Source organism: Sphingomonas sp. IC081 (assembly GCF_006874585.1).
Taxonomy (GTDB): Bacteria; Pseudomonadota; Alphaproteobacteria; order Sphingomonadales; family Sphingomonadaceae; genus Novosphingobium.
In genome coordinates this window covers 1-57,302 of record NZ_CP029763.1, presented here as the reverse complement: position 1 = coordinate 57,302, position 57,302 = coordinate 1, and the positions used below count along the sequence as shown (strand labels likewise).

Annotated in this window: 53 protein-coding genes and 5 pseudogenes; 31 read left to right on the top strand and 27 right to left on the bottom strand. The window is 61.2% G+C overall.

Annotation, left to right across the window (positions count from 1 at the left end; all coding sequences use genetic code 11):
* Window positions 1-161: 161 nt before the first annotated feature.
* From DM450_RS22910 to DM450_RS22850, 13 genes are all read left to right on the top strand, one after another.
* Window positions 162-1,013 carry an alpha/beta fold hydrolase gene (locus tag DM450_RS22910; protein WP_142639584.1) on the top strand — a complete coding sequence of 284 codons (852 nt, stop codon included), beginning with the start codon at window positions 162-164 and terminating at the stop codon, window positions 1,011-1,013.
* A 19-nt stretch (window positions 1,014-1,032) separates the two neighbouring features.
* Complete coding sequence (locus DM450_RS22905) at window positions 1,033-1,956, top strand: catechol 2,3-dioxygenase (RefSeq protein ID WP_142639582.1); 924 nt, start codon at window positions 1,033-1,035, stop codon at window positions 1,954-1,956.
* Window positions 1,957-1,958: 2 nt separating this feature from the next.
* Window positions 1,959-2,390, top strand: coding sequence for a GlcG/HbpS family heme-binding protein (locus DM450_RS22900; protein ID WP_142639580.1), 432 nt, complete (start codon window positions 1,959-1,961; stop codon window positions 2,388-2,390).
* 39 nt (window positions 2,391-2,429) lie between these two features.
* The gene (locus DM450_RS22895) at window positions 2,430-3,914 is read left to right on the top strand and encodes a 2-hydroxymuconic semialdehyde dehydrogenase (RefSeq protein ID WP_142639578.1); all 1,485 of its coding nucleotides are present in this window, start codon (window positions 2,430-2,432) and stop codon (window positions 3,912-3,914) included.
* A 4-nt stretch (window positions 3,915-3,918) separates the two neighbouring features.
* The gene (locus DM450_RS22890; protein WP_142639575.1) at window positions 3,919-4,731 is read left to right on the top strand and encodes a fumarylacetoacetate hydrolase family protein; all 813 of its coding nucleotides are present in this window, start codon (window positions 3,919-3,921) and stop codon (window positions 4,729-4,731) included.
* Between the two features lie 24 nt (window positions 4,732-4,755).
* A complete protein-coding gene (locus DM450_RS22885) occupies window positions 4,756-5,694 on the top strand; it encodes an acetaldehyde dehydrogenase (acetylating) (RefSeq protein ID WP_142639573.1) in 939 nt (312 codons plus the stop codon).
* A complete protein-coding gene (gene dmpG, locus DM450_RS22880) occupies window positions 5,691-6,722 on the top strand; it encodes a 4-hydroxy-2-oxovalerate aldolase (protein ID WP_142639571.1) in 1,032 nt (343 codons plus the stop codon). Before DM450_RS22885 ends, dmpG begins: the two co-directional genes overlap by 4 nt.
* A 10-nt stretch (window positions 6,723-6,732) precedes the next feature.
* A complete protein-coding gene (locus DM450_RS22875; protein WP_142639569.1) occupies window positions 6,733-7,503 on the top strand; it encodes a 2-keto-4-pentenoate hydratase in 771 nt (256 codons plus the stop codon).
* A 1-nt stretch (window position 7,504) separates the two neighbouring features.
* Window positions 7,505-7,717, top strand: a complete 213-nt coding sequence (locus tag DM450_RS22870) for a 2-hydroxymuconate tautomerase (RefSeq protein WP_142639567.1) — start codon at window positions 7,505-7,507, stop codon at window positions 7,715-7,717.
* Between the two features lie 4 nt (window positions 7,718-7,721).
* A complete protein-coding gene (locus DM450_RS22865) occupies window positions 7,722-8,000 on the top strand; it encodes a 2Fe-2S iron-sulfur cluster-binding protein (RefSeq protein WP_142639565.1) in 279 nt (92 codons plus the stop codon).
* Between the two features lie 168 nt (window positions 8,001-8,168).
* The gene (locus DM450_RS22860) at window positions 8,169-9,404 is read left to right on the top strand and encodes an NAD(P)/FAD-dependent oxidoreductase (protein ID WP_260610688.1); all 1,236 of its coding nucleotides are present in this window, start codon (window positions 8,169-8,171) and stop codon (window positions 9,402-9,404) included.
* Between the two features lie 177 nt (window positions 9,405-9,581).
* Complete coding sequence (locus tag DM450_RS22855; protein ID WP_142639811.1) at window positions 9,582-13,019, top strand: pyruvate carboxylase; 3,438 nt, start codon at window positions 9,582-9,584, stop codon at window positions 13,017-13,019.
* A 248-nt stretch (window positions 13,020-13,267) separates the two neighbouring features.
* Window positions 13,268-13,423, top strand: coding sequence for a hypothetical protein (locus DM450_RS22850; RefSeq protein ID WP_185928865.1), 156 nt, complete (start codon window positions 13,268-13,270; stop codon window positions 13,421-13,423).
* Window positions 13,424-13,472: 49 nt separating this feature from the next.
* Here DM450_RS22850 and DM450_RS22845 read toward each other — a convergent pair whose 3' ends face one another.
* Together DM450_RS22845 and DM450_RS22840 are read right to left on the bottom strand one after the other, a co-directional pair.
* Complete coding sequence (locus DM450_RS22845; RefSeq protein ID WP_142639563.1) at window positions 13,473-14,507, bottom strand: IS481 family transposase; 1,035 nt, start codon at window positions 14,505-14,507, stop codon at window positions 13,473-13,475.
* A gap of 174 nt (window positions 14,508-14,681) precedes the next feature.
* Window positions 14,682-14,900, bottom strand: a complete 219-nt coding sequence (locus tag DM450_RS22840; RefSeq protein WP_409529378.1) for a hypothetical protein — start codon at window positions 14,898-14,900, stop codon at window positions 14,682-14,684.
* Window positions 14,901-15,067: 167 nt separating this feature from the next.
* Between DM450_RS22840 and istA the strand changes: the two genes are divergently transcribed.
* Window positions 15,068-16,324, top strand: coding sequence for an IS21 family transposase (gene istA / locus DM450_RS22835; RefSeq protein ID WP_142639561.1), 1,257 nt, complete (start codon window positions 15,068-15,070; stop codon window positions 16,322-16,324).
* Window positions 16,321-17,178, top strand: coding sequence for an IS21-like element helper ATPase IstB (gene istB, locus DM450_RS22830; protein WP_142639559.1), 858 nt, complete (start codon window positions 16,321-16,323; stop codon window positions 17,176-17,178). Before istA ends, istB begins: the two co-directional genes overlap by 4 nt.
* A 172-nt stretch (window positions 17,179-17,350) precedes the next feature.
* Here istB and DM450_RS22825 read toward each other — a convergent pair.
* Together DM450_RS22825 and DM450_RS22815 are read right to left on the bottom strand one after the other, a co-directional pair.
* Window positions 17,351-18,515 (bottom strand): annotated as a pseudogene (locus DM450_RS22825) (IS3 family transposase).
* 225 nt (window positions 18,516-18,740) lie between these two features.
* The gene (locus DM450_RS22815) at window positions 18,741-19,778 is read right to left on the bottom strand and encodes an AraC family transcriptional regulator (RefSeq protein ID WP_142639557.1); all 1,038 of its coding nucleotides are present in this window, start codon (window positions 19,776-19,778) and stop codon (window positions 18,741-18,743) included.
* A 448-nt stretch (window positions 19,779-20,226) separates the two neighbouring features.
* Between DM450_RS22815 and DM450_RS22810 the strand changes: the two are divergent.
* The 6 genes and pseudogenes from DM450_RS22810 to DM450_RS22785 form a co-directional block, all read left to right on the top strand.
* Window positions 20,227-20,472 (top strand): annotated as a pseudogene (locus DM450_RS22810) (transposase); the annotation flags it as partial.
* A gap of 219 nt (window positions 20,473-20,691) precedes the next feature.
* Window positions 20,692-22,050, top strand: a complete 1,359-nt coding sequence (locus tag DM450_RS22805) for an IS110 family transposase (protein ID WP_142639555.1) — start codon at window positions 20,692-20,694, stop codon at window positions 22,048-22,050.
* A gap of 229 nt (window positions 22,051-22,279) precedes the next feature.
* Complete coding sequence (locus DM450_RS22800) at window positions 22,280-23,638, top strand: IS110 family transposase (RefSeq protein ID WP_142639555.1); 1,359 nt, start codon at window positions 22,280-22,282, stop codon at window positions 23,636-23,638.
* A pseudogene (locus DM450_RS22795) lies at window positions 23,639-24,529 on the top strand (IS3 family transposase); the annotation flags it as partial.
* Window positions 24,530-24,679: 150 nt separating this feature from the next.
* A pseudogene (locus tag DM450_RS22790) lies at window positions 24,680-25,064 on the top strand (integrase core domain-containing protein); the annotation flags it as partial.
* 139 nt (window positions 25,065-25,203) lie between these two features.
* Entirely contained in the window at window positions 25,204-26,148 is a 945-nt protein-coding gene (locus DM450_RS22785; protein WP_260610687.1) for a lytic transglycosylase domain-containing protein, read from the top strand.
* Here the strand turns inward: DM450_RS22785 and DM450_RS22780 are convergent.
* From DM450_RS22780 to DM450_RS22770, 3 genes are all read right to left on the bottom strand, one after another.
* On the bottom strand, window positions 26,115-26,390 hold the full coding sequence (locus tag DM450_RS22780) for a hypothetical protein (protein WP_142639553.1): 276 nt from the start codon (window positions 26,388-26,390) through the stop codon (window positions 26,115-26,117). The two genes, DM450_RS22785 and DM450_RS22780, sit on opposite strands and share 34 nt — an antisense overlap.
* A 29-nt stretch (window positions 26,391-26,419) precedes the next feature.
* Window positions 26,420-26,773: a hypothetical protein gene (locus DM450_RS22775; RefSeq protein ID WP_142639551.1), complete on the bottom strand. Its 354-nt coding sequence runs from the start codon at window positions 26,771-26,773 to the stop codon at window positions 26,420-26,422.
* A gap of 82 nt (window positions 26,774-26,855) precedes the next feature.
* A complete protein-coding gene (locus DM450_RS22770) occupies window positions 26,856-29,825 on the bottom strand; it encodes a Tn3 family transposase (protein ID WP_015449292.1) in 2,970 nt (989 codons plus the stop codon).
* 140 nt (window positions 29,826-29,965) lie between these two features.
* Between DM450_RS22770 and DM450_RS22765 the strand changes: the two genes are divergently transcribed.
* On the top strand, window positions 29,966-30,535 hold the full coding sequence (locus DM450_RS22765) for a recombinase family protein (protein WP_011607925.1): 570 nt from the start codon (window positions 29,966-29,968) through the stop codon (window positions 30,533-30,535).
* A gap of 180 nt (window positions 30,536-30,715) precedes the next feature.
* Here DM450_RS22765 and DM450_RS22760 read toward each other — a convergent pair whose 3' ends face one another.
* Window positions 30,716-31,675: an MBL fold metallo-hydrolase gene (locus DM450_RS22760; RefSeq protein ID WP_142639549.1), complete on the bottom strand. Its 960-nt coding sequence runs from the start codon at window positions 31,673-31,675 to the stop codon at window positions 30,716-30,718.
* Between the two features lie 135 nt (window positions 31,676-31,810).
* Here DM450_RS22760 and DM450_RS22755 point away from each other — a divergent pair, with 135 nt between their 5' ends.
* A complete protein-coding gene (locus DM450_RS22755) occupies window positions 31,811-32,572 on the top strand; it encodes a LuxR C-terminal-related transcriptional regulator (RefSeq protein WP_142639547.1) in 762 nt (253 codons plus the stop codon).
* A gap of 43 nt (window positions 32,573-32,615) precedes the next feature.
* Here DM450_RS22755 and DM450_RS22750 read toward each other — a convergent pair whose 3' ends face one another.
* The 9 genes from DM450_RS22750 to DM450_RS22710 all read right to left on the bottom strand — a co-directional run bounded on the left by DM450_RS22750 (window position 32,616) and on the right by DM450_RS22710 (window position 40,555).
* Window positions 32,616-32,990, bottom strand: coding sequence for an EthD family reductase (locus DM450_RS22750; RefSeq protein WP_185928863.1), 375 nt, complete (start codon window positions 32,988-32,990; stop codon window positions 32,616-32,618).
* A 289-nt stretch (window positions 32,991-33,279) separates the two neighbouring features.
* The gene (locus tag DM450_RS22745; RefSeq protein WP_010335335.1) at window positions 33,280-34,521 is read right to left on the bottom strand and encodes an NAD(P)/FAD-dependent oxidoreductase; all 1,242 of its coding nucleotides are present in this window, start codon (window positions 34,519-34,521) and stop codon (window positions 33,280-33,282) included.
* 120 nt (window positions 34,522-34,641) lie between these two features.
* Window positions 34,642-34,950, bottom strand: a complete 309-nt coding sequence (andAb, locus tag DM450_RS22740) for an anthranilate 1,2-dioxygenase ferredoxin subunit AndAb (protein ID WP_010335334.1) — start codon at window positions 34,948-34,950, stop codon at window positions 34,642-34,644.
* A 13-nt stretch (window positions 34,951-34,963) separates the two neighbouring features.
* On the bottom strand, window positions 34,964-35,434 hold the full coding sequence (andAd, locus tag DM450_RS22735; protein WP_011607936.1) for an anthranilate 1,2-dioxygenase small subunit AndAd: 471 nt from the start codon (window positions 35,432-35,434) through the stop codon (window positions 34,964-34,966).
* 4 nt (window positions 35,435-35,438) lie between these two features.
* On the bottom strand, window positions 35,439-36,722 hold the full coding sequence (andAc, locus tag DM450_RS22730; RefSeq protein WP_010335332.1) for an anthranilate 1,2-dioxygenase large subunit AndAc: 1,284 nt from the start codon (window positions 36,720-36,722) through the stop codon (window positions 35,439-35,441).
* 197 nt (window positions 36,723-36,919) lie between these two features.
* Window positions 36,920-37,876 (bottom strand): helix-turn-helix domain-containing protein, encoded by a 957-nt coding sequence (locus DM450_RS22725; RefSeq protein WP_010335331.1) that lies wholly within the window; start codon window positions 37,874-37,876, stop codon window positions 36,920-36,922.
* 113 nt (window positions 37,877-37,989) lie between these two features.
* Window positions 37,990-39,198 (bottom strand): 3-oxoadipyl-CoA thiolase, encoded by a 1,209-nt coding sequence (gene pcaF, locus DM450_RS22720; protein WP_011607937.1) that lies wholly within the window; start codon window positions 39,196-39,198, stop codon window positions 37,990-37,992.
* Complete coding sequence (locus DM450_RS22715) at window positions 39,198-39,851, bottom strand: 3-oxoacid CoA-transferase subunit B (protein WP_011607938.1); 654 nt, start codon at window positions 39,849-39,851, stop codon at window positions 39,198-39,200. The genes pcaF and DM450_RS22715 overlap by 1 nt, the downstream gene beginning before the upstream one ends.
* A 17-nt stretch (window positions 39,852-39,868) precedes the next feature.
* Window positions 39,869-40,555 carry a 3-oxoacid CoA-transferase subunit A gene (locus DM450_RS22710; RefSeq protein ID WP_011607939.1) on the bottom strand — a complete coding sequence of 229 codons (687 nt, stop codon included), beginning with the start codon at window positions 40,553-40,555 and terminating at the stop codon, window positions 39,869-39,871.
* Between the two features lie 107 nt (window positions 40,556-40,662).
* Between DM450_RS22710 and DM450_RS22705 the strand changes: the two genes are divergently transcribed.
* Entirely contained in the window at window positions 40,663-41,436 is a 774-nt protein-coding gene (locus tag DM450_RS22705) for an IclR family transcriptional regulator C-terminal domain-containing protein (protein WP_011607940.1), read from the top strand.
* 3 nt (window positions 41,437-41,439) lie between these two features.
* Here the strand turns inward: DM450_RS22705 and DM450_RS22700 are convergent, their stop codons facing one another.
* The gene (locus DM450_RS22700) at window positions 41,440-42,348 is read right to left on the bottom strand and encodes a LysR family transcriptional regulator (protein WP_011607941.1); all 909 of its coding nucleotides are present in this window, start codon (window positions 42,346-42,348) and stop codon (window positions 41,440-41,442) included.
* Between the two features lie 90 nt (window positions 42,349-42,438).
* On the opposite strand from DM450_RS22700, the gene DM450_RS22695 reads away from it, so the two are divergent.
* The 4 genes from DM450_RS22695 (at window position 42,439) to pcaD (ending at window position 45,702) form a co-directional block, all read left to right on the top strand.
* Window positions 42,439-43,596 (top strand): muconate cycloisomerase family protein, encoded by a 1,158-nt coding sequence (locus DM450_RS22695; protein ID WP_032073060.1) that lies wholly within the window; start codon window positions 42,439-42,441, stop codon window positions 43,594-43,596.
* 1 nt (window position 43,597) lies between these two features.
* Entirely contained in the window at window positions 43,598-43,888 is a 291-nt protein-coding gene (catC, locus tag DM450_RS22690) for a muconolactone Delta-isomerase (RefSeq protein ID WP_032073059.1), read from the top strand.
* Between the two features lie 25 nt (window positions 43,889-43,913).
* Window positions 43,914-44,804, top strand: coding sequence for a dioxygenase (locus tag DM450_RS22685; protein WP_011607944.1), 891 nt, complete (start codon window positions 43,914-43,916; stop codon window positions 44,802-44,804).
* Between the two features lie 82 nt (window positions 44,805-44,886).
* Window positions 44,887-45,702, top strand: coding sequence for a 3-oxoadipate enol-lactonase (pcaD, locus tag DM450_RS22680; RefSeq protein ID WP_011607945.1), 816 nt, complete (start codon window positions 44,887-44,889; stop codon window positions 45,700-45,702).
* 430 nt (window positions 45,703-46,132) lie between these two features.
* Here pcaD and DM450_RS22675 read toward each other — a convergent pair whose 3' ends face one another.
* The 3 genes from DM450_RS22675 to DM450_RS22660 all read right to left on the bottom strand — a co-directional run bounded on the left by DM450_RS22675 (window position 46,133) and on the right by DM450_RS22660 (window position 48,118).
* A complete protein-coding gene (locus tag DM450_RS22675; RefSeq protein WP_084691069.1) occupies window positions 46,133-46,456 on the bottom strand; it encodes a LysR substrate-binding domain-containing protein in 324 nt (107 codons plus the stop codon).
* Window positions 46,457-46,536: 80 nt separating this feature from the next.
* A protein-coding gene (locus DM450_RS22670; RefSeq protein WP_076611857.1) for an IS3-like element ISSsp2 family transposase occupies window positions 46,537-47,888 on the bottom strand; the annotation gives its coding sequence in 2 pieces (ribosomal slippage) (window positions 46,537-47,552 and window positions 47,552-47,888; 1,353 coding nt in all).
* Window positions 47,889-47,932: 44 nt separating this feature from the next.
* On the bottom strand, window positions 47,933-48,118 hold the full coding sequence (locus tag DM450_RS22660; protein WP_142639542.1) for a toll/interleukin-1 receptor domain-containing protein: 186 nt from the start codon (window positions 48,116-48,118) through the stop codon (window positions 47,933-47,935).
* Between the two features lie 212 nt (window positions 48,119-48,330).
* Here DM450_RS22660 and DM450_RS22655 point away from each other — a divergent pair, with 212 nt between their 5' ends.
* Complete coding sequence (locus DM450_RS22655) at window positions 48,331-49,704, top strand: IS1182-like element ISShsp2 family transposase (RefSeq protein ID WP_011607949.1); 1,374 nt, start codon at window positions 48,331-48,333, stop codon at window positions 49,702-49,704.
* 435 nt (window positions 49,705-50,139) lie between these two features.
* Here the strand turns inward: DM450_RS22655 and DM450_RS22650 are convergent, their stop codons facing one another.
* The 6 genes from DM450_RS22650 to DM450_RS22625 are packed head-to-tail and all read right to left on the bottom strand — an operon-like array spanning window position 50,140 to window position 55,947.
* Window positions 50,140-52,500 carry a TonB-dependent receptor gene (locus tag DM450_RS22650; RefSeq protein WP_142639540.1) on the bottom strand — a complete coding sequence of 787 codons (2,361 nt, stop codon included), beginning with the start codon at window positions 52,498-52,500 and terminating at the stop codon, window positions 50,140-50,142.
* On the bottom strand, window positions 52,497-52,826 hold the full coding sequence (locus tag DM450_RS22645) for a 2Fe-2S iron-sulfur cluster-binding protein (protein WP_010335600.1): 330 nt from the start codon (window positions 52,824-52,826) through the stop codon (window positions 52,497-52,499). The genes DM450_RS22650 and DM450_RS22645 overlap by 4 nt, the downstream gene beginning before the upstream one ends.
* A 40-nt stretch (window positions 52,827-52,866) precedes the next feature.
* A complete protein-coding gene (locus tag DM450_RS22640; protein WP_010335601.1) occupies window positions 52,867-53,691 on the bottom strand; it encodes an alpha/beta fold hydrolase in 825 nt (274 codons plus the stop codon).
* A gap of 42 nt (window positions 53,692-53,733) precedes the next feature.
* Complete coding sequence (locus DM450_RS22635) at window positions 53,734-54,537, bottom strand: subunit of meta cleavage enzyme (RefSeq protein WP_011607951.1); 804 nt, start codon at window positions 54,535-54,537, stop codon at window positions 53,734-53,736.
* A complete protein-coding gene (locus DM450_RS22630) occupies window positions 54,530-54,811 on the bottom strand; it encodes a subunit of meta cleavage enzyme (RefSeq protein WP_010335604.1) in 282 nt (93 codons plus the stop codon). Before DM450_RS22630 ends, DM450_RS22635 begins: the two co-directional genes overlap by 8 nt.
* Window positions 54,811-55,947: a Rieske 2Fe-2S domain-containing protein gene (locus tag DM450_RS22625; RefSeq protein WP_011607952.1), complete on the bottom strand. Its 1,137-nt coding sequence runs from the start codon at window positions 55,945-55,947 to the stop codon at window positions 54,811-54,813. The genes DM450_RS22630 and DM450_RS22625 overlap by 1 nt, the downstream gene beginning before the upstream one ends.
* Window positions 55,948-56,049: 102 nt before the next feature.
* Here DM450_RS22625 and DM450_RS22620 point away from each other — a divergent pair, with 102 nt between their 5' ends.
* Window positions 56,050-56,730, top strand: a complete 681-nt coding sequence (locus DM450_RS22620) for a GntR family transcriptional regulator (protein WP_011607953.1) — start codon at window positions 56,050-56,052, stop codon at window positions 56,728-56,730.
* Window positions 56,731-56,818: 88 nt separating this feature from the next.
* Window positions 56,819-57,148: pseudogene (locus tag DM450_RS22615) on the top strand (tyrosine-type recombinase/integrase); the annotation flags it as partial.
* Window positions 57,149-57,302: the final 154 nt, after the last annotated feature.

Genomic DNA, 57,302 nt, shown 5'->3' with positions numbered 1-57,302 from the left:
TGCGGGCGCGTCGCGCGCAGATCGCTGAAGCGGCTTCGTCGGACAGTCGGCAGACGGGGCGGTTGTCAAGACCCGGTGTCTCGAGCATTTGGACGAGAACACATGTTCTTTCGAGGCTGCCGCCTCGAAAGAACAGCGAGTAAACAGGAGGAGGCCGGTATATGAGTGTTGGCTTAACCGCCACCGATTGCCCGGAAATTGGCAAGTCCCTGACTGTCGATGGTAGTACGACCAATTATCACGACGTAGGCGCAGGCGCACCGGTTCTGCTCATCCACGGATCGGGACCGGGCGTAACCGCCTGGGCCAACTGGCGTCTCAACATGCCCGAGCTCGCCAAGCGCTTTCGCGTTATCGCTCCCGACATGTTCGGGTTCGGCTATTCGGATTCGAAGGGGCGGATCGAAAACAAGCAGATCTGGGTGGATCAGATCGTATCCCTGCTTGACTCACTGGAAATCGACAAGGTTTCGATGGTGGGCAATTCGTTCGGCGGGGGCATCACCCTGGCCTTCATGATCGCGCATCCCGATCGGGTTGATCGGGCGGTGCTGATGGGGCCGGCCGGACTGGATTTTCCGATTACCCCGGCGCTCGATCAGGTCTGGGGCTACCAGCCTTCGCTCGAGGAAATGCGCGCCTCGCTCAAGTTTCTCGCCTGGGATCATAGCCGCCTGACCGAGGATCTGATCCAGTCGCGCTACGAGGCCAGCATGCGGCCCGGTGCGCATGAGCCCTATCACGCCACCTTTGGCGGGGCCGACCGCCAGGCAAATATCGCCATGCTGGCGAGCCGAGAAGAAGACGTTGCGACGCTGCGGCATGAAACGCTGATCCTGCACGGCCTGTTCGACCAGGTCATACCGCTGGATTTCACCGTCCGCCTCGCCAGCCTGCTGCCGCGCGCCGACCTGCACGTCTTCGCCGAATGCGGCCATTGGGTGCAGATCGAACGGATGGCCAGTTTCAACCGCATGGTCGCCGAATTTTTCGAGAACGGCCTCAAGGCCTGATGGGACAAGGAGAACTGAAATGGCAGTGACCGGAGTACTTCGCCCTGGCTATGTCCAGCTGCGTGTCCTCGATCTGGATGAAGCGATTCAGCATTATCGGGATCGGATCGGGCTCAACCTGGTCAGCGTGGAGGGCGGCAAGGCCTATTTGCAGGCGTTTGACGAGTTCGATCGCCACAGCATCATCCTGCGCGAGGCGGATTCGGCCGGACTGGACCGGATGGCGTTCAAGGTCGCCAGGGACGCCGATCTCGACCACTTTGCCGAACGGCTGCTCGACATGGGTGTCCATGTCGATGTCATTGCGGCCGGGGAGGATCCCGGGGTCGGTCGTAAGATCCGGTTCAACACCCCCACGGCGCACGTCTTCGATCTTTATGCCGAGATGGAGCTGTCCGAAACCGCGCCGGCTGTCCGCAATCCCGATGTCTGGGTAGCCGAGCCGCGCGGTATGCGCGCCACCCGCTTCGATCACTGTGCGCTGAACGGCGTTGATATCTCGGCGAGCGCGAAGATCTTTGTCGAGGCGCTGGATTTCTCTGTGACCGAGGAGCTTCTGGATGAAGCAACGGGCGCGCGCATGGGGATTTTCCTCTCGTGCAGCAATAAGGCACATGACGTGGCGTTCCTGGGATACCCCGAGGATGGCCGAATTCATCACGTCTCATTCAATCTCGAATCCTGGCACGATGTCGGCCACGCGGCAGATATTATCAGCCGTTATGATATCGCGCTGGACATCGGCCCGACGCGCCACGGGATTACCCGCGGGCAGACGGTCTATTTCTTCGATCCTTCGGGCAACCGCAACGAGACCTTCAGCGGCGGCTACTTCTATTATCCCGACAACCCGCGCCGGATGTGGCAGGCCGAAAACGCCGGCAAGGCGATCTTCTATTACGAAAAGGCGCTCAACGACCGCTTCATGACGGTGAACACCTGATCATGGACGGAGTGGCGACAATCAGGACGATCGGGCACGATCTTGCGGTGAAAGCGGTCTCGGCTGCGGTCGCTGCTGGCATCGAGTGCGGTTGTCCGGTCGTCGCCGCAATCATCGGAGCAGGTGGCGAGCTGGTCGCGCTGTTGCGCGCCAGCGGCGCGCCGTTTCCCTCGACCCAGTTCGCGCAAGACAAAGCCTATACCGCCGCCAGCTTCCGGGTGCCGACGCCAGATCTGTACGAGATGATTTCCGGCAATCCGGCGCTGCGCGACGGCATCGCGGCCAAGCCAGGCATCGCAATGTTCGGCGGGGGGCTGCCGATCGACATCGGCGGCGAATGCGTCGGCGCGATCGGAGTTTCCGGTGCGAGCGAGGAGATCGACACCATCTGCGCCAACGCCGGTCTCGCCGCAATCGGCGCGACGCAGCACTGATCGCCCATCATTGAGGCAATGTGAAGAGAGAACAAGCCCATGACACCCGGAAGTACCCCTGCAGTTACCGACACGATCCTGAACTTCATCGGCGGTGCCTACCGCCGCGGGAGCACCGGCAAGACATTCGACAATTTCGCTCCGGCGACCGGACTTCGGATCGGCACTGTCCACGAAGCGAGCGAGGCCGATGTGGCTGACGCGGTGGCAGCGGCCAAGGCGGCTCTGAACGGGCCCTGGGGCAAGATGACCACGGCCGAACGGGTCAAGCTGATCACGGCCGTCGCTGCCGAAATCGAACGCCGCGCGGACGATTTCCTCGCGGCGGAAGTGGCGGATACCGGCAAGCCCCGCCATGTCGCTTCGCATATCGACATCCCGCGGGGGGCCGCGAATTTCCGGATGTTCGCCGATGTCATTTCCACCACCCCCACCGAATCGTTCGCCACGGCAACGCCCGATGGCGGGCAGGCGCTCAACTATGTGGTGCGCAAGCCCAAGGGCGTCATCGCGGTAATCTGCCCGTGGAACTTCCCCTTGCTGCTGATGACCTGGAAGGTCGGCCCGGCGCTGGCCTGCGGCAACACAGTGGTGGTCAAGCCATCGGAGGAAACCCCCCGTACTGCGGCGTTGTTGGGCGAGGTCATGAACGCGGTGGGGATGCCCGAAGGCGTCTATAACGTGGTACACGGGTTCGGGTCAGGTTCGGCCGGCGAATTCCTTACCTCCAACAAGGACGTCGATGCGATCACCTTTACCGGCGAGACCGGCACTGGTCAGGCGATCATGCAAAAGGCCGCCGTCGGGGTGCGCGACATTTCGTTCGAACTGGGTGGCAAGAATCCCGCGGTTGTCTTCGCCGATGCCAATCTCGACAAGGCGATCGAAGTGCTGTCGCGTTCGGTCTTTCTCAACACCGGGCAAGTCTGCCTCGGAACCGAGCGGGTCTATGTCGAGCGGCCGATTTTTGAGGAATTCGTCAAGCGGATGACAGCTGCGGCCAAGGGGTTCAAGCCGGGGGCGACCGGCGATCCGGCCTATCTCGGTCCGCTGATCAGCGCCGAACACCAGGAAAAGGTGCTTGGTTACTATGCGCGAGCCGTGGCCGAAGGCGCCACTGTCGTCACAGGCGGCGGAGTTCCCGCGCTTTCGGGTGACGAAGCGGGCGGTTTCTATGTCGAGCCGACCCTGTGGACGGGGCTGGCGCACGACAGTTCGGTCATGCGCGAAGAGATCTTCGGCCCGTGTTGCGGGGTGATCCCGTTCGACAGCGAAGACGAGGTGATCAGGCTGGCCAATGACACCGATTACGGTCTTTGCGCGACCATCTGGACTGAAAACCTGTCGCGCGCGCACCGGGTAGCGGCGGCGATGCAGGTTGGCGTCTGCTGGGTCAACTGCTGGTTCCTGCGCGATCTGCGCACAGCATTCGGCGGGTCCGGACATTCCGGGATCGGCCGGGAAGGCGGCGTGCACAGTCTTGAATTCTATACCGAAACCGAAAACATCTGCGTGAAGCTCTGAAACCATGACAAGCGAAACCAACATCGATCCCAAGGTCATCCAGCAGGCTGCCGAGCAGCTGCGTGGCGCAGCCGCGAGCGGCAAGCCGGTGGCGCCGATTCGCGATCTGATTTCAGCTGGTGGGGTGGATGCCGCCTATGCCGTGCAGGAGATCAATACGAGGCATTATCTCGACAGCGGCCGTCGGCTGGTGGGCCGCAAGATCGGTTTGACCTCGCTGGCGGTGCAGCGCCAGCTTGGGGTCGATCAGCCCGACTACGGAATGCTGTTTTCCGACATGGACGTGCCCGAGGGAATTCCGATCTCGCTCGATCAGGTCATCCAGCCCAAGGTCGAAGCGGAAATCGCGATCGTGATCGGCCGCGACCTGCCCTATCCCGATCTGACCACGGCCGAGATGATCCGCGCGGTCGAATATGTCGTGCCCGCGATCGAGGTGGTCGATAGCCGCGTGGCCAACTGGGACATCCGCATCTGGGATACCGTTGCCGACAACGCCTCAAGCGGGCTGTTCGTGCTGGGCGCGGTGCCGCGCAAGCTCGAAGCGCTCGATCTGCGCCAATGCGGCATGGTGATGGAAGTGAAGGGCGAACCGATCTCGGTCGGGGCGGGGATTGCCTGCCTGGGCAGCCCGATCACCGCCTCTTTGTGGCTGGCGCGGGTGATGGCGCGGGTCGGGCGTCCGCTGCTCGAAGGCGACGTGATCCTGTCGGGCGCGCTCGGGCCAATGGCCGGGGTTGCGCGCGGCGATGTCGTGGAAGCGAGAATCAACGGTGTCGGAACGGTCAGGGCAGCTTTCGCTGCCGAGGGCGACTGACGCAACCGAACGGAAAGATTGAAAATGGCCAAGATGAAATGTGCGATCATCGGCTCCGGCAACATTGGAACCGATTTGATGATCAAGCTGCTGAAGGGGTCCGACGTCCTTGAACTGGCGGCGGTGGTCGGCATCGACCCGGCCTCGGAAGGCCTTGCCATGGCGCGCGAACGCGGCGTGGCGACGACCCATGAGGGCATCGAGGGACTGCGCAACCTGCCGGTCTATCCTGAAATCGGCATCGCATTCGACGCGACTTCCGCCTACGCGCACAAGGAGCACGACGCGGCCTTGCAGCAGGACGGCAAGCTGGTCGTCGATCTGACTCCTGCGGCGATCGGGCCGTTCTTTGTCCCGCCGGTCGGCGGGGTGATCGGCAGCGAAATTCGCAACGTCAACATGGTCACCTGCGGCGGCCAGGCGACCATTCCTATCGTCGCCGCGGTATCGCGGGTGACCCCGGTCCACTACGCCGAGATCGTGGCGTCGGTGTCTTCGCGTTCGGCCGGTCCGGGAACTCGGGCCAACATCGACGAATTCACCAGGACCACGGCCAAGGCGATCGAGATGGTTGGCGGAGCAGGCCGCGGCCGGGCAATTATTATCCTCAATCCGGCTGAACCGCCGATGATCATGCGCGACACGATCTTCACCCTCACAGATCAGGTCGATGAGGAGGCAATCCGCGCCTCCGTGCAGCAAATGGTGGAAACCGTGCAATCCTATGTGCCCGGTTATCGCCTGAAGCAGGAAGTGCAGTTCGAGCGGTTCGGCTCGAACCGGCCGCTCAAGATCCCTGGCTACGGGGAATTCGCCGGACTCAAGACCAGCGTGTTCCTCGAAGTCGAGGGCGCGGGCGATTATCTGCCCAAGTATTCCGGCAACCTCGACATCATGACCGCCGCTGCCAAGGCAGCCGGCGAACGTCTCGCCCAACAGCATCTCGAGAAAGCGGCAGCATGACTTTCAATCCCGAAAACGGCAAACTCTACATCCAGGACGTTACCCTGCGTGACGGCATGCATGCCATTCTTCATATGTATGGTACCGAAAGCGTCCGCACCATCGCCAAGGCATTGGACGATGCTGGCGTCGATGCGATCGAAGTCTCGCATGGCGATGGCCTCAATGGCACCTCGTTCAATTACGGGTTCGGTGCGCACACTGACTGGGAGTGGATCGAGGCAGCCGCCGACGTGATCGAGAAGGCTGTGCTGACCACGCTGCTGGTGCCGGGGATCGGCACCGTAGAGGAACTCCGCCGCGCCTATGCGCTTGGGGTGCGCTCAGTGCGGGTGGCGACTCATTGTACCGAAGCAGACGTCGCCAAGCAACACATCGGCATCGCTCGCGACCTGGGCATGGATGTCTCTGGCTTCCTGATGATGAGCCACATGATCGATGCCGAAGCGCTGGCGCAGCAGGCCCTGCTGATGGAAGGCTATGGTGCGCATTGCGTCTATGTCACAGACAGCGGCGGGGCCTTGGACATGGACGGCGTGCGCGATCGCTTGCGGGCCTATGACCGTGTGCTCAAGCCGGAAACCCAGCGCGGCATCCACGCCCATCACAACCTAAGCCTCGGCGTCGCCAATTCGATCGTCGCGGCGCAGGAAGGGGCGGTGCGGATCGATGCCAGCCTCGCGGGCATGGGGGCAGGGGCCGGCAATGCGCCTCTCGAGGTGTTCATCGCCGCCGCTGATCGCAAGGGTTGGAACCATGGCTGCGATGTCATGGCGCTGATGGACGCGGCGGAGGACATAATCCGTCCGTTGCAGGATCGCCCGGTGCGTGTCGATCGCGAGACGCTGAGCCTCGGGTACGCTGGGGTCTATTCGAGCTTCCTGCGGCACGCTGAAAAGGCAGCCGAACAGTATGGGCTGGATACACGGGAAATCCTGATCGAACTGGGCAAGCGCCGCATGGTCGGGGGGCAGGAAGACATGATCGTCGATGTCGCGCTCGATCTCGTTTCTGCCCGCGCAGCATAGGAACATGGCAATGGACAAACTTGAGCGATACGCCGAAATCCTGGACAGCGCGGCGCTGCACGCGCGCGCGACCCCGCAGCTCACCCACAGCGATCCCAATCTGAGCGTGGTGGATGCCTACAGGGTCCAGAAGCTGTCGGTCGATCGCCGACTGGGTCGTGGCGAGCGCCGGATCGGGGTCAAGATGGGTCTGACGAGCCGCGCCAAGATGCAGCAGGTCGGGGTCGATGAGGTCGCCTGGGGGCGGTTGACCGACGCCATGCTTCTTGAGGAAGGCACGGCCTTGTCACGCGCGCGATTTGTTCACCCGCGGGTAGAGCCTGAGGTCGCGTTTCTGATGAAGTCACCGCTTTCCGGAAGGGTCACCGCTGCCCAAGCGCTGGCGGCAGTGGAAGCGATTGCTCCGGCAATGGAGATTATCGACAGCAGGTACGAGAACTTCAAGTTTGCGCTGTCAGACGTGATCGCCGACAATACCTCATCGTCTGGTCTTGTCATAGGACCGTGGAACGATCCGGCCAAGGATTTTTCCAACCTTGGGGTGATCCTCGAAATCAACGGTCAGGTGATTGAGGTCGGTTCGACTGCGGCTATTCTCGGCCATCCGTTGCGCTCGCTGGTGGCGGCCGCCCGGCTTGTCGCCGAGGCAGGCGAAGAGATTGCGGCAGGAGACATCGTCATGGCCGGCGGGATCACCGCCGCGCCCAATCTGGTGCCCGGGCAGACTGTTCGCACCACCATCCAGGGGCTGGGCGCGGTCATGTTCCAGGTAGAGGCCTAAGATGCCGATCATCGAAGTTAATATGCTCGAGGGGAGATCCCCGGACGACAAGGAGCGGCTAATTCAGGCGCTGACCGATGCCGCGATCACATCGATCGGCGCGCCGCGCGAATCCGTTCGCATCATCTTGCGTGAGATGCCGGTCGGGCATTTTGCGGTAGGCGGGCAATCCTTTGCGGCGAAGGCGGCTGCGAAGGCCGCCGGGCAAGACTAGTACCATGAACGGGCCGCATCGGATCCGGATCTTCGGCGGCGGAGAGTTCACCTGCGGAGAGGACGAGCCGGTGCTCCTCGCCATGGAACGCTGCGGTGCGGGCGATATCGGGGTTGGTTGCCGGGGCGGTGGCTGCGGGATCTGCCGGGTCAGGGTGCTCGAAGGGAATTATACAACCGGCAAGATGAGCACAGCGAAGGTGTCGGAAAGTGACCGTGAGGCGGGTTTTGCATTGGCTTGCCGACTGTTCCCGACCGGAGACTTGGTAATCGCAGTAGAATAGAATTTACAAGGGGTGGCCGTGCGCTTGGCTTGGACAGTTTGGCGCTAGCTTGCGTCGACCGTGCCGCTAGATCGGCGTTCCCCGTATGTGCTTCGATTATGCTAAACAATCCTTTTCGAGTTTGCGTTCGGAAGGCAGCTGAGAACATACCGGAACTTTAATTGGGGAGTGAGCAAGGTGCGCTCGATTGCGATAGTTGGTGCCAATCTAGCCGGTGGGCGTGCCGTCGAGGCTTTGCGGCAGGCAGGTTTTGATGGGCGGATCACTTTGATCGGCGAAGAACCGTGGCGTCCTTACGAGCGGCCGCCGCTGTCGAAGGAAGTACTGTGGGATCCGGCCAACGTTCCGGACAATTTCTTTCTGCATGACGAATCTTGGTATGAAGATAACCGCATTGATATGCGACTGGGTGTTCGCGCCGAGGCGGTAGACCTTGCGGGTGGCGGTGTCCGTCTGGCTGGCGGCGAACTGGTGTCGGCGGATCGGATACTGCTCGCCACGGGCGGCCACGCCCGAAAGCTGAACCTTGCAGGCGCCGATTGCGCGAACGTGCATTATCTGCGCACACGCGACGATGCGACACGCATGGCGCAGGACCTGCGCGCGGGGGCGAGCATAGTGATTGTCGGAATGGGTGTTATCGGCGCCGAGGTTGCCGCCAGTGCGGTCAAACTTGGCTGTAAGGTCACTGTCGTCGAGCCTATGCCGGTGCCGATGGAACGTGCGCTCGGCCGCCGTTTTGGGCAATGGCTAGGCGAGGAACACCGCAAACGGGGAGTAGTGACCCATTTCAACTGCGGAGTGACCGGCCTCAGGTTTGCTGACAACCGTGTCAACGCGGTCGAGGCGGACGATGGCACCTTGATCCCCTGTGATGCAGTAGTTGTTGGCATCGGTATAGTTCCGGCCATTTCGCTGGCCCGCGATGCGGGGATCGTGGTCAACAACGGGATCATCGTGGACCGGCGCTGCCAGACTAGTAACCCGGTGGTTTTCGCGGCGGGCGACGTCGCAGAGCAGGACGGGTTCTTCGGCGGGCGCTTCCGCCAGGAGACCTACCAGAACGCTGCCGACCAGGCGCAGGCGGGCGCCCTGGCGATGCTGGGGCATGAAGTCTCCTACTGCAAGCCGATGTGGTACTGGAGCGATCAGTTCGATCTCAACATCCAGTTCTGCGGGCAAATTCCCGTAGAAGCCGATATCGCAATTCGCGGCGAGATGGACAGCAACGCATTTGTGGCCTTCTTCCTGGCCGGTGAAACGATCGAAGGCGTACTGACGGTCAACCGCGCCCCCGACATGGGGGTGGGCAAGCGGCTCGTCGAACGGCGAGCCCGCGCCAGCGCCGCAAGCCTGGCAGACGCCAATGTTTCCTTGCGGGACTTGCTCAAGCAGGCGGGCTGACCGGCAGTTCCCTTCGTTCAGCCGATTCCTCCGCCGGAGGCGAACAGCGTCTGGCGATCGTTGCGATTCTGAGCTTTGCTTCGCTCTCGTTTATTGCGTCGGGGTCGAAGTCCTTGCTGAGCGAAGCCACAAAACAGTCTTTTCAAGCGATAGAGATGGTGTCCTCAATTGTCTAAAATCCAGATCAGGCGGATTCTTGTCGCCAACAGAAGTGAAATTGCCATCCGCATATTCAGGGCCGCCGCCGAACTCGGCATCCAGACGGTCGCGATCTATGCCGAGGAAGACAAGCTCTCACTTCATCGGTTCAAGGCTGATGAAGCCTATCATCTCGGCGACAGTATTGGTCCGATCGCGGCATATCTCGACGTGGCGAGGATCATCGAGGTCGCCAAGCAGGCGAATGTCGATGCAATCCACCCAGGTTACGGCTTCCTATCCGAAAACCCGGATTTCGCCGAAGCATGTGCCGCAGCCGGACTGACATTCATCGGCCCGGCCCCGCAGACCATGCGACAGCTTGGTGACAAGGTTTGCGCGCGCCGGATTGCCATCGAGGCAGGCGTTCCGGTCGTCCCCGCGTCCGATCCGCTGCCCGACGACGAAGTTGAAATCAGGCAGATCGCCGCAAGCATCGGCTATCCTCTCATGCTCAAGGCGAGCTGGGGCGGTGGCGGACGGGGGATGCGTCCTATCGAGGACGAAGCGGGTCTCATCGAAGCCGTGCGTTCAGGCAAGCGGGAGGCCAAGGCCGCCTTTGGTCGCGACGAGGTCTATCTTGAAAAGCTCATTCGCCACGCGCGGCACGTTGAAGTGCAGCTGCTGGGCGACAGCCGAGGCAACTTGTTCCATCTGTACGAGCGGGATTGCTCGATCCAGCGTCGCAATCAGAAGGTCATCGAACGGGCACCGGCTCCGTACCTGGACGCTGAAGCTCGGCAGGCCTTCTGCGCAGCAGCGCTCAAGATCGGCGCTGCAACTGGCTACGTGGGGGCCGGCACCGTTGAATTCCTGATGGATGAGAGCGATGGGGCTTTCTACTTCATCGAGGTTAATCCTCGTATCCAGGTCGAGCACACCGTCACCGAAATGGTGACCGGCATCGACATCGTGAAAGCGCAGATCAGGATCGCTGAGGGTGGGCGGCTTGGCGAAGCTGACGAAACCGGCGTGCCGCCGCAAGGCGAAATCAGTCTGTCCGGTCATGCCCTGCAGTGCCGCATCACCACCGAAGATCCGGCTAACAACTTCGTTCCGGACTACGGCCGGATCACCACCTACCGCGGGGCGTTTGGCTATGGTGTGCGCGTAGACGGTGGCACCGCCTATTCGGGCGCGGTGGTCACGCGCCACTACGATCCGTTGCTTGAGAAGGTCACAGTTTGGGCACCGACGCCGGGCGAAGTCGTTGCCCGGATGACACGGGCGCTACGTGAGTACCGCATTCGCGGCGTAGCGACGAATTTGGCGTTCCTCGAGAATGTGCTGACGCACCCCGACTTCGTCGCCAACCGCTACACGACAAAGTTCATCGACGACACGCCCCGACTTCTTTCGCCTGGCAAGCGGCGCGACCGTGCAACCAAGCTGCTGACCTACATCGCGGACGTGACAGTCAACGGGCACCCGGATATGAAAGACCTGCCTCGTCCGCCAGTGCACGCCCGCCCCGCCAAGGCGCCGCCAGTTTCGGGGATACCACCGGAAGGAACTAGGCAAATCCTGGAACAGCGAGGGGCAGATGGACTGGCAAAATGGATTAGGGAGCAGCCTCAGGCGCTGCTGACTGACACAACGATGCGTGATGCCCATCAGTCGTTGCTGGCCACCCGGATGCGCGGAATCGACATGGTGCAGGTGGCGGCAAGCTACGCGCAGCTGACACCACAACTACTCAGTCTTGAATGTTGGGGCGGGGCGACCTTCGACGTTGCCATGCGCTTCCTCTGGGAGGATCCTTGGGAACGCCTTGAACGTATACGGGAACGCGCGCCCAACCTGTGTACGCAAATGCTGCTGCGGGGCGCCAACGGCGTCGGCTATACGAATTATCCAGACAACGTGGTGCGCTTGTTCATCAAGGAAGCTGCACGGGGCATCGATATCTTCCGCGTGTTCGACTGCCTGAACTGGGTCGAGAACATGCGGGTCGCGATCGACGCCGTCATTGAGAGCGGCAAGGTCGCTCAAGGCGCGCTCTGCTATACTGGCGACATTCTTGACCCTGATCGCGCCAAATACGACCTCGCCTATTATGTCGACCTAGCGAAGCAACTCGAACGTTCCGGCTGCCAGATGCTCGCTGTAAAGGACATGGCCGGATTGCTCAAGCCTGCCGCCGCTTCGGCGCTGTTCAAGGTCCTCCGAGACGTCACCGACCTGCCGATCGCCCTCCATACGCACGACACGTCCGGAGCAGCTGCCGCAACGATCCTGGCGGCGATCGATGCTGGTGCCGATAGCGTGGATGCCGCCATGGACGCCATGTCCGGCAGTACGTCACAACCCTGTCTCGGCGCCATCGTCGAAGCGCTGCGTCATTCGAGCCGCGATACCGGCATCGATCCGGCGGCGATCCGTTCGCTGAGCTTGTATTGGGAAGCGGTCCGCACCCAATATGCAGCCTTCGAAAGCGATTTGACGAGCGGTGCGTCGGAAGTCTATCTGCACGAAATGCCTGGAGGCCAGTTCACCAATCTCAAGGAACAGGCGCGCAGCCTTGGCCTCGATACCCGCTGGCACGAAGTGGCCCGCGCTTACCACGATGCCAACAAGCTATTCGGGGATATCGTCAAGGTCACGCCGTCATCAAAGGTTGTGGGCGACATGGCCCTGATGATGGTCGCGCAGGATCTCACTCCGGGGGACGTGCTGGATGCGAGCCGCAAAATAGCTTTCCCGGCTTCCGTGGTGGAGATGCTTCGCGGTGACTTGGGACAGCCGCCAGGAGGTTGGCCGAAAGACATACAGGCACGCGTGCTGGGCACCGAGCAGGCAAGCACAGCGCGCCCGGGAAGTTTGCTTGGCGAACTCGACCTAGATGTAACGCGTGATCGTGCGGCGGCTGAATGTCGTAAGACTCTGAGCGACCAGGAATTCGCAAGCTATCTGATGTACCCGAAAGTCTTCGCGTCGTTCTGCGATACGACGCGACAGTTCGGCCCGATTTCCGCGCTTCCAACGCCCGTATACTTCTACGGCATGCGGCCGGGTGATGAGGTCAATGTCACCATCGAGGCCGGCAAGACACTCATCATTCGTCTGACCGCCATCGGCGAGGTCGAGGAGGATGGCACCGTTCGGGTCTTCTTCGAACTGAACGGCCAGCCCCGCATTATCACCATGGACGATCGTCGGCATGGGCAGACTCAAACCCGTCGGCGAATTGCCAATCCTGCCGACGAGAACCAGATCGCTGCGCCCATGCCGGGCCTAGTCAGTGCTCTGGTTGTCCGTCAGGGGCAAGAGGTAATGGCCGGCGAACTGATGATGACACTAGAAGCCATGAAAATGGAAACCGCCATTCTCGCACCACGCGATTGCGTGATCGGTGAATTACTGGTCCGCGCGGGCCAAGCGATCGACGCAAAGGACCTATTAATCGTGCTCGAATGACATCGCAAACGGGACTTTGAAGTGATGGGGTGGATGCCCCCGGTTTTGCAAGGGGGTTTTCTGACTTTCCTGGGCTTGGCGCTTCTATCGGTCGTGTGTCAGGCCTCTCATGGCGGCCTAATGGTGCCACGGGCCGGTATGCAGTTCGAAGGACGAAGGCCACATCGGTTCAGCGAGGTGGGCGCATCCAAAAGCCCCCTCGCCAAAGCGGCATCAGCGTGATTCATTGCGCCTGACAGGAGGCGAGGATGCGTCAGGCGGGATTGTTTGGCTTATCGGATCATTTGAAGCAGCTGTCGGCCTATGGGGATCCGCTAGAAGAGCTTGGTCGGATTGTTGACTTCGAGGTATTCCGCCCAGCGCTGGCTGCGGCGCTGGCTTATGGTGTAGAAGCTGACACTTGATCGGACAGTAGGTGTCTTCGAGTGGTCGGCGTCGACCTCTCCGGTGGGATCAGGCCGCGATCATCTTTTCCTTCGCCAGCAGCGTTGCGTCAACAAAGGTCTGCATGGGGGTTTTTCCGAAGCACCATCGGCCCTGATGCGGCCTCTGCTCGTTGTAGCTCGTAACCCATTCGTCCAGATTGGCCTGCAGCTCGGCGATGGATCGGTAGATCTTCTTGCGGAAGGCGATCCGGTAGAACTCGTTCAGCATGGTCTTGTGAAGCCGCTCGACGATGCCATTGGTCTGCGGGCTCTTGGTCTTGGTGCGGGAATGATCCACGTCCTCGACGGCCAGGTAGAGCTCGTATTCGTGATGCTCGGGGTTGCCGCAATATTCGGTGCCCCTGTCGGTCAGCACCCGCAGGAGCTTCACGTCTCGCTCGTCGAAGAAGGGGATCACGCGGTCGTTGAGCAGATCGGCGGCGGTGATCGGCGTCTTGCGGTCATAGAGCTTGGCGAAGGCCACCTTCGAGTAGGTATCGACGAAGGTCTGCTGGTAGATCCGCCCCACGCCCTTCATGTTGCCGACGTAGAAGGTGTCCTGCGCCCCGCAGTAGCCGGGACATTCGCTCTCGAACTCGCCATGGGCTTCCTTTTCGCTCTTGGCCTTTTCCAGCGCGACGAGCTGGCTTTCGGTGAGGATGATGCCCTCCTGGGCGACCTTGGCTTCCAGCGCCTTGAGGCGCTTCTTCATCGTTTCCAGATCGTGGCGCTGCCACACGCCGCGCACGCCGGCCGGCGAGATCGAATGGCCCAGCTTGCGCACCTCGTTGGCGATCCGCACCTGGCCAAAGGCCGGTTGCTCCATGGTCAACTCGAGGATGACGGCCTCGATCTGGGGCGGGGTCCGGTTGGCCAGCAGCGGTTTCCTGCGCGTCAGTTCCTGCAGCGCCATCTCGCCGCCGGTGTCGTACAACTCCTTGAAGCGGTAGAAGCTGTCGCGTGAGTAGCCCATCATCTTGCAGGCCTGGCTGACATTGCCCAACTGCTTGGCGAGCTCCAGCAGCCCGACCTTGCCGCGAATGACTTTCTGATCCTTGGTCATGGTGGTGTCCTTTGAAAAGCCGGGGCCGGGCGCTGCGTAACCCCGACCACTCCGCGCCCGGCCCCGGCAAAGCCTTGAGCCTTATGACACCGTCTGTCAGATTAAGTCAAAACTTCTACACTTATGGCGACGGTGCCAAGGGTGGCCGACCGCCCTACGATTCGGTGGGATCAATCAGACTTCGTGCCCAAAGCTTTGCGCGAACCTGTCCCAAAAGTGGCTGGTGGCACAGGCCTCCATCGCCACGATGCCGGGTACCTGCGCTTCTAGCAGCTGCTCCAGCTTCGTCCGGGTCATCACGCGGTTGTATCGAACCACCCCATCCCGATCCGCCGCGCAGACCTGGAAGCTCCGCTTCGCCAAGTCGATCGCCAGAATGTATGCGTCTGCCATCTGAACCTCCTTCGCTGGCTGTCAGTGGGCGTGTAATTCTCCGCAAAAGTGGGCTTTGAAAATTCCCTGATTGTTGGACCTGGTTGCCCAATGTGCCGGGGTTAACCCCGGCACATTGGGCAATGCCAAAATCGGCGCGATGAACCTCCTTGTGGGAGGCAGCGCCGATGATCCGACTTGGAGAAGCCATGATGATACTGGAGTTGCACCGGCAGGGACTGTCGGTGACCGCGATCGCGCGCCGAACGGGGCGCGATCCCAAGACCGTGCGCAAATACATCGAGCGGGGCGTCGAGGTTCCGGTCTACGGTCCGCGCACGACAGGCCGGCCGAGCAAGATCGCCCCCTACATGGAGTTCCTGCGCGACCGGGTGACGGCATTCCCCGACCTGACGGCCTCACGGCTGACCCGCGAGATCAGGGAGATGGGCTACATGGGCGCCTATACGGCGGTGAAGCGCTATCTGGCGGCGATCCGGCCTGAGCATGATCCCAAGCCCTACGAGGTCCGCTTCGAGACCAAGGCCGGCGTGCAAGGTCAGGTCGACTTCGCCCGTTTCGTCGTGGAATTTACCGACGAGCCCGGTGTGGCGCGTATCGTCTGGCTGTTCAGCATGGTGCTGGGCTACTCGCGTTTTATCTTCGCCCGCTATGTGCTGCATCAGGATCTGCAGACGCTGCTGCGCTGCCATATGCAAGCCTTCGAGGCGCTGGATGGTGTACCGATCGAGATTCTCTACGATCGGATGAAGACTGCGGTGACCGGCGAAGACGATCAGGGTCACATCGTCTACAACGCTTCGTTGCTGGCGCTGGCGAAGCATTACCGCTTCCAGCCCAGGGCGTGCCGACCTTACCGTGCGAAGACGAAGGGTAAGGTCGAGCGGCCGTTCCGCTACATCCGCGAGGACTTCTTCCTGGGGCGATCCTTCCGCAATATGGAGGATCTCAACGCCCAGCTCATCGACTGGCTCGACACGGTTGCCAATGTACGGGTGCATGGCACGACCCAGCGCGTGGTGGCCGAGGCCTTTGCCGCGGAGCAGGAGGAACTGCAACGCCTGCCGGACCACCGCTTCAATGCCGTGCTGAAGCTCGAACGGCGGGTCAGCCACGACGGGCTCGTAGCAGTCGGCGGCAACTATTACAGCGTGCCCGACAGAACGCGGCGGATCGTCGAGGTCGAGCAACTGCCGGACCTGATCCGCGTGATCGACCGCGGCATCGTCGTTGCCGAACACCCCGTGCTCGAAGGGCGCCGGCAATATCGTATCGACCAGCGCCATCGCACCGGGCGGCCGCAGCCGCGAACGCCGGATCGCCCCATGACGATGATCGGCCGGATCGGCGATCATGTACCGTTGCGCTCGCTGGCCATCTACGAGGCGATCGGAGCCAGCCTTGCCATGGAGGGGCGGCCATGAACGGTATTGCGCCATCCACGCGCGTTGACTCCATCCGCCGGAGCCTGGTCAGTCTCAAGATGCCCCGCGCGCTCGAGATCCTGGATGCAACCCTGCGCCGCATCGAGCAGGGCCAGATCGACGGCATTGAAGCGCTTGATGAACTGCTGGGCGAAGAACTGTCGCTACGCGAGAACCGGCGGATCAAGGCGGCCCTGCGCATGGCCCGGCTGCCTGTCGTGAAGACGCTCGCCGGCTATGACTTCTCGTTCCAGCCCTCGCTCGACAAGAACCGCATCCTGGCACTCGCCGGTCTCGACTTCATAGAACGGGCCGAGGTCGTCCATCTGCTGGGGCCGCCCGGCACCGGCAAAAGCCACATTGCTACCGCGCTCGCGGTCGAGGCAGTCCGCGCCGGCAAGGCGGTCTACTTCATCCCGCTGGCCGATCTCATCGCCCAACTTGCCAAAGCCGAGCGCGAAGGCACGCTAAGGGAGAAGATCCGGTTCCTCGCCCGCGCATCGCTGCTGGTCGTCGACGAGATCGGGTACCTGCCTGTCACACCGGGCGGCGCCAACCTGTTCTTCCAGTTGGTCAACGCCCGCTACGAAAAGGGCGCCATGATCCTCACCTCCAATCGCGGCTTCGCGGAATGGGGTGAAGTCTTCGGAGATGCCGTAGTCGCCACTGCGCTACTCGACAGGCTGCTCCACCATGCCGTCGTCATCCAGATTGAAGGCTCCAGCTACCGTATGCGTGAGCACGCTGCGCTTGTGCCCGAAAATGTGCGCAACGGCTCCACCTTCAATCCGCCACCGCCAAAACGCCGCGGCCGACCACCGACGAAGGGGAAATCCGATCCCGAATACGGCTGATCACCGACCGTCCCTAACCGCCAGCATAGGGAATTTTGGGCGCCCACATCTGCGGAAACTTCGGTGCCCATTGACAGCTGGCATCACCATGGTGCAGGTCAGGCATCATACGATGCCGGTCGAAGGGGGCATCCACCCCATCACTTTGGTCTGAGCCCCGAAGCTCCTCCATCTACGAGTAGAGCCTGGGGCCCAGTTGATGCCCATGCATGGGCGTGATGACAACCGGGATGGGGGTTAACCCCCATCCCGGTTTGCCGATTGATCTGGCCGCCATCTCGGCCGGGGTGAGATTGCCCAGGCTCGAGTGCGGTCGGTAATGATTGTAGTCGTGCCGCCAGGCGGCGAGCACCGACCGGGCCTGCGCCAGGCTGGTGAAGATCGTCTCGTTCAAGCACTCGTCCCTGAGCCGCGCGTTGAAGCTCTCGATGAACCCGTTCTGCTGCGGCTTGCCCGGCGCGATGTAGTGCCACTCGACCTCGCGCTCCTTCGACCAGCGCAAGATCGCTTGCTGGTCAGCTCGGTGCCGTTGTCGCTGACCACCATTGCCGGCCGCGCGCGCTCGGCGATCGCCCAGTCGAGCTCGCGTGCAACTCGTAGCCCCGAGATCGAGGTGTCGGCGATCAGCCGCACACACTCGCGGGTGAAGTCGTCGACCACCGCGAAGATCCGGAACCGGCGGCCGCAAGCGAAAGCGTCGGAGACGAAGTCGAGCGACCAGCGCTGGTTGCGCCCCTGCGGGATCGCCATCGGTGCCCGCGTGCCCAGCGCCCGCTTGCGGCCGCCGCGGCGGCGAACCTGGAGCCGCTCCTCGCGATACAGACGCCGGAACTTCTTGTGGTTGATCGCTACTCCCTCTCGCCCCAGCAGCCAGTGCAGCCGGCGATAGCCAAACCGGCGACGTTCGGCCGCCAGACCCCTCATCCGCTCGCGGATGGGAGCATCATCGCCACGCTGGCTGCGATACCGCACCATCGTCCGGTCCACCCCCAGCACCGTGCACGCCCGCCGCTGGCTCACCTCGAACAGACCTTCGAGGTGAGCTACCGCTTCCCGCCTGGCGGCGGGCGTCACCATTTTTTTACGGCGATCTCCTTGAGCATCGCGTTGTCGAGCATCGCCTCGGCCAGCAGGCGCTTGAGCTTTGCGTTCTCGTCCTCGAGCTGGCGCAGCCGCTTCGCGTCCGAGACCTCCAGACCGCCAAACTTGGCCTTCCACTTGTAGAAGGTCGCACTGCTCACCCCGTGGCGCCGACACACCTCGGCCGTCGCCACACCCGCCTCATGCTCCTTCAAAATCGCAATGATCTGCTCTTCGCTGAACCTGCTTCGCTTCATCCGTCCGACTCCCTTGGTGGGCCGGACTCTACTCAAATCTGGAGGAAACTACGGGGCTCAGACCAACTTCAAACTCTGTCACGCGCAGGCTTATGGCATTCAAGGCAGAATGCAGGCTACTTTGTCGGTTCTCAAAGGGCGTGGCGCAAAAGCAGGCGCGACCGCTCAGGTTTCGCGGGCCGGTTAAGGATCCGCTCCGGAATCTGCAACGAGGGCCCAATGTGCCTAGCGCGAGCGTCGCAGCGTCACCGATGGTGGTTCACCATATCGCGCGAAATAATCCGCAGCGAACCGCCCCATATGTGTGAAACCGGAGTCCAGCGCCACCGCTGTTACGGACGTTGAACCATCCAGGCCCTTACTGAGTGCGGCCCGGGCACGCTCAAGCCGGTGGGCCTTTAGGTAATTCATGGGCGTCGTATCGCGGAAGCGCCGGAACGCGCTATGGAGTGTGCGACCGCATACCCCCGAGACTGCGATGAGGTCACTGAGGCTAATCGGCTGATCCGCGCGAGCGTGTATGTAGTCCTCCACCCGGCGAACATGGAATGGCGCCGGGGGCCGAGCAGCGACGTCATAGAGCTTGGAATGGTTGTGTGGCACGCTGGCAAGGAGAAGCCGCTGGAGCATATCTTCGGCCGTACCGATAGTGCGCGGATGGCAGAAACCGCGATAGTTCTGGTCGATATCGTTACAGATCGCAAGACTCATCTGGGCAAACGAATTTGCTCCCCCATCAAGAGACATTGGACGATGGGAGAACCGCAGATCGCCCGGCGCAAGACCGAGTTCCTCGATCAGAAGCTCATCCAGTTTCGCCCGAGGAACCTTCATCGAAAAATTTCGGAAGCCACTCTCAAACACTTGGATGAATGGCTTTTCGCTGCCTATCACATTCAGTTCGCCAGCACGGACAACGTAACTATCCTCGCCCTGGCTTATCCGCGCTTCGCCGGCCAAGACAATTTGCACGACAAAAAAATCCAGCAATGGTGGTATTGCTATCGTGACCTTACCGTAGGGATTGCCGTAATCTGTTGCACTAAACGACAGCGATCGCAGCTTTGCGTAATTGTGGCAAAAGGCGATCGGCGGCTTGTCCCCGTCAATATCCAGTTTGTGCGGGCAAACCATACTGCTCATGTGTGTTCGCACAACATCAATGTCGTCACTGCGTAGCTTGGAGCAGTTGGCCAGCGGCAGACTATGGCCGCTCCAGAGCTTGCCTGCCCCCCCTAATCGAGTTGATTGATTACCATTCATCACCACCTACCCAAGGCAACTGTGACCCATTGTGTCTTTAGTCAATGAATCCTGCGAATCCAACCACGACGGCAAAGAGTCGAATGCCAATTCGATCTTGTTCAAGACTGCGAAGCTTGGCGCCACCATTGACTTTGGCATGGCGGAAGCATCGGCTCGGAAGGCATGAACATTGGTCGGACCAGAATCTAACCGCGCTGTATAATCGCTCCCTACTGGGGCGGCAAGGCCCGAGAAGGCGATAAATGAGGTCCCGCCTTCTTGGACAGTTTGGCGGCTGAGTTAAGCTAATCCCGGTTGTCGTTCACGCCCCCCATGATCTGATGGCCCGATCCGCCGATAGGCCTCGATAGGGGTTCTCCCGGACAGGCCCGAGTGCGGACTGGACTTGTAACGGTTTTGCGCCGGTCACCTGAGCGATTAGAGCTCGCAACAGGAGACCGACGAGATGATCAAGCATACAGAAGAGTTCAAGCAAGAGGCGGTACGGATCGCGCTGACCAGCGGGTTGCCGCGCGATCGGGTTGCATCGGATTTGGGGATAGGGAAGTCGACGCTGGGCAAGTGGGTATCGCAGTATCGGCCCAGTGATCTGGTTTCAGCGCCGCAGGCAGATCTGGCGCGTGAGAATGAACGCCTTCGCCTTGAGAACCGTGTGCTGCGGGAGGAGAGGGAAGTGCTAAAAAAACCGTCGCCGGCTGAGCCCGCCTGTGCGCGGTAGAAACGGGTCGTGCTATGGTGCGTTCGGGAGGGTCGCGGCCGATGGCTTATTGGAGGTATGATACCCCGTTAAAAAACGTGGCCCGTGGGTGTTTGCGTACTTGAGAGTGGTGACGCCGTTTTGCGGCGATCCCGGTTAGGAAGATGACGTTTAGCATCGCCCATACCCTCCTGTTTTGAAGGAGGACTTGGAATGGAACGTTCAAAATCTGGCGCGCTGTCTATGGTCAATCCACGCGCCGCTGCCATCGACATCGGGTCGACCATGCATATGGCGGCCATCAATCCGAACGCCGATGATAATCCGGTACGAGCGTTTGGTACATTCACCGGCGATCTCCATGATATGGCCCGCTGGTTCAAGGCATATGGCGTCACGACTGTCGCGATGGAATCGACCGGTGTTTACTGGATTCCAGCCTATGAAGTGCTTGAAGGACACGGCTTTGAGGTGATCCTGGTCAATGCGCGATATGCCAAGAATGTACCGGGTCGCAAGACCGACGTCAGCGACGCTGCATGGTTGCAACGCCTGCACAGCTACGGGCTGCTGCGGGGGAGTTTCCGCCCGGAGGCGGGCGTGGCGACCATGCGTGCCTATCTGCGGCAACGCGAGCGGCTGATCGAATACGCCGCCTCGCATATTCAGCATATGCAGAAGGCGCTGATGGAAATGAATGTGCAACTCCATCACGTCGTCTCCGACATCACCGGCGTGACCGGCATGCGGATCATCAGGGCCATTGTGAGCGGGGAGCGTTCGCCCAACACGCTGGCGCAAATGCGCGACGTCCGCTGTCATGCGACTATTGAGACCATCTCTGCGGCATTGTCGGGGAACTGGCGGGACGAGCATATCTTCGCGCTTGGCCAGTCCCTGGCTCTGTTCGACTTCTACCAAACCAAAGTTCTCGAATGTGATCGAAAGCTTGAGGTTGCACTCAAGGCGCTCGAAATCGACGAGGGATATGATGTTCGCCACCTGCCAAAAGTCCGGACCAAAAGGCGACAGGTGAACACGCCTGACTTCGAGGTCCGGTCCGCGCTCTATCGCGTGCTGGGCGTGGACCTGACGCAGATCCACGGAATCGGCCCGTCGCTCGCGCTCAAGCTGGTTGGCGAGTGCGGGACCGATCTTGCCGCATGGCCCAGTTCAAAGCATTTTACGTCCTGGTTGTGCCTGGCACCGGGCAACAAGATATCGGGCGGTAAGTTGCTGTCGTCGAAAACCCGACGCTCCTCAAGTCGTGCTGCAGCACTCCTGCGCCTGGCCGCAACCACCATCGGTCGAAGTGACACCGCACTGGGCGCTTTCTACCGAAGGCTGTCGGCGCGCGCCGGAAAAGCAAAGGCAGTGACCGCAACCGCACGCAAAATCGCGGTGCTGTTCTATAACAGTCTGCGCCACGGCATGACGTATCATGATCCCGGTGCCTCACAATATGAGGAACGCTACCGCAGCCGGGTGATCGGAAATCTGCAGCGACGTGCCAAGGCCTTCGGCTTCATCCTGCACGAAATGCCTGCGGAGCCTAATATGGCTGTTTCTTAGGAAACCGTCGCCGGCTGAGCCCGCCTGTGCGCGGTAGAAACGGGTCGTGCTATGGTGCGTTCGGGAGGGTCGCGGCCGATGGCTTATTGGAGGTATGATACCCCGTTAAAAAACGTGGCCCGTGGGTGTTTGCGTACTTGAGAGTGGTGACGCCGTTTTGCGGCGATCCCGGTTAGGAAGATGACGTTTAGCATCGCCCATACCCTCCTGTTTTGAAGGAGGACTTGGAATGGAACGTTCAAAATCTGGCGCGCTGTCTATGGTCAATCCACGCGCCGCTGCCATCGACATCGGGTCGACCATGCATATGGCGGCCATCAATCCGAACGCCGATGATAATCCGGTACGAGCGTTTGGTACATTCACCGGCGATCTCCATGATATGGCCCGCTGGTTCAAGGCATATGGCGTCACGACTGTCGCGATGGAATCGACCGGTGTTTACTGGATTCCAGCCTATGAAGTGCTTGAAGGACACGGCTTTGAGGTGATCCTGGTCAATGCGCGATATGCCAAGAATGTACCGGGTCGCAAGACCGACGTCAGCGACGCTGCATGGTTGCAACGCCTGCACAGCTACGGGCTGCTGCGGGGGAGTTTCCGCCCGGAGGCGGGCGTGGCGACCATGCGTGCCTATCTGCGGCAACGCGAGCGGCTGATCGAATACGCCGCCTCGCATATTCAGCATATGCAGAAGGCGCTGATGGAAATGAATGTGCAACTCCATCACGTCGTCTCCGACATCACCGGCGTGACCGGCATGCGGATCATCAGGGCCATTGTGAGCGGGGAGCGTTCGCCCAACACGCTGGCGCAAATGCGCGACGTCCGCTGTCATGCGACTATTGAGACCATCTCTGCGGCATTGTCGGGGAACTGGCGGGACGAGCATATCTTCGCGCTTGGCCAGTCCCTGGCTCTGTTCGACTTCTACCAAACCAAAGTTCTCGAATGTGATCGAAAGCTTGAGGTTGCACTCAAGGCGCTCGAAATCGACGAGGGATATGATGTTCGCCACCTGCCAAAAGTCCGGACCAAAAGGCGACAGGTGAACACGCCTGACTTCGAGGTCCGGTCCGCGCTCTATCGCGTGCTGGGCGTGGACCTGACGCAGATCCACGGAATCGGCCCGTCGCTCGCGCTCAAGCTGGTTGGCGAGTGCGGGACCGATCTTGCCGCATGGCCCAGTTCAAAGCATTTTACGTCCTGGTTGTGCCTGGCACCGGGCAACAAGATATCGGGCGGTAAGTTGCTGTCGTCGAAAACCCGACGCTCCTCAAGTCGTGCTGCAGCACTCCTGCGCCTGGCCGCAACCACCATCGGTCGAAGTGACACCGCACTGGGCGCTTTCTACCGAAGGCTGTCGGCGCGCGCCGGAAAAGCAAAGGCAGTGACCGCAACCGCACGCAAAATCGCGGTGCTGTTCTATAACAGTCTGCGCCACGGCATGACGTATCATGATCCCGGTGCCTCACAATATGAGGAACGCTACCGCAGCCGGGTGATCGGAAATCTGCAGCGACGTGCCAAGGCCTTCGGCTTCATCCTGCACGAAATGCCTGCGGAGCCTAATATGGCTGTTTCTTAGGAAGGCCACGCAGTTCTTCGCGAGCCAAAGGCCGTGAAGTTCGCATTTGTGCATAGCTGGCGGCACCGGTGGCCCGTTGAACTGCTCTGCCGTGTCATGGATGTCAGTGAACGCGGCTATCGTTCCTGGCGCTCGCGCCCGATCAGCAGGCGGGAGCGGACAGATATGAAAGTGCTGGCCCATATCCGGGAACAGTACAGGCTGAGCCTTGGCAGCTACGGCCGTCCTCGCATGACGATGGAGTTGAAGGAGGTAGGGCTCGATGTTGGCGAGCGCCGGGTCGGGCGGCTGATGAAGATCAACGGGATCAAGCCAGTCCGCACGCGCAAGCACAAGGTTACGACTGACAGCCACCATCGCCTGGGTGTCGCAGCGAACTGGCTGGACGGCGATTTTGCCGCAGATGCGCCCAACCGTAAATGGGCCGGCGACATCACCTATATCTGGACGTCCGAAGGCTGGCTCTACCTTGCCGTCATTCTCGATCTGCATAGCCGTCGCGTCGTAGGCTGGGCAGTCAGCGACAGGATGAAGAAAGACCTGGCGATCAGGGCGCTGGATATGGCGGTGCGCCTGCGCCAGCCTCCCGAGGGCTGCCTTTTCCATTCGGATCGCGGTAGCCAATATTGCTCCTACGACTATCAGAAAAAGCTGCAGGCCTATGGCCTGCGTCCATCAATGAGCGGCAAGGGAAATTGCTACGACAATGCGTCCGTCGAGACCTTCTTCAAATCCCTGAAGGCGGAACTCATCTGGCGGCAGAGCTGGCCGACGCGGCGTCAGGCAGAAGCCGCCATCTTTCAGTACATCAATGGCTTCTACAACACCCGTCGCCGCCATTCATATCTAGGCGGCATCAGCCCGCTCGCGTTCGAAGCCAAGGTGGCATAATGAGATAGGTGACCGGCACAAAACCGTTACAAGTCCAGACGCTGGGTGTTGTAATAGGTGATCCACCGACCAAGGCCAGTTCATTCCCGTACCATTCCCTCAGGTCGGGAGTAGCTTAACACCCTGTCCAGAAAACCGGCACCACCTCGCTTCGTGCTGGATGCCCTGGAGCAGGCGATCCATGCCCGCAGGCCAAGTCCAGATGATGGCCTGATCCACCATAGCGACAGGGGCCCAATACCTGGCCATGAACTACACCCAGCGCCTGGCAGAGGCCAATCTGGTGTCCTCGGTCGGCAGTGTCGGCGACAGTTATGACAACGCTTTGGCCGAGACCATCAACGGCCTGTACAAGGCTGAGGTCATCTGGCGGCAGCGCTCATGGCCGGGCGTATCGGCCGTGGAAATGGCAATGCTGCGCTGGGTCGACTGGTTCAACAATCACCGCCTGTTCGGCCCCATCGGGCACATCCCACCCGCCGAAGCCGAAGCCAACTACTATGCAGCCGTTGAAACCCTCGATATGGTCGCATGACTCAAATGAAAATGCCTCCGGAAAAGCCGGGGCGGTTCACCCGTTATCATCAATGACACAGTGTTGACTCCAAAGGTAAGATCTGTTTTCGGAATCTAGCGCAGTCCAACCAAGGCAGCACGTCGTATGGAGGCGTGCTATGCGATATTATAAAAGTTTGTTTTTGGCGCCGTTGGCGGTTGCTTGGGCATCAAGTGTCTATGCCCGCGAGCCGGATGTGCTCGATTTCAAGAGCAGGCTCCCAAATGCCTACCCAGGAGGCACGGTAGTAACCGATCAGTTCGGAACTGACGGAGCGAGCGAAGCCGTCGCCCGATCCATGCGTTCGCATCTCGCCCAGAACAGCGTCGGCGGAAATCCCCTGGCTTCCGCAGTGGCCAGCATGAACTTAGACAACCTGCCGACAAGCAACCTCGTCATTCCTCGCTGGATGCAGGGTCGCCGCGTCTCCTTGCAAGCTATGCCGGGTATTCCGCTTGGATTCGAGAGCGGCTTCATGCTCGGGGCATTCGAGCACTGCGGCGGTGCCCGCTACCTCCCAACCTGGTGGCTTTCGCGCGAAGTTGAAGGCCGTAGGGTCCTCCATTTTGACACGGTCGCCGCCATCGCCTGCGAGTTCGGCCTCCCGACCAACCTGCTCGACGCAGTTATCACCCAGGAGTCCGGCTATAAATCCTGGGTAATCAGCAGTGCCGGTGCCATGGGTATCATGCAGATCATGCCGGGCACGGCCCGTCAACTGGATCTTGCCAACCCGTTTAATCCGATGGCGAACATGAGGGCAGGAGCACGTTACCTACGGCAACAACTCGATCGTTTCGGACGAGTGGACCTTGCACTTGCCGCTTACAATGCAGGTCCGGAACGGCGGGCTCTGAAACGAGGTTACGTGCCAGCTATCCCGGAAACCCGGAACTATGTGCGCGCGATCACCACCAATTGGGCGCGACTTACACGATTGGGCGTCGAAACCACCGATGCCGAAATTCGGGGCAATGTGGCCATGACGGCCGTGCTCGCGTCAGGTTACCGTAGCGTCGAACTGTTACGCTACGATGGATTGAACGTTTCGAACCCGATGTAGTGCGCATAGAGCAAGGCAATGCCCATGATGCACGGAAACCCGCTCAAGTAGCTTAGCTGGAACCGTAACCAGAGACGCGGAACCCAGAGAAACTTCTGCTTCCACGTTGTATGTGGGACGACGACGGTGCCGCCTCGGAGCTCAAGGATCATTTTCAATGCCGCACAGCTTGCGCAGATGACGGCAAGCAGGCCGACGGCTGCGTAAAGCTGGGTCCAGGCTTCGATCGCTTCAGCACGCATGGCAGGTTGATCTTCGCACCGTCGCCATATCAGGCCTGAAGGGTCCGGTCGTTCTCCATGACCCGCTCCTGGTGAGATAGCAGCAGTTCATAGGCGCGGCCCAGGGCTTCGTGGATAATGGGCGGGCGCAGGGCCACCTGGATTTCGCCGCGGCGGCGTGAAATGATCTCACAGTAGAAGCCTTTCAGGCCCTCACAAACCAGAAATACGTCAGGATCATCGTAGACCGTGTGATCGTGCAGGAAAGCAACACAGAACTTGGCGCGCACGCAATCAATTCCGAGTGCCTCGAACAGGCGGTCCCGGAGTTCATCTCTAAGCGTCAGGTTCTTCCGGATGACCTTGTGCAGTCGCGGTCGCCCTATCACGAGGCGGTCGGCCAAATGCGCTAGCGGCACGCTCTGCTTGAGGGCATAGCGTGGATGGTACGCTAAACAACGCTAAGGGCGAACAATCAGCGAACGCTTAGGCGGCGCGGCTATCCGGCGGCAGATTGAGGGCCTTGCGGCCAGCGGAAGCGGCTGCTCGATCCCAGAGGAAATCGCCCGAGAAAGCAATATGCTCCCAACCTACTGGGGACGTATGGGCGAGTAGATCATCAGGCACCGCGACCGATGTTGATCGTAGATGCTGGGCGGCGGCATCCATGTAGATCGTGTTCCAATAGACGATCGCGGCGACGAGCAGATTGAGGCCGGACGCCCGATATTGCTGCGCCTCGTGGCTGCGGTCGATGATGCGGCCCTGGCGGAATGTGTAGATCGCCTGCGTCAGGGCATGGCGCTGCTCGCTGTTGTTGAGACCGGCATGGCATCGCCGGCGCAGATCGGGATTTTCTAGCCAGTCCAGCATGAACAGCGTCCGCTCGATCTTGCCGATTTCCTGTAGCGCGACATCGAGCTGGTTCTGCCGTTCGTAGGCAGCGAGCTTTCGCAGCATGACCGATGGCGCGACATGGCCGGCCTTGATCGACCCTACGAGGCGCAGCACGTCTTCCCATTGCTCACCGATGATGTCGGTGCGGATACGCTTGCCCAACAGCGGGGTGATGGACGGATAGGCCGTGACCGGCGCGATCGGCGCGAGCCGCCTGTCGGGGAAGTCGCGCAGGCGCGGGCAGAAGCGAAATCCCAGCATCGCGCACAGGGCGAAGACATGATCGGTCGCCCCGCCGGTGTCGGTGTAATGCTCGACGATCCTGAGATCGGTGCCGTGGCTGGTGAGGCCGTCGAGGACATAGGGCGCCTCATGCGTCGCGGCCGAGATCACTTTGACGTGGTAGGGCGCGCGCTGATCAGAATTATGGGTGTAGAAGCTGAAGCCATGATCGACGCCATAGCGGGCGTTGATATCGCCGCCCGACGCGCCGCGCTTCGCGGCCCTGAAGAACTGGCCATCGGAACTGGACGTGGTGCCGTCGCCCCATACTCGTGAGAATGGCAGGCGGTGGTGCGCGTTGATGAGGAGGGCCAGCGCCGCGCGGTAGCTGTCGTCGCGGATATAGGCGTCATGGGTCCAGAGGAGCTGATCGCGCGTGACGCCCTGACTCGCCGCCGCCATGCGCGACAGGCCGAGATTGGTCGCATCGGCGAGGATCGTGGCGAGCAGCGCGTTTTCATTGGGACACGGCTCGCCGGTACGCAGGTTGGTGAACGCCGCAAGAAAGCCGGTTTCCTGCGCCACCTCATGCAGTAGCTCGGTGATGCGGATGCGTGGCATCATGGCATCGAGCCGGTCGGCCAGCGCTTCGGCGTCGGGCGTCGCGATCGTGCGAACGGGGGATATCTGGAGGCGGTCGTCGCGATATCGCACACCCTCCAGAGCGTCGCGCTTCAGGCGCTGGGCAAATTTCTTAAGCCGCCAGTCAAGTTCGCGGCCCCGCTGTTCGAGCCATTCGCCGGCTGTGGGTGGCAGACCGAGAGCCGACACGATCGGCTTCGCCTGGGGTTCGCTGAGCAGGTAGCTGTCGAACCGGCGGTATCCTGCCGATCGCTCCACCCAGACATCCCCGGAACGCAGCTTGTTGCGCAGATGCGCGATCGTCGCGATTTCCCAGAGACGCCGGTTGATCTTGCCGTCATCGCCCACGACGATTTTCCGCCATTCCTTGCGGAAGGGCATCGGAGCGTCGGCAGGCAGATCGCGTTTGCCCGACCTGTTGAGGTCGCGCAGCATCTCGATGGCGGCGATCGTTTTTGCACTGCCCTTTCCGGCCCTGAACTGGAGCGCCTCAAGCAGGTCGGGGGCGAACTTGCGCAACGTCGCATAGCGGTCGGCCGCCACCGTCAGCGGATCAAGGTTGGCGGTTTCCGCGATTGTCGCCACTTCTGGCCTCGCCTTCAGGAGGGTGTTCCACCCGACCGATGCGTCCAGGGCCTCCATTGGATCTTCGCCGGTATCGACCGCATCGGTCAATGCGTCGATTGTCCTGCGAAAGATCAGCATCAGCCGCGCCACATTCTTTGACGTGGTGGCATAGCTGCGCGCCTGGGCGTTCTTCGCGCGGGTGAAGATGCTGCCGATCAGCTTGTCCGCCATCTCCAAGGCGTTATCGGTCAGTCGTTCCTCGAGGTCGAGCAGGAACGCAACCAGCGTAGCGCGCCGTCGGGAGGGAATATATCGCTCGATCATATAGGCAGGCGAAGCGCGGCCTTCCCTGACATATTGCCGAAATCGGTCGGCATGGATGCGGCCAGCCACGTCCGGGGAGATGCCGATCTTCCGCACTTGCCGCAGGCGGTCGAGAATCTGGCGGATGTGATCGGGCCTGGCCGCAACGGGAATGGTCTTGAGCGAAGCGAGTTGGCTCATGCCGCCGGCGTCGTCAAAGACCTGGTCGAGGGCGTGGACCTGTTCGGCGCTAAGATCAGCGATCAGGGCGTAGGCAGCCTGCTTGCGGGCACGCGCGCGTCCCGCACTACTGGCGCGTTCGATGGTGGAGATGGACGGCAGTAGAATCCGGGCCTCGCGAAGGGCGGTGACAACGCCGATCGCTATCGTCATCCCCTTGTCGGTCGCCCATGCCGTTTTCGCGGCCGCTTCGATCATGAAGGGAATGTCGGCGCGGGTTGGTCCACGAAGGCCCGCTCGCATCGCCAGCTCGCGGGCATGGTCCGTCATCGTCTGATCCCGCGCTGCATAGTTGGCCAGGTCGGTTACGTGTAGACCAAGTTGTTCCGCGACGAAGGCGGCGAGATCATGGGGTATCGCTCCCTTGTCCTGTATCAACTGCGCCAGTGTGATGCCCGGGTGCCGCAAGAGCGCGAGTTGCAGCGCGACACCCAACTGGTTCCGTCGCTCCCGTCGTGCGCCGATGATCTCGATGTCCGAAGGCTCGAAGGTGTAGAGCCGGGCTAGATGGTCGCGCTCGCTCGGGATGGCGAGGATCTGATCGCGTTCGCTCTCGGTCAGGAGTTGATGCTTACGCTTCGTCATTCCGATTCCCGTCCACAAAAGGTCATCTGGGCCTATGGACAGCCATGAGTAAAGAGACATAGTATGTGGACGGATATGGATGGGGCGAAGCGATCGCCCTTCAGATCGTCCACAGAACGACCGTTTGGGAGACGTGCGGCATGGGTGATATTCTGGGCTATGCCCGCGTCAGCACCGGCGATCAGGACGTTGCGGGCCAGACCATGCGTCTGGAGAAGGCTGGCGCCATCAAAATCTTCACCGATGTCATTTCAGGTAAGAGCATGGAACGGCCCGGTCTGGCTGAGCTAATCGCCTATGCCCGCAAGGGTGACACGCTGGCGGTGGTCCGCCTCGATCGGCTTGGGCGCTCGCTTGCCGAACTTCTCACCACGGTTGAGACGCTACGCGGTCAGGGCATCGCGCTCCTGAGCCTTGAAGAAAAGATCGACACTTCGTCAGCTGCCGGCGAGCTCATCTTCCATGTGTTTGGGGCCATCGCCCATTTTGAGCGACGGCTGATTTCTGAGCGAACCAGAGATGGTATTGCCGCCGCCCGTGCTAAGGGCAAACAGCCTGGCCGTCAGCCGCTGGACATGTCCAAAGTGGATGCGGCCATCAAGCTGGTCGAAGCTCGTATCTCGCCTACCGAAGCAGCGCGGCAACTCGGCATCGGCCGATCGACCATTTATCGCGAAATGCGTAGGATGGGAATCGAACGGCCCGCCTGATTAAGCGCCCGTCCGTTCGCATCGAGCGTTCGCCATGCGTTCTCGCTTAGCGTTGTTTAGCGTACTTTCCACGCTATGCCCTCACGCTGCCCTCTGCGGGTGCCGCTGGCGTTTCCAGCGGGCGCCACACAGGGATCCCGCTATTGCGAGTTTGTGGTTCCGGTGCGGTGGCCATGACGATCAGTCCTGGAGCTGGGCCCAGACTTCCCGGTCGCGCTCTTCGGTCCAGATGCGCGGCCAGTCGATCCCGTCAAATTCATCCCACAGGCGCTGGACGTCGAAGGGCAGGCAATGTTCGAAGATCGGCCACATGCCGAATTTGGGGGCAAGCCGCTCATGGGTGGCTTCGAACGCCTGCTTCAGCGTCCCGCCCGCCTTGTGCACGGCGCCGACCTCGTCGATCATGCCTTGCAGGAAGGCGCGGGTCTGTTCGATGGCCGCGTCGCATGCTTCGGTGCCGCGCGGCACCATGCCGCGCCCGCCAACCAGATTTTCGGCGCGGAAAGACTTGACCTTGTCCAGCGTCGCGCCCGCCCACTCCATGTGGAAGGCGTCGCCGGTGTAGAGCGCCGCTTCGGCCTCGACCAGGTCGCCCGCGAACAGCGTCTTGGACTTCTCATGCCAGGCGACGATGTCGCCGGCAGTGTGGCCCCGGCCGCAGAAGGACAGTTCCACCGATCCGCGATCGCCGCCCAGCGGGATCGAATAGCTGCCCTCGAAAGTCTGGGTCGGCCAGGTCAGGCCGGGGATCTCCTCGGGGTTCTTGAACAGGCGCGGCATGCGGCCATATTCGCTCGCCCAGTCCTGCTCGCCACGCTCCTCGATCAGGTTGCGGGTGGTTTCGCTGGTGATGATATGTTCGGCTTCGAACGCACTCGCGCCCAGCACGCGCACCGCGTGATAATGGGTTAGGACCAGATATTTGATCGGCTTGTCGGTATGTTCGCGCAGCCTCACCAGCCAGTCGCGGGCGGCGGCCGGCGTGGCGCGCGCTTCGAAGCAGACCAGGAAATCCTCGCCCTCGATGGCGCCGACATTGGGATCGCCCTCGGCGGTCAGAGCGTAAACGCCGTCGGCCAGTACCTCCAGCACTTCCTTTTTGGGCGCAGTATCGGCAGACGATGCAAAAGGCTTGGCCATGAATTCCTCTTAGAGATTTGAATTCCAATCAGTCATAAATAATATTGACCCAAAGGTGGCTTGTCATCCAAAATGACGACGACATGAATCCGCGCCTAATGCATCAAGTCAGCCACCTCAGTGGAAATCGCGACAATGACCATCGCCCCTGCGCCATCAACCCATTTGTCCCGAGGAATAATCGATCCGGCGCGATGCGCGCAGTTGATCGAGTCTTGCGGCACGAAGGCCTTTGGCGAATTGCTGCTGAACCTGGCGTCCGAAGTGGCGGCTGTAGAGGAGATTTTCGCGTGGGAACGGCATGACGGGTGTCCGCAAAAAACACTCGTGACCGCATCGTGGCTGGACGATCAGCATAAGCGGGTCGAAGGTTATACGGGCCGCTTCTTCCGGGCGGATCCGTTGACGGAGCAGGGCGGCTCGCCCGGCTTTTTCATGCACGTCATCGGAAAGGAGGAAGTCAGCTTCGCTGAATATCGCCAGATCTGTTTTGACCGCCCCCTGTTCGATCACAAAATCAGCTTCGTCCAGCGCCAGCCAGGTCATACGATCGTTCTGAACTTCCTATTCCGCAAAGGCGCGACCGACCTCGAGCATGTGCTGACGTCACTGACAACCCTGGCGACGGTCGCGATCGCTAGTTTGCTGCGGCAGGGCCGTGCCGGCAAGACCGATGACGCACTGCGTCGGATCGAGGGCAAGTTGCAAGAGAAGTTCCCGGACTTGTCGCACATGGAAAGGGCAGTGCTGGCGCGGGCCGCGCTGGCCATGCCACCGCGCGAAATCGCGCGGTCGCTCGCCATCAAGGCTACATCGGTCAAGACGTATCGGTCTCGCGCGCTGACCAAGCTGGGTCAGGTCGACATCGCGCCGACACTAGCACAGGTCGTCGCGTGACGATGCGGCCCTGCCGCGCGCCAGTTCCTGATCACGATAGCGATCAGACGGCGCCGAATCGAGCGGTTTCCTTGGCAATATCGTTTACCATGACCAGCCTGCTGCGCCGGATTTCCGGCGGCGTGTCGGTATAGTTGGCGTAATCGGCCTGTAGCTGTGCCGCTTCGGCCACGCCCGGCATCTCCAATATGCGATCGCGATCCTCCTCCTTGGCGAAGCAGAGGTGCACGATGGCGGCATATTTTTCCTGCGATGCGGGATCATTTTCGCCGATGCGCTCGACCCAGTAGAAGTCGGGCTGCACGCCCAGATGCTTTTTCACCAGCGCAAGGCCCATCGGCATGTGGACATTCTGATGATGCTCATAGCCGAATGCACGGCCTTGCGGGCGGGGATAGAGAAAAGTGAACAGATACAAGGTCAGGGCTCTCCGATTATAGTTGATCGCGCAGTGTACGGATCAGGCGGTAGCTTTCAACCGCGCATCCAGCAGGCCATGCAATTTGCACGGGACCTTTCCCGGCCGCCATCACCCCCGCCAATTGGCTGAATGCTGAGATGCCGCCTAATCGTCGGTGAAGACATTAAAGTTGTCAGATCGCGTCCGGAAAGGCGTCGTTACTTGGTCCATCGGTCGTCCCGCAACGCGATGAGCCCGACCGCCGTTGGCAGCCAGGCCCAAGCTATTCTCGAAATGCAGCCCATCTTCAGGCCGGCAGCAGCGCGACTTCGGTAATCCGGATCTTGTCCGACTGCCACTGGTCGAGGTCAGGTGTCTTGTCCTGTTCCAGCGCCTTGCGGACGAGGCGCAGTTCGCGCGGCATGTTGAGCGATACCGCGCCGATCGCCTTGCCGGCGGCGTCGACCGCCAGCCAGCAACATTTGCCGTCGGCCTCGTTGCCGCGCTTGTGCAGCGTGGCGGCGCGCTCGGGCATGCCGATGATTTGGAAGTTGGCGTCATATTGGTCGGACCAGACCCAGGGGATGTCGGCATGCACCGCTTCCGCGCCGATCGCCGCCTTGGCCGCCACGATCGCCTGATTCTGCGCATTGGCCCAGGATTCCATCCGCACATGCCCGCCCATGAAGGCGTTGGGATGGCTGGTGACGTCGCCCGCAGCCGAAATGTGCGGGTCCAGTGTGCGGCCGCATTCGTCGACCAATATCCCATTGTCGACCGCAAGGCCGGCGGCGGCGGCAAGGTCGGTTTCCGGCACGATGCCGATGCCGATGACGACATGGTCGAAATGCAGCGCTTCGCCGGCGACATCGACCTGCACGCCATCGGCGGTGGCCGTCACCTTTTCGACCGCGGCGCCGGTGCGGACGTCGGTGCCATGGTCCTTATGCATCAGCGCGAGATAGGCGGAAATCTCTTCGGGCAGCGAACGGCCGCAAAGGCGCGGCGCGGCTTCCAACACGATGACGTCCAGGCCCATCTGGCGCGCCGTGGCGGCCACCTCCAGCCCGATCCAGCCGCCGCCGATCACGCCGATGCGGCGCGACGATTTCATGGCCGTGCGCAACCCCTGCGCATCGTCCAGGTCGCGCAGCACATGCACGCGCTTCGGCCCTTCGCCTTTTTGCGTGAAGGGCAGGGTGCGCACCCGCGATCCGGTGGTCAGGAACAGATGGTCATAGGTGACCGATCGCCCGTCGGCGCAGCGGACGATCCGCGCATCCCGGTCGATCTCCGTCGCGACGGTGCCGGTCCACACCTCGATCTGGTGGGTGGCGACGCTGTCGGCGGTCAGCAGAGCGGCGGAAGCGATTTCCGTCTTGCCGCTCAATATGTCCTTGGACAGCGGCGGCCGCTCGTAGGGAAGGTGGATTTCTTTCGCGATCAGCAGGATGCGGCCGTCATAACCCTCGGCCCGCAGCGTGCGCGCGATCCATGCCCCCGCCTGGCCACCGCCCACGATCACGAAACATTGGGTTGATAGGGTCATCGCATCCCATCCGATCACTTAGAGCGATTTCGAAGCGATCGGAATCGATCGTTGGTTAAGAAATCGCGGTAAACAAAAGACTTAGAGCAGCGATCTGATGCAATCAGATCGAAAACCGCTCTAAAGTTCCACCTCGATCCGGTCTCCATTCCTGCGCACAGGGAAAGTGCGCACGGCCTCGGTGATCGGCGCCGACTTGGGTTCGCCGGTGGTGATGCAGACCAGCCCCTGATGTAACGGGCATTCGACGCAGCCATCCTCGATGAACCCTTCCGACAGCTTGGCCGCGCCATGCGAGCACAGGTCGTAGAGCGCGAAGAACTCGTCCTCGACACGGAACAGGGCCAGCGGCGTGCCGTTGGCATTGGCGGCAAAGGGTTCGTCCTCCAGCACATCTTCGACGGAGGCGACGTCAATCCAGTTGGTCATTTAATCCTTTTCCTCAGATCGGCAGCGCGAGCAGGGTCTGTACACGTGAAGTGTCGTAAACGCACTGCTTCTTCTTGAAGCGCAGCCGGCCGTCTTCGCGCACCACCACATCATTGTAGCGACCCGTCTGGTAGACGACCGATTCACCCAGCTGGCTGGTGTTGATCACCAGATAGCTCGACTGCATTTCGATGCTGCCGTCGGGCTGTTCGGCAAAGGTCAGGCCCGACACGAAATGCCGGTAGATGACCGCCGCATAGATGTTGGCGTGGCGCAGGGAGACGACGCGATCCCGCAGCATCTTCTTGCTGTCGCAATAGATGATCGGCGCGGGCAGGCCCTGGTCGACATTTTCCTTGGGGATGATTTCGTAGAAGCAATCTTCCACGAACATGGTCGGCCAGTCTTCCAGCCGGTCGGTGTCGAGCGTCGAGATATACTCATCCTGCAACGCCATCAGTTCCGCGCGCAATGCGTGTGACATATGTTCAGGCCCCCTGAGCCGAAGATTGGTCGAATTTCATCAGCTTGCGATAACCGCGCCAGAAGGAGCGGATCAGCTTTTCGGTGATCAGCGTGTTGCTCTGATCGGGTTCATGCTTGGCCATTTCGATGACCGACGTCTCCCGGCCGTCGCGAACGGTGCCCTGTTGGACCAGTTCGGTCGCTTCGGTATCTTCCATCGAGATGTAGCCGGCCGGGCCGACCAGATTGGCCTGCTTGATGCGCAGGTTGCGCAGTTCCGGCGTATCGTCGGCATAGCCGAAGAAGTGGAAGATCAGCTCGAAATTGTTCGGACCCTTGGGCAACAGCTGGCGCGCGACCAGCGTGTTGTGGATCTGCTGCACGACCAGCTGCGGAAAGATCGGCTGGATGTGGTTGGTCGCGACGATGTCATATTCCTCGACCAGCGCCAGAATGCTGTCGTCTTCCAGGTGGAAGCCTTCGTCGTAGGAACGGATATTCTGTTCCTTGTAGTCGCCGCCGGCGGTTTCGTCCTGGCCTTCCTTGATCGCCATGATGATGCTGTGCAGCCCATGGCTATCGTCGGTCACGCAGTGAGCCTTCATGCCCACGCGGAAGATGTTGAAGGTGGTGTGGAACAGGTGCAGCAGGCTGGCGTGGTACGGATCCTTCACATTTTCCATGTAAAGTTTCCAGTTGGACTTCGAATATTGACGGGTGCAGCCCAGATATTCCACCGGCTTGTGGAAGACGCGCTTGATGTAGCCGCCCATCGTTTCGCCGATATATTCGTCCAGCGGCTCGACCTCTTCGCTGAAGGTCGCGAAGACCAGACCGCAATAGCTGTCGACGCGCAGCTGGCGCAGATTATGTTCCTTGGGATTGAAATCCTTGGGCATGCCCGCCTGGCCCTTCTGACCGCGGCGGAACGGCACGCCCAGCAGGTTGCCCTTGGTGTCGAAGCTCCACTGGTGGTAGACGCAGTTGTGCGACGTCGCATTGCCGCGCAGCGTGCGGCAGACCATGGCGCCGCGATGCGCGCAGCGGTTGACCCATGCGGCCAGGCCGCCTTCTTCGGTGCGCGTCATCACGACGGGCGTGTCGCCTACGAAGGTGCTCTTGTAGTCACCCGGATGGGGGATTTCCGCTTCCAGGCCCAGGAAGTTCCAGGTCGGGCCGCGATAGATGCGCTCCTGCTCCAGATCGTAGATTTCCTGGGAACTGAAGACAGCATAGGGCACGCGTGAGCCGTCGGCTTCGGCGAAAAACCCGTCAGCCTCGAATGGCGCCGTTTTCTCAGTGATCATGATAGCAGACTCGCATCAGTGAATTTATGATCCCGACGCTACGCCCTGGGCTTTTTCGCCGCTATCCGCCAAGCGCGAGCCTCTGGGGCGCATTATCCAATTATGGCAGATATTTTCGGATAGGCCTGCAAAGGACCTCCGTCAGCCTAGCCGCGAAATATGTCGTCCCTTTCAAAGGCGCGTCGGTCGCGGGATCTTCAGCTGTCGCCGATGCAGGCGAAGGCGTCGCTCATCTGGATCTCGGACGGCAACCGGCCGAATTGCTCCCGGAAATCGCGCGAGAACCGGCCCAGATGCGACACCCCGGACGCCAGCGCCGCATCGGTGACGCTGCTGCATTCGCCCGTTTCCAGCAACATCCGCGCATGGTCCATCCGATATCGCCGCAGCGCCTTCATTGGGCTTTCGTCGCGAAACTTGCGGAAATTGTCCAGCAGCGTTCGCGCCGGCACGCCGGCCGCCGTGGCGATATCTCCCAGGGTGATGGGCAATGCGAAATGTTCCCGCATAAAGGCTTCGGCCTTGCGCACCGCCGCCGGCGCGATGCTGGCGCGGGCCGGCGCGCCGTCCTGCTCGCCCGCCAGCAGCAGGCTCAGCAGCAACCGCTCATAATTGCGGGCGATGCGTTCGTCGCCCTGCACCATGCCGATGGCGCTGTCGTCGCCGATCAGGGAATTGAGGATACTGGCCCAAGGCGAGGACAGGGGCGCCTTCATGTCGATGCGGGTGCGGAAATGCGGCAGGTTGCCTTCATTGGCCGCGGTCAGCGCCCGCTTGTCGACGCGCAGGACCAGCTGTTCGCAATCATGGCTGAACCGCCCGCGCAGGGGGGTGCCCGGCGCGACATAGACGCCCTGCGTGCCGCTTGCGTCCATGGTTTCGCGATGGATGTTGAGTTCCGCCTTGCCGGACAGGCAGAAGATGAACAGATGATAGCCTTCGACCTCGTCCAGATCGATCGCCATTTCGCCGAAGCGAATCGTCCCGATCCCGATGCTGCCGAGCGAGACATAGTTCATCGACCCCTGATGCTTGCCCCGATTGAGGGGCGCCAGCCGATGCGGTTGCAGCACGCGCGAAATCTTCTCGCGCGTTTCATCGACGTCCGAAGACTCAAACAGGCGCCAGCTCTTGCCTGGTGAACCGGCCATCATTTGAAGTTCAGACATGCCTGACGCCTCGGCCCTCGCTGGGTCATAAGGATAAGTCCTCACTGTGGACAATAGCCTATGCCTTTCGATGGGACAAGCGAGGGGCGGGGCGCACGTCAGACCCGCTCGACCGCCAACGCCAGCCCCATGCCGACGCCGATGCACAGCGTCGCCAGTCCGCGCCTGCCGCCGCTCTTTTCCAGCTGATGCACCAGCGTCATCGCCAACCGTGCGCCTGACATGCCCAGCGGATGGCCCAGCGCGATGGCGCCGCCATTGGGGTTCACATGGTCCGCATCGTCGGCCAGGCCCAGCTGCCGCACGACCGCCAGCGACTGGCTGGCAAAGGCTTCGTTCAGTTCGACTGCGTCGAAATCGCCGATCGTCAGGCCCAGATGCGCCATCAGCTTTTGCGTGGCGGGGATGGGGCCGATACCCATCACGCGGGGTTCGACGCCGGCCGACGCCATGCCCAGGATGCGCGCGCGGGGCGTCAGGCCATGGGCCTTGGCCGCCGCCTCGCTGGCGATGATCATCGCCGCCGCGCCATCATTGATGCCCGACGCGTTGCCGGCGGTGACGGTGCCCTCGGGCCCGAACAGCGGCTTCAACTTGCCCAGCCCCTCGATCGTCGTGTCGGCGCGGGGATGCTCGTCGGTGCGGACCTCCACCGTCTCGCCCCGCTTGCGACCGGGCGTGACGACGGTGATGATCTCTTCGTCGAAAAAGCCGTTCTGTTGCGCGGCGACGGCGCGCTGCTGGCTGCGCAGCGCGAAAGCGTCCTGATCCTTGCGGCTGATGCCATGGTCGTGCGCCACATTTTCCGCCGTGCGCGGCATCGTTTCGGTGCCATAGAGCGCGTCGAGCGCCGGGTTGACGAAGCGCCAGCCCATGGTCGTGTCTTCCATCTGCTGGGCGCGGCCATAGGCGCTGCCCGCCTTGCCCACCACGAAGGGCGCGCGGGTCATGTTTTCCACGCCGCCGGCGATAGCGACGCCCATCTCGCCCGTGCGGATCGCGCGCGCGGCGGCGCCCACCGATTCCAGCCCGGACGCGCACAGCCGGTTCAGCGTCACGCCCGCCACCCCATGCGGCAGGCCCGCCAGCAACAGGCTCATCCGCGCGACGTTGCGATTATCCTCGCCCGACTGGTTGGCGCAGCCGTAGAAGACCTCGTCGATCACCGCCGGGTCCAGCCCCGGATTGCGCTCGATCAGCGCCTTCATCGGCAGCGCGCCCAGATCATCCGCCCGGATGCCGGCCAATATGCCGCCATAACGGCCGATCGGCGTGCGGACGGCGTCGCAGATAAAGGCTTCGGCCATCAGTTACGCGCTCCCTCAGCCGCGCGCAGCGGCACGCCGGCCAGCCCCTGCAATTCATCCAGCGACAGGCCGTCCACCATTTCCACCACGCTCGCGCCCGCCGCGCCGACTTCGAACACGGCGAGGTCGGTATAGACGCGCGACACACAGGCGAGGCCCGTCAGCGGGTAAGTGCAGCTTTCGACCAGCTTGCTCTGGCCCTGCTTGGTCAGCAATTCCATCATGACGAAGGTCTGCTTGGCGCCGATCGCCAGGTCCATCGCGCCGCCCACGGCCGGGATCGCGCCCGGTTCACCCGTGTGCCAGTTCGCCAGGTCGCCATTCACCGACACCTGGAAGGCACCCAGCACGCAGATGTCCAGATGGCCGCCGCGCATCATCGCGAAACTGTCGGCATGGTGGAAAAAGCAGCCGCCGGTCAGCAGCGTCACCGCCTGCTTGCCCGCGTTGATCAGTTCCCAATCCTCTTCGCCCTTCGCCGGGGCGGGGCCCATGCCCAGCAGGCCATTTTCGCTCTGAAGGAAGATGTCCTTGTCGGTGGGCAGGTAATTGGCGACCATCGTGGGCAGGCCGATGCCCAGATTGACATAGGCGCCTTCAGGAATGTCCTTCGCCACGCGGGCGGCCATTTGTTCACGGTTCAGACGTTGCATGGGGTGCAGGCTCCTGATCAGGCCGAAGCTGTGGCGTTGGCGGGCGCGATTTCGACCACGCGCTGGACGAAGATGCCCGGTGTCACGACGATTTCCGGGTCGATGCCGCCCAGCGGTACGATCTGCGCCACCTGCGCGATCGTGCACTTCGCCGCCATCGCCATGATCGGGCCGAAATTGCGGGCGGTCTTGCGGTAGGTCAGGTTGCCCCAGCGGTCGCCGCGATGCGCCTTGATCAGCGCGAAATCGGCCTGGATGGGATGTTCCAGCACATATTGCTTGCCGTCGATCTCGCGGGTTTCCTTGCCCTCTGCCAGCAACGTGCCGTATCCGGTCGGCGTGAAGATCGCGCCCAGCCCGGCGCCGGCGGCCTGGATGCGCGCGGCCAGATTGCCCTGCGGCACCAGTTCCAGCTCGATTTCGCCAGCGCGGTAGCGCGCGTCGAAATGGTGCGAATCCGACTGGCGCGGGAAGGAACAGATGATCTTGCGCACGCGCCCGGCCTTGATCAGCGCGGCGACGCCGGTTTCGCCATTGCCGGCATTGTTGTTGATGATGGTCAGGTTGCCGACGCCGCGCGCGATCAGCGCGTCGATCAGTTCGTCGGGCATGCCTGCCGTGCCAAAGCCGCCGATCATTACCGATGCGCCGTCCCGAATGTCGGCCACGGCCGCCGCGGCGGAACTCATGCTCTTGTCAATCACGCTCTTCAACTCCGTGCGGATGCTCCCGCGCGAAACAGAGGTTGCGCGCGCCTGAGTCAACCGATAATCGGCGTCCTGTCCGATAATCGGTTATTTTTGGAGCTGCCGTGGAAGCGCCGCGCGACATCGAAAGGCCGGGTGATCCCGAATATATGGCCTCACTCGCCCGTGGCCTCGCCGTGCTGCAATATGTGGCGCAACGTGAACGGCCGGTGTCCATCGCCGAAGCCAGCCGGGCGCTGGGGTTCAGCCGCGCGGCGGTGCGGCGGTGCCTCTATACCCTGCATCAGCTTGGCTATGTCGGCCATGATCTGCGCGGCTATTCGGTGCGGCGCAAGACGACGGCGCTCGGCCATCCCTACCTCTCGCTGACCGCCTTTGCCGTGCGCGCCCAGCCGCTGCTCGATTCGCTGCGCGATGAACTGGGGGAATCCTGTTCGTTGGGCGTGATGGAGGATGACGCCCTCTGCTATGTGGCGCGGTCCGAAGCGTCCCGCATCATGGCGGTGGGGCTGAAGGTCGGCAGTACCCTGCCACTCTATCCCACCTCCATGGGCCGGGTGCTGTTGGCCGGGCGATCGCATGAAGAGCAGGACGCCTATTTCGCCCGGACGCAGGTGCGCGCGCTGACGCCGCATACCATCGTCGACATTCCCCGGTTGCTGGTGACGATCAGGCGGGCGGCGGCGGACGGTTACGCGCTGGTCGATCAGGAACTGGAACTGGGGCTACGCTCCATCGCGGTTCCGGTGATCGACCGGGGCAGGGTGATGGCGGCGCTGAACGTCGGCATGTCGGCGGCGCGCGTGTCGATGGACGATGTGCAGGCGCGCCTGCTGCCGGCGCTGCGACGTACCGCCGGGCTGCTGCGCCCGGCCTGATCCTCAGGATCGCGCCGTCTCGGCCTCGATCTCCCTGAAGATCGCATGGCCGATATCCCGGATCAGCACCGCGCGGTCGGTCGTATCGGCGTGGCGCTGGCTCAATATGATCGGCGATGTTGGCCGCTCGGCTATCGGCACATAGCATATGTCCGCGCGCTGGATGTTCTGCATCGACGCCGGGACGATGGCGCGGCCCGACTGGGCGGCGACCAGGCCCAGCGCGGTCTGCACTTCGCGCACTTCGATGATCCGGCGGGGGTTGCATCCATGGTCGCGCATGATCGTCAGCAGCTGGTCGGCATAGCTGGGGCGCGGCTGGCTGGGGTAGATGATCAGCGTGCCGGCGGCCAGCGCCTCCAGGCTGACCTCGGTGTCCGGCTGCGCCGGCAAGTCGGTGGGCGAAAGCGCCGCCACCAGCGGTTCCTGGAACAATATCTCGCGGCGGATCGCCGGGTCGTCCACGCGCACGCGGCCAAGGCCGGCGTCGATCCGGCCCGCCTTCAGCGCCGCGACCTGCTGGATCGTCGTCATCTCCACCAGCTCGACGTCCGTGTCCGCCGCATGGGCGCGGAACCGCCGCACCATCTCGGCCAGCGCGCCGTGCATGATGGATCCCACCACGCCCATGACGAAGCGCGGCTGCTGCGCGGACGCATATTGCTGCATGGTCTTGGGGATCTGGTCGATGCTCGCCAATATCTGCGCTGCCTGTTGATGCAGGATGCGGCCCGCCTCGGTCAGGCGCACCGGCCGGCTACCCCGGTCGAACAGCGCCACGCCCAGGTCCTGCTCCAGTTCCTTGATATGCCGGCTCAGCGGCGGCTGCGCGATACCAAGGCGGTCTGCGGCTCGGGTGAAATTCTGCTCGGCCGCGACGGCCATGAACGATCGAAGGTGGCGCAGTTCCATACTATACTACTCCGGTATCATAGGATGCGGACTAAGTCTTTCTGGAATCCCGTTCAACCCGCTATTTCATTCATGGAAAGGTACCCGACAATGGTGACAATTGATCGCGTCGACACGTTCATCGTCGACGTACCCACTATCCGGCCGCACGTGCTGGCAATGGCGACGATGCACAGGCAGACGCTTTGCATCGTGCGCGTCCACTGTTCCGACGGCATCGTCGGCACGGGCGAGGCAACGACGATCGGCGGCTTGGCTTACGGCCCTGAAAGCCCCGAAAGCATAAAGACGAACATCGACGCCTATATCGCCCCGATATTGCAGGCCTGCGATCCCACCCGGCCGGCCATCGCGATGGCGCAAATCGCCAAGCATGTCGTCGGCAATAATTTCGCCAAATGCGCCGTCGAAACCGCGCTGCTCGACGCGCAGGGCAAGCGTGCGGGCCTGCCGGTCAGCGAACTGCTCGGCGGCCGCGTCCGCGATCGCCTGCCCGTCCTCTGGACCCTCGCCAGCGGCGACACCGGCAAGGATATCGAAGAAGCCGAGCAGATGATCGCCAGCGGACGGCACAATGCCTTCAAGCTGAAGATCGGCAAGCGGCCCGTGGCGGACGATGTCGCCCATGTCGGCGCCATCAAGAAAGCGCTTGGCGACCGCGCCAGCGTTCGCGTGGATGTCAACATGGCGTGGGATGAAACCACGGCACGCACCGGCGTTGCGATGCTGGCGGAAGTCGGCTGCGACCTGGTTGAACAGCCGCTTATCCGGCATAATCTCGCCGGCATGGCACGCCTGGCCGCGCGGTCGGCGATTCCGATCATGGCCGATGAAGGGCTGCAAGGCCCTACGACCGCTTATGATCATGCCAACCAGGCAGCCGCCGATGTCTTTGCCGTGAAGATCGAGCAGTCGGGCGGTCTTTTCGCCGCAAAGCAGGTGCAGGCGATCGCCGACGCGGCCGGGATCGCGCTCTATGGCGGCACCATGCTGGAAGCGGGCATCGGCACGATCGCGTCTGCCCATGTCTTCGCAACCTTCCCGCAACTGTCCTTTGGCACGGAGCTTTTCGGCCCCTTGCTGCTGACGGAGGAAATTCTGCAAGAGCCGTTGGATTATTCGGACTTCTCGCTGGCCGTGCCCAAGGGGCCGGGCCTTGGCGTGGAGCTGGACGATGATCGCTTGTCGTTCCTGCGGCGCGACGCGTCCCGCGCCACCATATCGATTCCTACAGCAAAGGCTGGTTGAAATGCTTTTCAAGGTTGAAATGGATGTCAATATTCCGCTGGATTACGATCCGGCGCGGCTTGACGAACTGAAGGCGGCTGAAAAGGCGCTTTCTCAGGAGCTTCAGCGTGCCGGTAAGTGGCGGCACATCTGGCGCGTTGCCGGGCAATATGCCAATGTCAGTATCTTCGATGTCGAAAGCAATGCAGAACTTCACGATCTGCTGATGACTTTGCCTCTGTTTCCGTTCATGGATATCCGCGTGGCGCCGCTGTGCCGACATCCTTCGTCGATTCATGAAGACGATCGCTAAGAATCATATTCCCAGGAGAGATCAGATGAATACTGATTTTGTGAAGACTCAACCCGTCCAAACTCTTCTCGACCGCGCCAGCGGCGTCGATGTGGAGGGCGGCGACCGTCGGCTCAAGGCCATTACCCGCGACCTCGTCGAAGCGGTGATGACGGTCATCGTCAAGCATGACATCAACGAAAGCGAATTCTGGAAAGCGATAGACTTTTTCCAGAAGGGCGCCGGTGAATTCGGCCTGATCGTGCCGGGCGTTGGCCTGGAACATTTCCTTGACCTCTACATGGATGCCAAGGACGCGGAAGCCGGGCTGTCGGGCGGCACGCCGCGCACCATTGAAGGGCCGCTCTATGTCGCGGGCGCGCCGCTGGTCGAAGGTGACGTCAACCTTTCCGACGACGCGGACGATACCGGCACGCTGTACATGTCCGGCACCGTCACCGGCCCGAATGGTGAGCCCGTCACCGATGCCATTCTGCATGTCTGGCACGCCAATTCGATGGGTTGGTATTCGCATTTCGACCCCACGCGCGAGCAGACGCCGTTCAATAACCGCCGCCGGATCAAGCTCGGCAAGGACGGGCGCTATTCCTTCCATTCGAAGATGCCCAATGGCTACAGCGTGCCCCCCGGCGGCGCGACCGATCAGCTGATGAAAGCCGTCGGCCGTCACGGCAACCGTCCTGCCCACGTGCATTTCTTCGTAGAAGCGCCGGGCTATCGCACGCTGACGACGCAGATCAATTTCGGTGACGATCCGTTCGCAGCCGACGACTTTGCGTTCGGCACCCGCGAAGGTCTGCTGCCAGTCCCGAACCGTCAGGGCGACACCGTCCATATCGCGTTCGACTTCCAGTTGCAGAAGTCTGCTGAGGCAACGGATGAAAGCTTCTCCGCTCGCAGCCGCTTGGCCGTCTGACAAGCGACCTTAACAAAAGCCGCCCTTCCCCATCTGTGGGGAGGGGCGGTTAAGCACGAACGGAATTGATAGGGCGAAGGCGATGGAAAAGCAGTTCATTATTACGGGAGACGGCTGCCGCATCGCCTATCGGTTCGATGGTAAAGAAGGTGCCCCGATCCTGCTGCTGTCCAACTCCCTGGGCACTGACATGCAGATGTGGGAACCGCAGCTTGCCGCCTGGAGCGCCCATTTCAGAATGCTGCGCTATGATCAGCGCGGCCACGGCGCGTCGGATGCGCCCGTCGGCGGCTATTCGCTCGATCGGCTGGGTCGAGACGTCATCGAACTTCTCGACCAGCTGGAGATAGAAACGATTGATTTTTGCGGCCTTTCGCTTGGCGGCATGACCGGCCAATGGCTGGGCATCCGCGAAGGACATCGGGTCCGCCGGCTGGTTCTGGCCAACACCTCAAGTTTCATGGGGCCGCCTTCGGCATGGGACGCCCGGATCGCCCTGGTGCGCGAAAGCGGCATGGCGCCCCTCACCTCGGCGTCGCTTGAGCGATGGTTCACCGCCGACTTCGTGGCAAGCTCACCCGACGCCATCGCGCCGATAGTCGCGATGCTCCAATCGACCGATAGCCAGGGCTATGCTGGCTGTTGCGCCGCCATACGGGACATGGACATGCGTTCCACTATCGCGCTGATCCGGAATGAAACCCTCATCATTGGTGGTAGCCAAGATCCAGCCACGCCGCCACCGCATAGCGAAGCATTGGCCGCCACGATCCCCCGCTGCCGGCTCGCCATGCTGAACACAGCGCATCTCGCCAATGTGGAGCGCCCCGCCGAATTCGGTACGCAGGTGTCGGACTTTCTGCGGGCTGAAACTGTCGTCGGCATCGATTCATTGTAGGTGGGCGGCAAAGCAGATCCAGGCGAATGCGCCGCATCACCGGCAGCGGAACACCTATGCCCCTGCCCGCCAGGATCAGCCCGCGCGCCCCAGGCTATCCGATGCCGGATGCTCCCGCGAAGATCAATGGACGCCGGCTCGACGGCGCCAACTCAAACGTCACGCCATCAGCAGGGTCTGCATTGCGCTATCCCGAAGGTTCCACGCAACCCTGCTGTCCTCAAAAGGATGTCATTTCTATCGGGGACAGAAAGTGTATATTCTAACCGGCAGGAACATTGGGGTGCAATCCGGCACTTCATTAACTCCCCTATGCTTAGTTCAAAGTAAAGCTGGGCATGTGACACTGAGTTCGTTAAGTTGATCACAGGTTACATGCGGCAGTGATTAATCGCAGTTAGCAAGGCGCCCATCCCCAAGCATCTTGCTGTCACTTTCGGCTATTCATCGCAGGACCGAGTTCCTGAACAAGGCAATCGACTACCTGCTGAACCTTCGGCAAAAGATGTCGGCGCTGTGGATAAACAGCCCAGATCGGTTCGTCATCGGGCTGAGCATATTCCAGCAACAGCTCTACCATACCGTGCTGTAGAAAAGGCATGACGTAGAAATCGGGAAGCTGACAGTCACCGAGACCTGAAACGCAGGCCTCCATGACCGCATGCCCGCTATTGCACCCGAAACGTCCCTTCGGGCGATGGGTGATTTTCTGATCGTGAACCTTAAAATGCCAGGCGCCCGCTGTACCTGCGATGCATTCTGTCCGTCGTCAGAACATTCGGCACGGATTGCGGCGTAAATTAGCGGAGTGCGGGCCTCGTCTGGGGGTTGATGTTACGCGGCGAGCTTGCGGTGTTGCAAGCGCCGATGCTCGATGGTCTGCCGCTTGATCCTTTCACGCTGTTTGATGATGGCTGCGGCCCTGCCGAAGTAGGCGTCGGCGGGCGTCACGTTGTTCAGGCTCTCGTGGTAGCGCTGGTGATTATAGTGCTCGACAAAGGCCTCGATCTGAGCCTCGAGATCACCTGGCAGGAAGTAGTTCTCCAGCAGGATGCGGTTTTTCAGGGTCTGGTGCCAGCGCTCGATCTTGCCCTGCGTTTGTGGGTGCAGCGGAGCACCGCGCACATGGCTCATGTTCTGGGCCTCGATATATTCAGCCAGTTCGCTCGCGATGTAGCTGGGGCCATTATCGCTGAGCAGCCTGGGCTTGTGCAGCACGGTGGCGCTGTCGCAGCCCGAGGCCTTGAGCGCGAGGTCGAGCGTGTCGGTGACGTCCTCGGCGCGCATATTGGTGCACAGTTTCCAGGCGATGATATAGCGCGAGAAGTCGTCGAGCACGGTCGACAGATACATCCAGCCCCAGCCGATGATCTTGAAGTAGGTAAAATCAGTCTGCCACATCTCGTTCGGCCGGGTGGTTTTGGTGTGGAACTGATCGGCGGCCTTGATCACGACATAAGCCGGGCTGGTGATCAGGTCGTGGGCCTTCAAAAGGCGGTAAACCGTGGCTTCGGACACGAAGTAGCGCTGCTCGTCGGTGAAGCGCACGGCCAGCTCCCGAGGGCTCAGCTCGGACTGTTCCAGCGCCAGCTCGATGATCTGGTCGTGGATGCCCGCCGGGATGCGGTTCCACACCCGGCTCGGCGCCGATGGCCGATCTTCCAACGCCTCCGGTCCGCCTCCGAGGTAGCGGTCATACCAGCGATAAAACGTCCGGCGGGGGATGCCGAGCTGGTCCAGCGTGCGCTTGGCCGGCAGGTGCGACTGTTCGACGATCCTGATGATCTCGAGCTTCTCCGATCCGGGATACCTCATTCGTCGTCGCCCCCATCCGCGATCATGCTTTTTTTGAGCAGCCGGTTCTCAAGCGTCAGATCGGCGACGCATTCCTTCAGGGCACTGGACTCGCGGCGCAGATCCTTCACCTCGTCGGTGGTCGCGGCACGCGCGGTGTCGCCGGCCAGGCGGCGCTTGCCAGCTTCCATGAACTCTTTCGACCATGTGTAATACAGGCTCTGCGCGATGCCTTCCTTGCGGCAAAGCTCGGCAATGCTGTCCTCGCCGCGCAGGCCATCGAGCACGATCCGGATCTTGTCTTCCGCCGAGAAGTGCCGCCGGGCCGCCCGCCGGATGTCCTTCACCACCTGCTCCGCAGGCTTTTTGGCGCTTGAGGGTTTGGGTCTCATCTTCGTTCCTTCGTCACTACGACGAGACCCAAACCCTCCTTAAATCACAACCTCAAATCTGCGCCATTGGTGCTGACGGCGGACAGGTCGGAGCCCAGGCGCATGTCCCATTGATCGAGTAGAACGTCGACACCGTTCGCAACGAGCCGGGTGGCAAGCATCAGCACCCAATCTTTGTGTGCTTGGTCATCGTGGGAGTAAGAGATGAATAGTCGAGGAGCTTCTTGCATCTCGCGAACAGGCCCGATCAGGGCGGCGAGGTCAACACATCAGCATAGCGCGCGCGGGCGCTTCGCTAACCAGTGGCAGGTCATGCACCGGAAGCCGGCATAGAGGGGAGCTGCAATGAACGGCAGATTTGTCCCGATGCCGTTGAAAAAGTCGGTCTTGCAGTCGGGGTGACGGTCTGATTCAGCATCAGCATGCTGAAGGACGCCAAGCGATGATGGGCGAGCGCCGAGTGGCGCAGGAGGCCTTGTTCTACGAATTCAGTCTGGATCGACACGTTCCGGCAGATCATCTGCTACGGGCAATCGACCGGTTCGTGGACCTGTCGGGGATGCGCGAGCACCTGCGCGGCTTTTACAGCGCGATTGGTCGCCCTTCGATCGACCCTGAGCTGATGCTGCGGATGCTGATCGTGGGGTACTGCTTCGGCATCAGGTCGGAGCGCCGCCTGTGCGAAGAGGTGCACCTCAACCTAGCTTACCGCTGGTTCTGCCGCCTGGGTCTCGACGGCGACGTGCCGGATCACTCGACCTTCTCGAAGAACCGGCATGGGCGCTTCCGTGAGAGTGATCTGTTCCGCCAGTTGTTTGAAGCCACCGTGCGGCGCTGCATTGAGGAAGGACTGGTCGGCGGCGACGGCTTCGCTGTCGATGCCAGCCTGATCCGCGCCGAGGCCAACCGGCAGACCTATGTCGAGGGAACGCAGGGGCTTGGCGCTGTTCGGGCAGGGCGTGCCGTCGAGGAGTATCTCGCCGTACTCGACGATGCCGTTTTCGGCGGCGCAACGCCGGTTGATCCCAAACGCGTTTCGCCTGTCGATCCTGCGGCCCGCTATACCCAGGCGCACGGCAACCGCGCCGACTTCTGCTACGCCACCAACTACCTGATCGACGTCGACAATGCGGTGATCGTTGATGTCGAGGCGAGCACGGCGGTGCGCCAGGCCGAGGTGACCGCCGCCAAACGGATGATCGAGCGGGCAGCCGATTGCCATGGTCTATGGCCCCGCAAGCTGATCGGCGACACCGGCTATGGCTCTGCGGGCATGCTCGCCTGGCTCGTCCACGAGCGTGGCATCGAGCCGCATGTGCCCGTCTTCGACAAGTCCGCCAGGAGCGATGGCGCTTTCGAGCGCAGCGACTTCACCTTCGATCACAAGGATGACAGCTATATCTGCCCGGCCGGCAAGCGTCTGCGACCGCGTAACCGCAATTTCACCTCGCCGCGACCGGAGGCCGACCAGGACGGCTTCATCCGCTACCGAGCGCGGCAGCAGGACTGCAGCAACTGCGCGCTCAAGCCACAATGCACACCCATCCTGCCGGCTCGCAAGGTGACCCGCTCCATCCACGAGGGCGCTCGCGATCTCGCTCGGGCCCTGTCGCAGGAAGATGAATGGATCGCCTCACGCCGCGAGCGCAAGAAGGTCGAGATGCTGTTTGCCCACCTGAAGCGCATCATGCGGCTCGACCGGCTGCGATTACGCGGACCCAATGGTGCCCAGGATGAGTTCCACCTCGCCGCTGCCGCCCAGAACCTGCGCAAGCTCGCCAAGATCAGCATCGCCAGGCAGATGGCGATGACATGAGGTCAGGCGACTCTGCTCAGCCGTTTCGATCCGTACCCTCCGCTTCGCCGAGAAGGCGACTTTTTCAACGGTATCTCCCCATTTTTGCCATTCGCGCTACTCAACCAGCGCCTGAATGTATGGCAAGTTTCGACGGGCGCAATTCAGGCTGTGAACGTCCGGTTTGGCGGCGGATGGCGCCGCCAGGCATCGGTTATCGAAGCTAAAGAGCCGGCAGTGATCAGGAAGCCGCACCTCCGCGATGTACCGAGTGGAAGTCTATCGGGCAGGTCACCAGGCTGACGACCAAAAGCCTTAGAAGCAAATGCTTCGGTCGCGGCTTGGGGCGGAAGGCGGCGGCGAGCATGACCAGCGAGCATAGGAGCCAGAAGATCGCGGTGAGCGGCACGGCGTTGCCGGCTTGCTCTCGGTGTCACCGTCCGATCACCTGAAGCCCTAGAACGAATACCCAAGCTTCAAGTACCATTCGCGCGGCCGCGAATAGACCCCATACGTCGATCCGATGAAATTGAGGTCCGAGTATCCCGAGATAATGTAGCGCTTGTCGGTCAGGTTGGTGATTCCACCCGTCACCGACCAGCCTTGGGCAGCATCGAACGTCGCCGACATGTTGAAGACGCTGTAGCCGTCCTGTTTCAGCGAAGGTGTGTTGATCGCGTCCTTGTACGTCGCACTTCGATACGACCAGTCGCCCTGCAGCACCACGCGCCCTGCCTCACCATCGTAAGGCTCAACTGTAATCCCAGCATTTGCTGTCCATTTTGGCGTATTGGCCAGCGCACTGTCCACCGTCACCGGCGCCGCGCGGGCATCCACTTCGCGGTACTCGGCGTCAAGATAACTGACCGCTCCGGTCAGCCGGAAAGCGTCCGTCACAACCAGTTGGGCTTCCGATTCAAAGCCACGGATTCGCGCTTTTCCGGCGTTGCGCACCTTCGGTGCAAACCCGTCATTCACAATGATCTGCAGGTCGCTGTACTTCGTGTCGAATAGGGCGCTGTTCAACCGCAGGTGGCGGTTGAACAGCTCAACCTTCACGCCGATTTCGAGCACACGCGCAAATTCTGGCTCGAACGCAGGTGCTTCCGGCTCGGGCGGGAACACGCGCTGCGTAAAGCCGCCGCTTTTGAAGCCACGCGAGAAGGTGAAATACCCAAGCATGTCGGGCGTAAACTTGTAGTCGAGCGTCACTGACGGCGTGAACTCGTTCGCCGACGTCGTACGCTGCACTGCAGGCATGACGATATCCCCCACCCGCAGCGGCTGTGGTGAACCGGCGGCCATGCTGGTCACCGGGTTCGTCAGGAAGAACGGCGTCGGGAAGCCCGGTGGCAGCGGCGCCTGCGCAGCCGGATGTACGCGCAGCACCTCTTGGTCGGGCGAAAACCGCTTGTCCTCACTTGTATAGCGGCCGCCAAGCGTCAGATTGAGATTGTCAGTCGCATGAAAGATGAACTGAGCAAAGGCCGCATAACTGTCGTTCTTGACGCTACCGCCGCTCCGGAAATCGGTCGGCGCAGTGAACAGCGAGTTGATATCGGTGCCGCCTTCGTGGTGGTAATATAGGCCAAGCGTATAGTTCAGTTTTTCGCCGAACCCGTCGCCCTGAAGCTGGAATTCTTGGCTAAACTGATTTTGCGTGTAGTCGTTTTCGGTCCGCTGTATGGCAAGCGGCGACTGGTCGATATCGACCGCAAACGCACTATCGAGCTCACGGTAGGCGGTGATCGACTTGATGGTCACCGGTCCCGCATCCCACGAAGCATTCAGCGATACGCCCCACACGTCCGACACCGAACGGTTTGGGCCGCTTTCGTTGGTTTTATCCTTGTCGCCAGTAAGCCACTGCGCGTTGTAGCAGCTAGGATTGGAGGTTGGTGATGGCGGCAGACAGCCCGGCGCATTCAGGAAAACGTTGTGAAACAGAGGGAAAATGGCGTTCTCATTGACATCGAGAAGCGTTGTTGCAACAGCGCGCTCACGCGTACGCGTATAATCGGCGGACAAGAGAAGGTTGAAATCGGGCGTTGCATCCCACTCGGCGACGAAACGGCCTGAGTAGCTGTTCTGGTTGCCCTTCTTCTGTCCATCGACAAGTCGCTCGACATAACCGTCGCGCGTCAGCGCAAGGCCGCTGACGTAGAAACGGAAATCTTCGGATACCGGCACGTTGATCCGTGCGCCGACGTCAATCCGGTTGTACGAGCCGGTCGTGGCCTCAATGTTACCGCCAAGCTGTTCGTCCGGGCGCCGTGACGTGACGATAACAGCGCCGCCAATGGTGTTCTTGCCAAACAGTGTGCCCTGCGGACCGCGCAACACCTGAATGCTCTCGACGTCGCGCGTCTCGAGCAGCGCGCCAACCGAGCGGCTGATGTAGACGCCATCGAGGTAGATGCCGACACCAGGATCTACCGTCATATTGAAGTCGGTCTGCCCGATACCGCGCAGAAACACAGTGACCGAGTTGCTCGATCCCGAAGCTGCCGCTGCGGAATCGAAGCTGAGGCTCGGCGTGAACTTGCCGATGTCCGACACATTGTTGATCGCGCGCTCGCGAATGGCGTTCTCGCCAAACGCTGAGATGGCGACGGGCGAATCCTGAAGATTTTCGCTGACGCGCCGCGCCGTAACGGTGATAATCTCCAGCTCGGACGCATCGACTTCAACACCGTCCGTTTGCTGCGCGAACGCTGGAGCCGATGCGCTGGCCAATACCGCAAGCGCGGAGCCCATAAGAAGCTTGCACATGATCTCTCTCCCCTCGACAATTTTGGTGTTCTTCTTGTGTTTCATGACTGTGCCTTCGGCAGTTCCAGGGTCAGGCCGTCGAGCAGGTCGGTAAGGCGGATCTGGCAGGACAGCCGCGAATGCGGCGCACGTTCCGCTACGCAATCGAGCATTTCGTCTTCGGTCTCACTCGGCGGTTTCAGCGCATCTAGCCACTCGGGGCCAACGTAAACGTGGCACGTGGCGCAGGCACAGGCGCCCCCGCAAACGGCTTCGATACCGTCCACGCCGTTCAGAACGGCCGCTTCCATGAGCGATACTCCCGCTTCGGTTTCGACCAGATGCTCGAAGCCGCCGGCTGCGCGGAAGATCACGCGGACCTTTGCGGTCATTGCGTCACCTCCTTCGCCGGAACGCCGACGTTTCCGCCAATCACTGCGCAGCCTCGATGAATGCGGCCGTCGTGCGCGCGAAATCGACCGGATGTTCGATCATCGCCCAGTGCCCGCAGTCGGGCATGATGTAGCCCCAGCTCGGACCAATTAGCTCAAGGAACTTGTATGCGTTGGCGAGCGGAACAACCTTGTCGAGCTTGCCGTTTACGATGAGAGTCGGCGCGGTGATGCGCCGGATATAATCGTCTTCGTAGTAGAGGCCGCCCTGGTCGCGGATCCACTGCATCGTGGCGCTGTAAGCGCGGCGCGTTTCCGGATCTACCGACAGTGCATACCTGTAGTCGATCATCGCATCGTCGATCTGGAAATTGTCGGTCGTTAGTGCACGGACGAGACGGATCATGCCTTCGCGCGTGAAATCATATCCAAGCACGGGTTCGAGCGCAGGATCGATTTTCGACACCAGACCGGCGCTGCCCATCAGGACGAGTTTGCGAACGAGTCCCGGCCGTTCGACCGCGACGCCGAGCGCCGATGCGCCACCCATCGAATTGCCGACAAGCGCGACATTTGAAAGCCCGAGCGCATCGAGAAAGCCTGCAAGGTGATCGGTTCGCGCCGCTTGTGAAAAAACGAATGGATCGGCGGGTTTCGCAGTGCGTCCAAATCCAAGCATGTCGACCGCAATCACGCGATAGCGATCCGCCAGGACCGGCATAACGCCGCGCCAGTTGCCCATACTGTCGGCACCAGCGCCGCCGCCATGAACCAGCACCACGACATCGCCGCTGCCTTGCTCGTGGTAATACGTCTCCATGCCGCGAACGGTCACCGACCGTCCGGCTGTTGCAGCCAAAACCATGTTCTTGTCTCCCTTGAGGCGCGCGAACCCGCCGCCAAACGCCTAAACGATTGCTATTCCGCCCATCCCCGTCATCCATTGAGGCATCGGTTCGTAATAGATTTTCTCAGCCCTCCGGCCCGGCAAGGTGGCCGCTGCCATCACCCAGTTGACGATTTCCAGACCGCCGTTACCCGCGTTTTTGAGCAACGTTTCAGTATCGATAGCCCTGAGCCAGCGCATATCGCCCGATTGGAACGCGGCGATAACGCGGCGGTCGAACTCCGCGTTGACTTCACCATGTCCCGGGATGTTGATCCAATGGCTGAGACCGCCTGTTGCAACCACGACAACGCGCAGATGCGAAGGCAGGTCGAGCCCGACTGCTTCGGCGACGATATCACCAAGCTGTGCCGCGCGCGCTGCAGTCGGCGGCGGCGTCATGTTGGCGTTGACGTAGATTGGGACGACCGGAATCCTGCCATCGGGGTCGATGAACATTAACGGCACCATCACGCCATGATCCGGGCGAAGCTCTTCGCCCTGCGCGAGGTCGAAGCGATCGGCCGCTCGCGCGCACAGCGATTCCGCGAAGGCCCGGTTTCCGGCAAAAGGCCGCTGCTCAATGTCCATATCGCCCAGCGGAGTGAACGTATCCGAAACACCAACCGTGAAGGGCGGCTGAAGACGCGTCGTGATGTTGAAAAGATGGTCCGAGCCGATGACGATCAGCAGGTCTGGCCGCAAGAGGCGAACACGCCTGCCGATCTCGTTCATGCCCTCGACGACACGAAGCGCCTGGGCATCTCCATCGGGCGAACCGAATAGAACATGCGAGGTGGCGAATACTCCAACGATTTCAGCCATTGCGATCGACCATTTTCCGGTACGCCTTAACGCTGACGAAGTCTGGCGCCATCGGATTTGTCAGCATGAAATGATGCATCTGCAAAACCGGATGAAGACCGACTGCGGTGAGAGCGCCAAATCCGCCCTCGTCAAGCGCTGCGCGTTGTGCGCTCGAAAGACCATAGCGCTCGTATAGCGCCTCTCTGTCCGCCCTGAACAATTCGACATTGCCGGGGTTTGTAAAGAGCTCCTGCATCAGCCGGTTTACTGGATAGGAGGCGGTCGTGCCCATCAACGTGCTTCCTGAATGCCGCGATTGTGCTGACTGGCAAGCCCCCGCCACTCGATGATTGCGCGGTCCGGCTCGAACAGGATTTCTTCGGACCAACCGCGATCATCAGCGTAGAACGGCTCCATCGATTCACGTGCCATGATGTCGTCATCATTGAAGCCGTTAAGCGCGAGGCCTACCCATTTTTCGTGGAATTCTCGCTCGAAGGAGTCTGCCGCTTCCTTTGACGTCACGACTTTGCCCAGCGTCTGGAAGTAGAGGTGGCTGGTCTCATCGACCGGCACGTACCATTCGAACTGCGTGAGCTCGGGATCCGGCCACGGTTCGACCTTGAGTACGCCCGGCAGCCAGATCGATATGCTGATGGCGACGCGCTTGCTGCCAATGTTGCCATGGATTGCAGGTTTGCCTTCGATCATGCCTTCGAAAACCGGCACCGAATGCTCGCCAAGCAGATCGTAAACACCTTTGGGCTTGCCCGCAGCAACCTCGGAACGCGTAAGCTGGTCGGGATCGCCAGGCGCAAAGCCAAGCGGCAGAATGATATCGTTGCCCTTCACCAGGATCGAATTCTTGTGAATGAAGACGTGCCCCGCATCAAAGCCGTTTTCCGCACCCAAGCGCCAGTTCGAGGCCACGAGCCGATGTTGGCCGTGAATGGCGCGGTTTTCATCAAGGAAGCCGGGCGGCACATCTTCGATAAGCGGCGTTGGTTCGCCGTCGCCTACGTAAACGAAGATAAGACCTTTGGCCTCTTCAACCGGGAACGTCTTCAAAGCGCGCCGGCCGATCTGCACACTGCCGGGGTTTGTGAGGATATCGACGAGGCGGCCATCGTCCCAGCGATATGTCCAGCCGTGATACCAGCAGGATATGGTGTTCTTGGAATAGCACTCGACCCGGTCGGAAAGCGTTACACCGCGATGCAGGCACCTGTCCTGGATCGCATAGACCTTGCCGCCCACGCGATTGAGCAGAATCTTCTCTCCCAGGAGCTTGACGGGAACGGGAGTACCTTCGGCGATTTCGCTCGCGAGGCGAACGGGATACCAATGGTTTCGGAACCCGAGTTTCGCACGGATATAAGGCTCCCAAACCTTGGTTCTGCGCTCGGCGATTGATGGTTGGTTAGCCACGTCCTATAAAATCCCAACGTTATTGTTGACGAGATTGCTAACAATCTTCAAAACAATCGTCAACCCACTTTTATTTGTGGGTGGCTAGGAGAAAATTGGCGCATGATTTCAACGACCATGACTTCGCTCGACAAGGAAGAATCGCCGGCACACCGGGCTGCAGCTTTCATCCGCGGTGCGATTCTCGAAGCACGATTCGCGCCCGGCCAGCGCCTTGTGGAAAGCGAGCTCAGCAGCCTCACGGGCCTTGGCCGAGGGCCTGTACGCGAAGCGCTGCGCTTGCTGGCCGCTGAAGGTCTGGTTGCGATCGAGCGCAACAAAGGTGCTGTCGTGGCGCGAGCCTCGAAGGCGATGATGGTCGAGGTTTTCGAAGTTCGCGAACTTCTGGAAGGTCTTGCGGCGCGCCGCGCGGCGCTGCGTGCGGCCACCTCGCCTCACCTCGAATCAATAGAGCGCGCGCTTGACGAGGAATCGCTGCGGAATGTCGACGACAGCGGCCTTATCCTGATGGAGGCAAACGAGCATCTGCACCAACTTGTCGTCGACGCGGCGGAAAGCCCCGTCATCGAGCGCGTACTGGTACAAATGCAGCTTCCCGAGCTGAGCTCGATATTCTTCAGGCTAATGTCGCCGACCATATGGCGCCACTCGCGCGAAGATCACATCGGCATCCTCAACACCATTCTGAAAGGTGACGGTGAGGCCGCCGAACAGCGAATGCGAGCGCATGTCCGTCGCACCGCCGCGCTTTTTGCTGACCTTCCGGATGAGCTCCTGCGATGACCGCGCACGGGATTGCAAGTGACCGCCACGCTCTCACCTGCTAGGTTCCGTCTGCACAGCCGAGAACAGTGCATGAAACTCGGGAAAGGCACGCAAGAGCCTAAACGCATGGCTTGAGCGGCGTAGCGGAACGACCCGTGATTTTGTATTCCCAAGCAGGATCGATTGTCTCGGTCACTCGAGCGCAAGGCAATATGCACGTCTCGTCGACAAATGGGTGTTAACGATTGGTCTCGACAGTCGGGAATGTGGCACGCACTCGATGCGAAGAACGAAGCCTTCGCTGATTTACAAAGCCACAGGCTATCTCCGCGCCGTACAAATCCTGCTCAGCCATACCAACATCGAGAATACAATCAGATACCTCGGCGTAGATGTCGATGATCCTCTCACGCTGTCCGAACGGACCGAAATTTGATCCCTCACCGGCTTCTCGACGTTTTCGGAAGCCGGCATTCGCGCATGAAACAAAGGCAGCTAACAAATCTCGGTTTTTGGTGGCGGAACGACCGTTTTGTCGGCGGCTATCGCCGCTGTCACGCTGCACTGCGAGAGACCGTACCTGTCGCTAT

Coding starts and splice junctions, on each gene's coding strand:
- DM450_RS22640 (WP_010335601.1), bottom strand. CDS start 53,691: ATGGTTTTGGCTGCAACAGCCGGACGGTCGGTGACCGTTCGCGGCATG.
- istB (WP_142639559.1), top strand. CDS start 16,321: ATGAACGGTATTGCGCCATCCACGCGCGTTGACTCCATCCGCCGGAGC.
- DM450_RS22770 (WP_015449292.1), bottom strand. CDS start 29,825: ATGACGAAGCGTAAGCATCAACTCCTGACCGAGAGCGAACGCGATCAG.
- DM450_RS22885 (WP_142639573.1), top strand. CDS start 4,756: ATGGCCAAGATGAAATGTGCGATCATCGGCTCCGGCAACATTGGAACC.
- DM450_RS22745 (WP_010335335.1), bottom strand. CDS start 34,521: ATGACCCTATCAACCCAATGTTTCGTGATCGTGGGCGGTGGCCAGGCG.
- DM450_RS22875 (WP_142639569.1), top strand. CDS start 6,733: ATGGACAAACTTGAGCGATACGCCGAAATCCTGGACAGCGCGGCGCTG.
- DM450_RS22800 (WP_142639555.1), top strand. CDS start 22,280: ATGGAACGTTCAAAATCTGGCGCGCTGTCTATGGTCAATCCACGCGCC.
- DM450_RS22865 (WP_142639565.1), top strand. CDS start 7,722: ATGAACGGGCCGCATCGGATCCGGATCTTCGGCGGCGGAGAGTTCACC.
- pcaD (WP_011607945.1), top strand. CDS start 44,887: ATGGAAAAGCAGTTCATTATTACGGGAGACGGCTGCCGCATCGCCTAT.
- DM450_RS22780 (WP_142639553.1), bottom strand. CDS start 26,390: ATGCGTGCTGAAGCGATCGAAGCCTGGACCCAGCTTTACGCAGCCGTC.
- dmpG (WP_142639571.1), top strand. CDS start 5,691: ATGACTTTCAATCCCGAAAACGGCAAACTCTACATCCAGGACGTTACC.
- DM450_RS22765 (WP_011607925.1), top strand. CDS start 29,966: ATGGGTGATATTCTGGGCTATGCCCGCGTCAGCACCGGCGATCAGGAC.
- DM450_RS22870 (WP_142639567.1), top strand. CDS start 7,505: ATGCCGATCATCGAAGTTAATATGCTCGAGGGGAGATCCCCGGACGAC.
- DM450_RS22645 (WP_010335600.1), bottom strand. CDS start 52,826: ATGACCGCAAAGGTCCGCGTGATCTTCCGCGCAGCCGGCGGCTTCGAG.
- DM450_RS22890 (WP_142639575.1), top strand. CDS start 3,919: ATGACAAGCGAAACCAACATCGATCCCAAGGTCATCCAGCAGGCTGCC.
- DM450_RS22805 (WP_142639555.1), top strand. CDS start 20,692: ATGGAACGTTCAAAATCTGGCGCGCTGTCTATGGTCAATCCACGCGCC.
- DM450_RS22715 (WP_011607938.1), bottom strand. CDS start 39,851: ATGCAACGTCTGAACCGTGAACAAATGGCCGCCCGCGTGGCGAAGGAC.
- DM450_RS22725 (WP_010335331.1), bottom strand. CDS start 37,876: ATGATGGCCGGTTCACCAGGCAAGAGCTGGCGCCTGTTTGAGTCTTCG.
- DM450_RS22905 (WP_142639582.1), top strand. CDS start 1,033: ATGGCAGTGACCGGAGTACTTCGCCCTGGCTATGTCCAGCTGCGTGTC.
- DM450_RS22685 (WP_011607944.1), top strand. CDS start 43,914: ATGAATACTGATTTTGTGAAGACTCAACCCGTCCAAACTCTTCTCGAC.
- DM450_RS22620 (WP_011607953.1), top strand. CDS start 56,050: ATGATTTCAACGACCATGACTTCGCTCGACAAGGAAGAATCGCCGGCA.
- istA (WP_142639561.1), top strand. CDS start 15,068: ATGATCCGACTTGGAGAAGCCATGATGATACTGGAGTTGCACCGGCAG.
- DM450_RS22900 (WP_142639580.1), top strand. CDS start 1,959: ATGGACGGAGTGGCGACAATCAGGACGATCGGGCACGATCTTGCGGTG.
- DM450_RS22785 (WP_260610687.1), top strand. CDS start 25,204: ATGCGATATTATAAAAGTTTGTTTTTGGCGCCGTTGGCGGTTGCTTGG.
- DM450_RS22660 (WP_142639542.1), bottom strand. CDS start 48,118: ATGCAAGAAGCTCCTCGACTATTCATCTCTTACTCCCACGATGACCAA.
- DM450_RS22630 (WP_010335604.1), bottom strand. CDS start 54,811: ATGGGCACGACCGCCTCCTATCCAGTAAACCGGCTGATGCAGGAGCTC.
- andAd (WP_011607936.1), bottom strand. CDS start 35,434: ATGTCACACGCATTGCGCGCGGAACTGATGGCGTTGCAGGATGAGTAT.
- catC (WP_032073059.1), top strand. CDS start 43,598: ATGCTTTTCAAGGTTGAAATGGATGTCAATATTCCGCTGGATTACGAT.
- DM450_RS22760 (WP_142639549.1), bottom strand. CDS start 31,675: ATGGCCAAGCCTTTTGCATCGTCTGCCGATACTGCGCCCAAAAAGGAA.
- DM450_RS22695 (WP_032073060.1), top strand. CDS start 42,439: ATGGTGACAATTGATCGCGTCGACACGTTCATCGTCGACGTACCCACT.
- andAc (WP_010335332.1), bottom strand. CDS start 36,722: ATGATCACTGAGAAAACGGCGCCATTCGAGGCTGACGGGTTTTTCGCC.
- DM450_RS22655 (WP_011607949.1), top strand. CDS start 48,331: ATGATGGGCGAGCGCCGAGTGGCGCAGGAGGCCTTGTTCTACGAATTC.
- DM450_RS22650 (WP_142639540.1), bottom strand. CDS start 52,500: ATGAAACACAAGAAGAACACCAAAATTGTCGAGGGGAGAGAGATCATG.
- pcaF (WP_011607937.1), bottom strand. CDS start 39,198: ATGGCCGAAGCCTTTATCTGCGACGCCGTCCGCACGCCGATCGGCCGT.
- DM450_RS22845 (WP_142639563.1), bottom strand. CDS start 14,507: ATGACCAAGGATCAGAAAGTCATTCGCGGCAAGGTCGGGCTGCTGGAG.
- DM450_RS22910 (WP_142639584.1), top strand. CDS start 162: ATGAGTGTTGGCTTAACCGCCACCGATTGCCCGGAAATTGGCAAGTCC.
- DM450_RS22850 (WP_185928865.1), top strand. CDS start 13,268: ATGCGTCAGGCGGGATTGTTTGGCTTATCGGATCATTTGAAGCAGCTG.
- DM450_RS22635 (WP_011607951.1), bottom strand. CDS start 54,537: ATGGCTGAAATCGTTGGAGTATTCGCCACCTCGCATGTTCTATTCGGT.
- DM450_RS22755 (WP_142639547.1), top strand. CDS start 31,811: ATGACCATCGCCCCTGCGCCATCAACCCATTTGTCCCGAGGAATAATC.
- DM450_RS22895 (WP_142639578.1), top strand. CDS start 2,430: ATGACACCCGGAAGTACCCCTGCAGTTACCGACACGATCCTGAACTTC.
- andAb (WP_010335334.1), bottom strand. CDS start 34,950: ATGACCAACTGGATTGACGTCGCCTCCGTCGAAGATGTGCTGGAGGAC.
- DM450_RS22700 (WP_011607941.1), bottom strand. CDS start 42,348: ATGGAACTGCGCCACCTTCGATCGTTCATGGCCGTCGCGGCCGAGCAG.
- DM450_RS22815 (WP_142639557.1), bottom strand. CDS start 19,778: ATGAATGGTAATCAATCAACTCGATTAGGGGGGGCAGGCAAGCTCTGG.
- DM450_RS22840 (WP_409529378.1), bottom strand. CDS start 14,900: ATGGCAGACGCATACATTCTGGCGATCGACTTGGCGAAGCGGAGCTTC.